Origin of the sequence: Brucepastera parasyntrophica (assembly GCF_022376835.1) — a bacterium.
Taxonomy (GTDB): Bacteria; Spirochaetota; Spirochaetia; order Treponematales; family Treponemataceae; genus Brucepastera; species Brucepastera parasyntrophica.
In genome coordinates this window covers 2,750,172-2,807,842 of record NZ_CP084606.1, presented here as the reverse complement: position 1 = coordinate 2,807,842, position 57,671 = coordinate 2,750,172, and the positions used below count along the sequence as shown (strand labels likewise).

General features: G+C 47.6%; 52 protein-coding genes, 1 tRNA gene and 1 pseudogene (2 of these 54 cut by a window edge). 35 read left to right on the top strand and 19 right to left on the bottom strand.

Annotation, left to right across the window (positions count from 1 at the left end; translation table 11 throughout):
• From K7I13_RS13500 to fusA, 3 genes and pseudogenes are all read right to left on the bottom strand, one after another.
• Window positions 1-309: the start of a glycine--tRNA ligase gene (locus K7I13_RS13500; protein WP_255946522.1), read on the bottom strand. It extends 1,044 nt beyond the left edge of the window; 309 of the gene's 1,353 nt are visible here — the first part of the coding sequence; its start codon is at window positions 307-309; the stop codon falls past the left edge of the window.
• A gap of 293 nt (window positions 310-602) precedes the next feature.
• Complete coding sequence (gene gltX / locus K7I13_RS13495) at window positions 603-2,123, bottom strand: glutamate--tRNA ligase (RefSeq protein WP_255946520.1); 1,521 nt, start codon at window positions 2,121-2,123, stop codon at window positions 603-605.
• 303 nt (window positions 2,124-2,426) lie between these two features.
• Window positions 2,427-4,458 (bottom strand): annotated as a pseudogene (gene fusA / locus K7I13_RS13490) (elongation factor G).
• A 423-nt stretch (window positions 4,459-4,881) separates the two neighbouring features.
• Here fusA and K7I13_RS13485 point away from each other — a divergent pair.
• The 6 genes from K7I13_RS13485 to K7I13_RS13460 all read left to right on the top strand — a co-directional run bounded on the left by K7I13_RS13485 (window position 4,882) and on the right by K7I13_RS13460 (window position 11,284).
• Window positions 4,882-5,535 carry a TetR/AcrR family transcriptional regulator gene (locus K7I13_RS13485; protein ID WP_255946518.1) on the top strand — a complete coding sequence of 218 codons (654 nt, stop codon included), beginning with the start codon at window positions 4,882-4,884 and terminating at the stop codon, window positions 5,533-5,535.
• 141 nt (window positions 5,536-5,676) lie between these two features.
• The gene (locus K7I13_RS13480) at window positions 5,677-7,047 is read left to right on the top strand and encodes an MATE family efflux transporter (RefSeq protein ID WP_255946516.1); all 1,371 of its coding nucleotides are present in this window, start codon (window positions 5,677-5,679) and stop codon (window positions 7,045-7,047) included.
• A gap of 174 nt (window positions 7,048-7,221) precedes the next feature.
• A complete protein-coding gene (locus K7I13_RS13475) occupies window positions 7,222-7,413 on the top strand; it encodes a hypothetical protein (RefSeq protein ID WP_255946514.1) in 192 nt (63 codons plus the stop codon).
• A complete protein-coding gene (locus tag K7I13_RS13470; protein ID WP_255946512.1) occupies window positions 7,401-9,035 on the top strand; it encodes an ABC transporter ATP-binding protein in 1,635 nt (544 codons plus the stop codon). Before K7I13_RS13475 ends, K7I13_RS13470 begins: the two co-directional genes overlap by 13 nt.
• On the top strand, window positions 9,032-10,783 hold the full coding sequence (locus K7I13_RS13465; protein WP_255946510.1) for an ABC transporter ATP-binding protein: 1,752 nt from the start codon (window positions 9,032-9,034) through the stop codon (window positions 10,781-10,783). Before K7I13_RS13470 ends, K7I13_RS13465 begins: the two co-directional genes overlap by 4 nt.
• 126 nt (window positions 10,784-10,909) lie before the next feature.
• Entirely contained in the window at window positions 10,910-11,284 is a 375-nt protein-coding gene (locus tag K7I13_RS13460; RefSeq protein ID WP_255946509.1) for a metal-dependent transcriptional regulator, read from the top strand.
• 54 nt (window positions 11,285-11,338) lie between these two features.
• Here the strand turns inward: K7I13_RS13460 and K7I13_RS13455 are convergent, their stop codons facing one another.
• From K7I13_RS13455 to K7I13_RS13445, 3 genes are all read right to left on the bottom strand, one after another.
• The gene (locus tag K7I13_RS13455) at window positions 11,339-12,064 is read right to left on the bottom strand and encodes a lysoplasmalogenase family protein (RefSeq protein WP_255946506.1); all 726 of its coding nucleotides are present in this window, start codon (window positions 12,062-12,064) and stop codon (window positions 11,339-11,341) included.
• A gap of 186 nt (window positions 12,065-12,250) precedes the next feature.
• A complete protein-coding gene (locus K7I13_RS13450; protein ID WP_255946504.1) occupies window positions 12,251-12,850 on the bottom strand; it encodes a PIN domain-containing protein in 600 nt (199 codons plus the stop codon).
• A gap of 30 nt (window positions 12,851-12,880) precedes the next feature.
• Entirely contained in the window at window positions 12,881-14,509 is a 1,629-nt protein-coding gene (locus K7I13_RS13445) for a methyl-accepting chemotaxis protein (RefSeq protein WP_255946502.1), read from the bottom strand.
• 293 nt (window positions 14,510-14,802) lie between these two features.
• Here K7I13_RS13445 and K7I13_RS13440 point away from each other — a divergent pair, with 293 nt between their 5' ends.
• Genes K7I13_RS13440 through K7I13_RS13430 form a run of 3 tightly spaced genes read left to right on the top strand, consistent with a single transcriptional unit; the run spans window position 14,803 to window position 17,695 of the window.
• Window positions 14,803-15,696 carry an NAD-binding protein gene (locus tag K7I13_RS13440; RefSeq protein ID WP_255946500.1) on the top strand — a complete coding sequence of 298 codons (894 nt, stop codon included), beginning with the start codon at window positions 14,803-14,805 and terminating at the stop codon, window positions 15,694-15,696.
• The gene (locus tag K7I13_RS13435) at window positions 15,585-16,253 is read left to right on the top strand and encodes a TrkA C-terminal domain-containing protein (protein WP_255949339.1); all 669 of its coding nucleotides are present in this window, start codon (window positions 15,585-15,587) and stop codon (window positions 16,251-16,253) included. Before K7I13_RS13440 ends, K7I13_RS13435 begins: the two co-directional genes overlap by 112 nt.
• Window positions 16,250-17,695 (top strand): TrkH family potassium uptake protein, encoded by a 1,446-nt coding sequence (locus K7I13_RS13430; protein ID WP_255946498.1) that lies wholly within the window; start codon window positions 16,250-16,252, stop codon window positions 17,693-17,695. Before K7I13_RS13435 ends, K7I13_RS13430 begins: the two co-directional genes overlap by 4 nt.
• Before the next feature lie 171 nt (window positions 17,696-17,866).
• On the opposite strand, the gene K7I13_RS15515 is transcribed toward K7I13_RS13430, so the two are convergent.
• The gene (locus K7I13_RS15515; RefSeq protein WP_305118709.1) at window positions 17,867-18,700 is read right to left on the bottom strand and encodes a methyl-accepting chemotaxis protein; all 834 of its coding nucleotides are present in this window, start codon (window positions 18,698-18,700) and stop codon (window positions 17,867-17,869) included.
• 4 nt (window positions 18,701-18,704) lie between these two features.
• Window positions 18,705-19,814 (bottom strand): FIST signal transduction protein, encoded by a 1,110-nt coding sequence (locus K7I13_RS13420; RefSeq protein ID WP_255946496.1) that lies wholly within the window; start codon window positions 19,812-19,814, stop codon window positions 18,705-18,707.
• Between the two features lie 384 nt (window positions 19,815-20,198).
• On the opposite strand from K7I13_RS13420, the gene K7I13_RS13415 reads away from it, so the two are divergent.
• The 5 genes from K7I13_RS13415 to serS all read left to right on the top strand — a co-directional run bounded on the left by K7I13_RS13415 (window position 20,199) and on the right by serS (window position 23,137).
• Window positions 20,199-20,768, top strand: a complete 570-nt coding sequence (locus tag K7I13_RS13415; RefSeq protein ID WP_255946494.1) for a DUF2179 domain-containing protein — start codon at window positions 20,199-20,201, stop codon at window positions 20,766-20,768.
• A gap of 68 nt (window positions 20,769-20,836) precedes the next feature.
• A tRNA-Gly gene (locus K7I13_RS13410) sits at window positions 20,837-20,908 on the top strand.
• Between the two features lie 137 nt (window positions 20,909-21,045).
• Window positions 21,046-21,654, top strand: coding sequence for a biotin--[acetyl-CoA-carboxylase] ligase (locus K7I13_RS13405; protein WP_255946492.1), 609 nt, complete (start codon window positions 21,046-21,048; stop codon window positions 21,652-21,654).
• Window positions 21,651-21,809 carry a hypothetical protein gene (locus tag K7I13_RS13400; RefSeq protein WP_255946490.1) on the top strand — a complete coding sequence of 53 codons (159 nt, stop codon included), beginning with the start codon at window positions 21,651-21,653 and terminating at the stop codon, window positions 21,807-21,809. Before K7I13_RS13405 ends, K7I13_RS13400 begins: the two co-directional genes overlap by 4 nt.
• A 50-nt stretch (window positions 21,810-21,859) precedes the next feature.
• The gene (gene serS, locus K7I13_RS13395) at window positions 21,860-23,137 is read left to right on the top strand and encodes a serine--tRNA ligase (protein ID WP_255946488.1); all 1,278 of its coding nucleotides are present in this window, start codon (window positions 21,860-21,862) and stop codon (window positions 23,135-23,137) included.
• A gap of 106 nt (window positions 23,138-23,243) precedes the next feature.
• Here the strand turns inward: serS and K7I13_RS13390 are convergent, their stop codons facing one another.
• Entirely contained in the window at window positions 23,244-24,530 is a 1,287-nt protein-coding gene (locus K7I13_RS13390) for a threonine/serine exporter family protein (protein ID WP_255946486.1), read from the bottom strand.
• 347 nt (window positions 24,531-24,877) lie between these two features.
• Between K7I13_RS13390 and K7I13_RS13385 the strand changes: the two genes are divergently transcribed.
• The 3 genes from K7I13_RS13385 to K7I13_RS13375 all read left to right on the top strand — a co-directional run bounded on the left by K7I13_RS13385 (window position 24,878) and on the right by K7I13_RS13375 (window position 28,582).
• Complete coding sequence (locus K7I13_RS13385; protein WP_255946484.1) at window positions 24,878-26,074, top strand: NADP-dependent isocitrate dehydrogenase; 1,197 nt, start codon at window positions 24,878-24,880, stop codon at window positions 26,072-26,074.
• 118 nt (window positions 26,075-26,192) lie between these two features.
• The gene (locus K7I13_RS13380; protein WP_255946481.1) at window positions 26,193-28,142 is read left to right on the top strand and encodes a phosphoglucomutase; all 1,950 of its coding nucleotides are present in this window, start codon (window positions 26,193-26,195) and stop codon (window positions 28,140-28,142) included.
• A 77-nt stretch (window positions 28,143-28,219) separates the two neighbouring features.
• Window positions 28,220-28,582 carry a PUR family DNA/RNA-binding protein gene (locus tag K7I13_RS13375; protein ID WP_255946479.1) on the top strand — a complete coding sequence of 121 codons (363 nt, stop codon included), beginning with the start codon at window positions 28,220-28,222 and terminating at the stop codon, window positions 28,580-28,582.
• Window positions 28,583-28,701: 119 nt separating this feature from the next.
• Here K7I13_RS13375 and K7I13_RS13370 read toward each other — a convergent pair whose 3' ends face one another.
• A complete protein-coding gene (locus K7I13_RS13370; protein WP_255946477.1) occupies window positions 28,702-29,904 on the bottom strand; it encodes a hypothetical protein in 1,203 nt (400 codons plus the stop codon).
• Between the two features lie 93 nt (window positions 29,905-29,997).
• On the opposite strand from K7I13_RS13370, the gene K7I13_RS13365 reads away from it, so the two are divergent.
• A complete protein-coding gene (locus K7I13_RS13365) occupies window positions 29,998-32,082 on the top strand; it encodes an elongation factor G (RefSeq protein ID WP_255946475.1) in 2,085 nt (694 codons plus the stop codon).
• A 71-nt stretch (window positions 32,083-32,153) separates the two neighbouring features.
• Here K7I13_RS13365 and K7I13_RS13360 read toward each other — a convergent pair whose 3' ends face one another.
• On the bottom strand, window positions 32,154-33,515 hold the full coding sequence (locus tag K7I13_RS13360; RefSeq protein WP_255946473.1) for a citrate/2-methylcitrate synthase: 1,362 nt from the start codon (window positions 33,513-33,515) through the stop codon (window positions 32,154-32,156).
• Window positions 33,516-33,759: 244 nt separating this feature from the next.
• On the opposite strand from K7I13_RS13360, the gene asnS reads away from it, so the two are divergent.
• Both asnS and K7I13_RS13350 read left to right on the top strand, forming a co-directional pair.
• The gene (gene asnS / locus K7I13_RS13355; protein WP_255946471.1) at window positions 33,760-35,160 is read left to right on the top strand and encodes an asparagine--tRNA ligase; all 1,401 of its coding nucleotides are present in this window, start codon (window positions 33,760-33,762) and stop codon (window positions 35,158-35,160) included.
• The gene (locus K7I13_RS13350; protein ID WP_255946469.1) at window positions 35,147-36,556 is read left to right on the top strand and encodes a D-alanyl-D-alanine carboxypeptidase family protein; all 1,410 of its coding nucleotides are present in this window, start codon (window positions 35,147-35,149) and stop codon (window positions 36,554-36,556) included. Before asnS ends, K7I13_RS13350 begins: the two co-directional genes overlap by 14 nt.
• Before the next feature lie 163 nt (window positions 36,557-36,719).
• On the opposite strand, the gene K7I13_RS13345 is transcribed toward K7I13_RS13350, so the two are convergent.
• Both K7I13_RS13345 and K7I13_RS13340 read right to left on the bottom strand, forming a co-directional pair.
• On the bottom strand, window positions 36,720-37,064 hold the full coding sequence (locus K7I13_RS13345; RefSeq protein ID WP_255946467.1) for a carbohydrate-binding protein: 345 nt from the start codon (window positions 37,062-37,064) through the stop codon (window positions 36,720-36,722).
• Between the two features lie 21 nt (window positions 37,065-37,085).
• Window positions 37,086-37,712, bottom strand: coding sequence for a carbohydrate-binding protein (locus K7I13_RS13340; protein ID WP_255946465.1), 627 nt, complete (start codon window positions 37,710-37,712; stop codon window positions 37,086-37,088).
• Window positions 37,713-38,037: 325 nt separating this feature from the next.
• On the opposite strand from K7I13_RS13340, the gene K7I13_RS13335 reads away from it, so the two are divergent.
• The 6 genes from K7I13_RS13335 to K7I13_RS13310 all read left to right on the top strand — a co-directional run bounded on the left by K7I13_RS13335 (window position 38,038) and on the right by K7I13_RS13310 (window position 41,762).
• Window positions 38,038-38,916, top strand: a complete 879-nt coding sequence (locus K7I13_RS13335; protein WP_255946463.1) for a hypothetical protein — start codon at window positions 38,038-38,040, stop codon at window positions 38,914-38,916.
• Between the two features lie 246 nt (window positions 38,917-39,162).
• Complete coding sequence (locus K7I13_RS13330; protein WP_255946461.1) at window positions 39,163-39,618, top strand: hypothetical protein; 456 nt, start codon at window positions 39,163-39,165, stop codon at window positions 39,616-39,618.
• A gap of 81 nt (window positions 39,619-39,699) precedes the next feature.
• Window positions 39,700-40,284, top strand: a complete 585-nt coding sequence (locus tag K7I13_RS13325) for a hypothetical protein (RefSeq protein WP_255946459.1) — start codon at window positions 39,700-39,702, stop codon at window positions 40,282-40,284.
• A 39-nt stretch (window positions 40,285-40,323) separates the two neighbouring features.
• Window positions 40,324-40,821, top strand: a complete 498-nt coding sequence (locus tag K7I13_RS13320) for a hypothetical protein (RefSeq protein WP_255946457.1) — start codon at window positions 40,324-40,326, stop codon at window positions 40,819-40,821.
• A gap of 176 nt (window positions 40,822-40,997) precedes the next feature.
• A complete protein-coding gene (locus K7I13_RS13315) occupies window positions 40,998-41,153 on the top strand; it encodes a hypothetical protein (RefSeq protein WP_255946455.1) in 156 nt (51 codons plus the stop codon).
• 87 nt (window positions 41,154-41,240) lie between these two features.
• The gene (locus K7I13_RS13310; protein WP_255946453.1) at window positions 41,241-41,762 is read left to right on the top strand and encodes a GNAT family N-acetyltransferase; all 522 of its coding nucleotides are present in this window, start codon (window positions 41,241-41,243) and stop codon (window positions 41,760-41,762) included.
• A 312-nt stretch (window positions 41,763-42,074) separates the two neighbouring features.
• Here K7I13_RS13310 and K7I13_RS13305 read toward each other — a convergent pair whose 3' ends face one another.
• The 3 genes from K7I13_RS13305 to K7I13_RS13295 form a co-directional block, all read right to left on the bottom strand.
• The gene (locus K7I13_RS13305; protein WP_255946451.1) at window positions 42,075-44,360 is read right to left on the bottom strand and encodes a polysaccharide deacetylase family protein; all 2,286 of its coding nucleotides are present in this window, start codon (window positions 44,358-44,360) and stop codon (window positions 42,075-42,077) included.
• Window positions 44,361-44,373: 13 nt separating this feature from the next.
• Window positions 44,374-44,580: a hypothetical protein gene (locus K7I13_RS13300; protein ID WP_255946449.1), complete on the bottom strand. Its 207-nt coding sequence runs from the start codon at window positions 44,578-44,580 to the stop codon at window positions 44,374-44,376.
• A 226-nt stretch (window positions 44,581-44,806) separates the two neighbouring features.
• Window positions 44,807-45,934: a M23 family metallopeptidase gene (locus K7I13_RS13295; protein WP_255946448.1), complete on the bottom strand. Its 1,128-nt coding sequence runs from the start codon at window positions 45,932-45,934 to the stop codon at window positions 44,807-44,809.
• A 116-nt stretch (window positions 45,935-46,050) separates the two neighbouring features.
• Here K7I13_RS13295 and lepB point away from each other — a divergent pair, with 116 nt between their 5' ends.
• From lepB to K7I13_RS13270, 5 genes are all read left to right on the top strand, one after another.
• Window positions 46,051-46,482, top strand: coding sequence for a signal peptidase I (lepB, locus tag K7I13_RS13290; protein WP_255946447.1), 432 nt, complete (start codon window positions 46,051-46,053; stop codon window positions 46,480-46,482).
• Window positions 46,473-48,338 (top strand): PASTA domain-containing penicillin-binding protein, encoded by a 1,866-nt coding sequence (locus K7I13_RS13285; protein ID WP_255946446.1) that lies wholly within the window; start codon window positions 46,473-46,475, stop codon window positions 48,336-48,338. Before lepB ends, K7I13_RS13285 begins: the two co-directional genes overlap by 10 nt.
• The gene (locus K7I13_RS13280) at window positions 48,319-48,657 is read left to right on the top strand and encodes a hypothetical protein (protein ID WP_255946445.1); all 339 of its coding nucleotides are present in this window, start codon (window positions 48,319-48,321) and stop codon (window positions 48,655-48,657) included. Before K7I13_RS13285 ends, K7I13_RS13280 begins: the two co-directional genes overlap by 20 nt.
• Window positions 48,658-48,710: 53 nt before the next feature.
• The gene (locus K7I13_RS13275) at window positions 48,711-48,905 is read left to right on the top strand and encodes a hypothetical protein (RefSeq protein ID WP_255946444.1); all 195 of its coding nucleotides are present in this window, start codon (window positions 48,711-48,713) and stop codon (window positions 48,903-48,905) included.
• Between the two features lie 65 nt (window positions 48,906-48,970).
• Complete coding sequence (locus K7I13_RS13270) at window positions 48,971-50,164, top strand: motility associated factor glycosyltransferase family protein (RefSeq protein WP_439647446.1); 1,194 nt, start codon at window positions 48,971-48,973, stop codon at window positions 50,162-50,164.
• A gap of 155 nt (window positions 50,165-50,319) precedes the next feature.
• Here the strand turns inward: K7I13_RS13270 and K7I13_RS13265 are convergent, their stop codons facing one another.
• Window positions 50,320-51,168: a hypothetical protein gene (locus K7I13_RS13265; protein WP_255946442.1), complete on the bottom strand. Its 849-nt coding sequence runs from the start codon at window positions 51,166-51,168 to the stop codon at window positions 50,320-50,322.
• A 49-nt stretch (window positions 51,169-51,217) separates the two neighbouring features.
• On the opposite strand from K7I13_RS13265, the gene K7I13_RS13260 reads away from it, so the two are divergent.
• Complete coding sequence (locus tag K7I13_RS13260; protein ID WP_255946441.1) at window positions 51,218-52,402, top strand: HD-GYP domain-containing protein; 1,185 nt, start codon at window positions 51,218-51,220, stop codon at window positions 52,400-52,402.
• Window positions 52,403-52,531: 129 nt separating this feature from the next.
• Window positions 52,532-53,731, top strand: coding sequence for a tryptophan synthase subunit beta (trpB, locus tag K7I13_RS13255; RefSeq protein WP_255946440.1), 1,200 nt, complete (start codon window positions 52,532-52,534; stop codon window positions 53,729-53,731).
• A gap of 74 nt (window positions 53,732-53,805) precedes the next feature.
• Here trpB and K7I13_RS13250 read toward each other — a convergent pair whose 3' ends face one another.
• A complete protein-coding gene (locus tag K7I13_RS13250) occupies window positions 53,806-54,762 on the bottom strand; it encodes a GGDEF domain-containing protein (RefSeq protein ID WP_255946439.1) in 957 nt (318 codons plus the stop codon).
• 2 nt (window positions 54,763-54,764) lie between these two features.
• Window positions 54,765-55,760, bottom strand: coding sequence for a GGDEF domain-containing protein (locus tag K7I13_RS13245; RefSeq protein ID WP_255946438.1), 996 nt, complete (start codon window positions 55,758-55,760; stop codon window positions 54,765-54,767).
• Window positions 55,761-55,861: 101 nt separating this feature from the next.
• Between K7I13_RS13245 and K7I13_RS13240 the strand changes: the two genes are divergently transcribed.
• Window positions 55,862-56,866 (top strand): ABC transporter substrate-binding protein, encoded by a 1,005-nt coding sequence (locus tag K7I13_RS13240; protein ID WP_255946437.1) that lies wholly within the window; start codon window positions 55,862-55,864, stop codon window positions 56,864-56,866.
• A 19-nt stretch (window positions 56,867-56,885) separates the two neighbouring features.
• A protein-coding gene (locus K7I13_RS13235) for an ABC transporter permease (protein ID WP_255946436.1) crosses the window boundary here: on the top strand, window positions 56,886-57,671 show its 5' portion. It continues 126 nt past the right edge of the window; 786 of the gene's 912 nt are visible here — the first part of the coding sequence; it begins with the start codon at window positions 56,886-56,888; its stop codon lies beyond the right edge, outside the window.

Below are 57,671 nucleotides of genomic sequence, written 5' to 3'. Positions count from 1 at the left end.
GTCGGCCCGGAACCGGCATTTGCATTTTTTGCAGTCTACAAGCGGATCTGTAAAATTTTCCACATGCCCGGACGCTTCCCAGACACGGGGGTGCATTAAAATGGCCGCATCAAGACCTACGATATTATCATGAAGCTGGGTCATCTCACGCCACCAGGCCTGCTGAATATTATTTTTCAGACTGATCCCGAGAGGACCGTAATCCCAGGCCCCGTTCTGTCCGCCGTAAATCTCTGATGACTGGAATACAAATCCTCTCCGTTTACTCAGGCTGACAATTTTTTCCATTGTTGTCTCATGACTGTCCATTTTATATCTCCTTCGGCGGAGCGTCAGGCCCCGCATTTGGCGATTATAAGTCCGGAACAGACTTTTATAATCGCCTTGATGAAAAACACCACGGTATTTCAGTATCAAATACTGAAGATATACCCTTTAATGTAAGTTTCTGATGGGAAGAATTAACTAATTCTTCCCATCAGAAACAGTTGCAGCCGGAAATAGTCAAACAATTCAAATTATTTAACTATATAGTTCTCTATTTTATTCCGGCGTGATTTTTAAACCCGCCGGGAATTAAAAATCGCTGTATTAGTTAAACTTTAGAATCTGGCTTCTACCGTCTTTTTAATCCGGCTGACAGCCTCCCTGATACCCAATATCTGGATTGATCCGACAAGCGGGGGACTGATCCGGCTTCCCGTAACAGCCATCCGCACAGGCATCATAAAATCACCGAGCTTGACGCCGAGTTCATCTGCCTTCGCGTGAAAAAGCCCATTTGCCTGTTCCTCGGACAGACCCTCCAGTTTTTCAATAACATCTATTGAAGCAAGCAGAACTTCCTTTGTCTTTTCCGCGTCAAGCCGCTTCGGAATAATTTCCTCCGCGCCGGGAATTTCCGGTTCCTTGAATAAAAAAGCAACCATAGCAGGAGCATCAGTCAGGAAATGAAGCCTTTCCCTGATAAGGGGCATTACCTTCATCAGGATTTCCCTCTGTTCGGCGGTCGGCTCAAACAGCGCCTGATCCGCAAACAAAAGACCGGCGGATACCCGGGCTTCTTCATTCATTGGACAGAAAATTCCCGCGTTAGCGATAAAAGGCCACGTAAGGGAAAAAAGCTCTTCATCAGTTTTCAGGCGCATATACTGGCCGTTAAACCATTCAAGTTTTTTATAGTCAAATACGGCGGGAGCCTTATTAATATGGTCCATTTTGAAGAGTTTTTCCAATTCTTCCATTGTATACATATCCCGGCCGTCTTCATAGGAACAGCCGAGCATTGCGATATAGTTAATCAGGGCATCCTTCAGATAACCGCCGTTTCTGAATTCATTGCAGCTTGTGGCGCCATGACGCTTGGACAGCTTTTGCCCGTCCTGTCCCATAACCATCGGCAGATGGCAGTATTCGGGATGGTCCCAGCCGAAAGCCTGATACATCAGTACATGAAGAGGCGTGGAAGGAATCCATTCCTGGGCCCGCATAACATGTGAAATTTTCATATAATGATCATCTACCACATTCGCAAGATGATAGGTCGGGAAGCCGTCGCTTTTAAGCAGAACAGGATCAGGATTTATGTCTTCATTTTTCCACTCGATATCGCCGAGCAGAGTATCATGGAACGCGGTTGTTCCTTCGAGCGGGATCTTCAGTCTGATTACATAGGGAAGACCCGCGTCCATATTGGCCTTTACATCCTCCGTCGTGAGGGACCGGCAGTGCCGGTCATATCCCGGAGGCATTTTGTTCATTGTCTGTATTTTCCGTATGCGTTCCAGACGCTCACTGTCGCAAAAGCAGTAATAAGCGCAGCCTTTTTCCACCAGCTCCAGGGCGTGTTTTTTATACAGCTCGAAACGTTCCGACTGAACGTAGGGTCCGTATTCACCGCCTTTACTTCCGCCCTCGTCCCAGTCAATTCCAAGCCAGGAACAGGTATCATACAGGTTCCGGACATATTCTTCCGCATACCGGGTACGGTCAGTGTCTTCAAGCCGTAAAATGAATTTCCCGCCGGTAGAGCGGGCAAACAGATAATTAAAAAGCGCGGTGCGCACACCGCCAATATGCTGCAGTCCCGTTGGGGAAGGAGCATAGCGTACACGTACTTCCAAATATATCTCCTGGTCCGCAGGGTACTTTTTAGCACCGGGAAAACCGGTTTTCCCGCCTGCGGTGGGTTTATTTTTAATTATAGTGTGTAGAACCAATTTCAAAAATCGGTTGGTTTTGAAATTGGTTCTATAGAAAGCGTGTTAAACACGCTTTCTGCACTACATATAGGGAAGCGATTTCAAAATCTAGCATTTTAAAATCGCCACTGTATTATATGCTTTTTTTACTCATTGGACAAGATAAGACTCCGAAAGCCCGGCATATATACATGAATACTGCAGGGGGCCTTTTTTGTGAAAGGATTACAGTCCGCCTTTTTTCACTTCAAAATGGGAAAAAGACATCGCGAAAGAGGCTCTTCCCTGTGTAACGGAACGGAGTGCGGTGGAAAATCCGAACATTTTTGACATTGGAGCCTGGGCATGCACAACCTCGATAGAAGGTTTCGACTCCAGACTTGAAATGAGCCCGCCCCTCTGGGTAATCTGACTCATTGCGTCTCCGACATAATCCTTCGGACTCAGAATATCAACAGACATGATGGGTTCCAGCAGTTCAGGACCCGCCGCCCGGCAGGCTTCATCAAAGCCCATTGAAGCCGCGGCTTCAAACGCAAAGGGAGTTGATGTCAGCTCGCTGTACGTAATACCGGTAAGAGTAACTCCTATATCCACACAGGGGTAGCCGTAACGGATACCGGCGTTAAAGGCATTGCTGACCGCCTGTTCAATAGCGTCAAAAATTTCCTCAGGTGCCTCGTTTTTCTTTACATTATTCCTGAACAGGTTTCCGGACCCGCGGGGGAGCGGTTCGACACGGAGCGTAACACCGGCAGTATTTTCCTTTCCGCCTATAGTTTTGCTGAAATTCTCGGTATGTTCCACAGTTGCCGTGACAGACTCGCGGTATGTAACCTGGGGGTTCCCGACCCGGGCTTCAACTTTAAAATCATCAAGCATCCGGGTAACCAGCACATCGAGGTGAAGCTCCCCCATGCCTGAAATAATAAGCTGTCCGGTTTCCGCATCTTCCCTGCTTGTGAAAGTCGGGTCCTCTCTGGCGAGAATATCAAGGGTGTCATGAAGTTTGTCCCGGTCGGAAAGTGTTTTTGGTTCAATGGCAACCGAAATTACCGGTTCGGGAAAATGCATTTTTTCCAGGAGCACAGGCATTCCTTCACTGCCCACAGTATCTCCGGTCTGGGCCAGTTTCAGCCCCACGAATACGGCAATATCACCGGCGGAAACGGAATCTATGGCTTCCGACTTATTTGAATGCATTCTGAGGATTCTGTTTACCCGTTCGCGTTTTTTCTTGCCTACATTAAAAATCTGGTCACCGGTTTTTATTTTTCCGGAATACATGCGTACATAGCAGAGCGAACCGGCTTCCCGGTCATACTGGATTTTAAAAACAAGACCAATGGGTACTCCGTCAGGATTGCAGGGGATCCGGACTTCTTCTTCCTTTTTAACATGATAGCCGACCGCGGGCGGTACCTCATCAGGCGCGGGAAGATAATCGACGATGGCATCAATAAGCGGCTGTATTCCCTGGTTCCGGCGTGAGGCGCCGCATAAAAAGGGAACAATGTCACGGGCAATAACAGCCCTTCTGATTTCTTTTTTATAATCCCGGAGGGGACTTCTTTTCCTTCCAGAATCAGTTCGGTAATTTCATCGGATTTAACTGACAGACAGTCAAGGAGTTTTTCACGCCAGACACCGGCCTCGTCCAGACGGGCAGCATCTATCCCGGCCGTTTCGAATTTTTCGCCGCCGCTTTCCGCGTCCCAGCGGATTTCCTTCATTTCAATAAGATCAATAACGCCTTCGAAATCCTGCCCCTGTCCGATGGGAATCTGGAGGGCAACCGGTGTCACATTGAATTTCTGTTTGACATCATTCATTGCGGCTAAAAAATCCGCGCCGATTCTGTCCATCTTGTTGACAAAGCATATCCGGGGAACCTTATACTGGTCGGCCTGGTTCCAGACAGTCTCGGTCTGGGGCTGCACACAGCCGACCGCGCAGATAACGGCAACCGCGCCGTCCAGTACGCGCAGGGAACGTTCGACCTCAGCGGTAAAGTCAACATGCCCGGGCGTATCGATTATATTAATCTGAAAATCCCCCAGTAGGTTGTGGTCGCAGCGCTCTGGATCGTAATTCCCCGTTCCTGTTCCTGGGTCATCCAGTCCATTGTTGCTTCGCCGTCATCAATCTCGCCTATTCTATGTATTTTTCCCGTATAAAAAAGGATCCTCTCAGTAGTTGTGGTTTTTCCCGCATCTATGTGAGCCATGATTCCTATGTTTCTCATTTTTTCCAGCATTACTTCCCCCAATTATCGGATATATTCTAACGTTTTAATGAAAATTTCTCAAGCCGGGCTTGAAGAGATCATGTCCAGCCGGTCAGACCTATATCATCCCGGAAACTGCAAAAAGTACCGGGCGGCAGAAAACCGGCGAAGCAGGACCTGGATGGAGCGAATTAACAATACCTGCGGACATGCGCCAGACAGGAAAAAAACAGGAAACTGTCATATATGAACAAGTGTTAACCTGAATATTAACACTTGTTCACATAAACACATCTCTCCTTTTTACCGGCCGCCCCTGAGTTTTCCATGCCTGCAGTTTGTATACTTCTCCATACCCGGAAACAGCGTAGTGCAAAAACAGGATTGACAAAGATCACAACGCCTGCAATAATAACACCGTTATCAATAACAGTGTTATTATTGGCGCACACAATGAAGGAAAACGCACGGGACAGGATCCTCTCCGCAGGAAAGGATGAGTTCCTCTCCAAAGGATTTAAAGACGCCTCGCTAAGAACCATTGCCGACCGGGCCGGGGTCACCACCGGGGCGATCTATGCCCACTATCCGGATAAGGCAGCCCTGTTCCGGGCACTGGTGGAACCGGCAGCCTCGGAATTCCGTGAAGGCTTTATCCGGGCCCACGAACGTTTCAAAGCGCTTCCTGAAGCGGAACAGGTTGAGCAGATGCACGGTTATACCGCCGGGGAACTTCACCTTCTCTTTGACCGGATATACGGACAGTTCGAAGCGTTCCGGCTTATTGTATGCTCCAGCGCCGGCACGGAATATGAACACTATGTGGAATCCCTGGTGGATATGGAAACCGAGGCCAGCGCAGGATTTATCAAGGTTATGCGCCGCCGGGGGTATAGTCCCCGGAAACTCAAAACCAATCTGATCCATATCCTGTCCAACGCGTATATCTCGGCGGTTTTTGAAACCGTGGCCCATGGGATGAGCCGGAAGGAAGCCGGGGAATATGTGGACCATATCACCGCTTTTTTTACCGCCGGGTGGGATGTACTTTTGGGATTCGGAGTTCCGGCGGAGGATGCGCCGCGGCATGCTGCTTCCCGGAAATGACAGCGGCGGTTATATCCGCTGTTTGAAATAAATATACGGGATGTGAGGAACGGACACAGCGCTGCCCCACAGCCTATTTTTAGCATTTTGAAGTTAGCCAAGGCTAACAGAAATGCCTATATTCCGTATAAGGAGTCAACAATGACTGATGTAAGGAACAATCTTTTAACCGAGGATCCCTGGAAGCTGATGTTCCGCCTGAGCCTCCCGGCTATTCTGGGACAGTTTGTGGTGGGACTGTATGCCTTCGTGGATTCCATTTATGTGGGCCAGATGGTGGGGGTATCGGCCATGAGCGCCGTGTCCGCGGCATCCCCGTTTGTGCTTATTAACAACGGCATCGCCGTTCTGGTGGGTATCGGTTCCGGATCTATCCTGGCCCGGGCCGTGGGAGCGGGCGACCAGGCCACGGTGGACAAAATAATGGGGAACCTGACGGTACTGGTGATTCTACTTTCGGGACTCGTTATGGCAATCGGGATTCCCCTGGCCCCGGTTTTTCTGCGGCTCTCCGGAGCGGAAGGCGAAGTCCTGACCATGGGCGTGAGCTATCTGCGTACCGTGTATCTGGGTTCAATATTTGTGAACTTCATGCAGAGCGCCAATATGGTGATGCGCGCCGAAGGCCGCATGGGAACCGCCATGGCTATCATGGCCGGAGGCGCGGTGCTCAACATCATCCTGGATCCGGTGTTCATCCTGCTGATGCCCGGCCGGGGACCCCAGGCTGTCGCATTGGCTACTATCCTATCCCAGTTCTGCCAAGCGGTATTCACCCTTGTTTACTTTATCAAAAAAAGCCCGGTGGTGCGGTTCCGGAAAATCCGGCTGGAACCATCATTGCTTCCGGGAATATTTTCCGTGGGAGTGAGCGCCATGCTTATGCAGGTCCTCATGCTGGTCCAGATGACCGTGGTCTACAATACAGCGGTGCGCTACGGCGGGCCGGACCAGATTGCCCTTATGGGCGCCGCCCAGCGGGTGCTTCAGTTGGCCTTTGTGCCTATCTGGGGTATGAGCCAGGGGCTTCAGCCTGCGGCGGGCACCAACTACGGCGCCAAACAATACCGGCGGGTTAAGACCATGACCAATGTGTTCATCGCCGGCTCCACCATTCTGGCCCTGGTGTTCTTCGGTATTATGCAGCTTTTTCCCCGGGGTATTCTTTCGGCTTTTATCACCGATCCTTCCATTGTGGAACAGGGGCTGGGGAACTTCCGGCTTATGTATTCGGTCTTTCCCACCTACGGACTGCTGATCATGACCATGACTTTTTTCCAGGCCCTGGGCAAAGGAGCCAAGGCGGGCATGGTGGTCATGCTCCGGCAGATCGCCCTGATTGTTCCCCTGGTCCTCATCCTTCCCCGGTTCCTGGGAATCACCGGTGTATGGCTGGCCATCCCGGCCAACGACGCCATCGTTCTTGTCCTGGCCCTGGTGCTGCTTGCCGGGGAGTACCGGAATTTAACAAAACTGGAAAAGGGAGTTATGCCGCTGCCCAGCGCGGCTTAGTTCAATAAAGCAATCGGCTGTTTCTTTACCGAACTTTGCAGCTGCTTCTGCAGGAAAAAGTAACTGCGGAAAATGCGAGGAAGCCTTTCGAAAAATCCTCGCGGTTTTTGAAAAACATGGAAGAGCGCCGGCAATAATTAATCGGGTTTTGCCGGTACTAAGGAGAATATATTAATGGAAGAAAAACAAAAGAAATCCGGTGAAGCGGAAAGCGCCGAACCGAAAGAAAAATGCCGCCCCAGGAATACTGCCGGCTGGCTGGCATTGTTCGCCGCGCCCCATAAAAAAAGGTACATCGCTTCGGTGATTTTCGCCACTTTGGGGGTAGCCTGCAGCATGGCCCCTACTTCTGCGTGGGCCGGATAGTCATCGCCCTTATCCAGGGTATCAGGGACATTCCCTTTTATATCACCTGGTGCCTGGCCGCGGCGGGTTTCTGGGCGGTGCGCTACATCTTTCACGGGGTATCCACTACCCTTTCCCACAAGGCCACCTTCTCGGTTATCTCGGAAGTGCGGTTCCGGATTACGAAAAAACTCACCCGGCTGCCCATGGGATACCTTCTGGACACGCCCTCGGGAAAATTAAAAAACGTCCTGGTGGAACGGGTGGACAGCATTGAAACCACCCTGGCCCACATCGTGCCCGAGATGAGCGGCAATCTTCTCATATCCCTGGCGACAATAATATACCTCTTCGTTCTGGACTGGCGCATGGCCCTGGCGGCCCTGGTCACCATTCCTTTAGGAATGCTCTGTTATTTGGGCATGATGGCGGGGTACGAAGGCAGGTTCTCCAATTACGTGGCGAAAAACAAATACCTGAACGCCACGGCGGTGGAGTACATCAACGGCATCGAAGTGATAAAGATCTTCAACCAGTCCGCCGGGTCCTACGAGAAGTTCACCCGGGCGGCCCGGGAGGCGGCGGACGCGGCCATCGACTGGATGCGTTCCACCATCGGCAACTTCTCCCTGGCCATGTCCCTGTTCCCGGCAGTGCTGGTGGGGGTGCTCCCCATCGGCTGCCTTATTTACATGGGAGGGACGTTGAGCCTTGAGACCTTTATCATGTCCATCATCCTGTCCCTGGGTGTGGCGGGTCCCCTGATTACCGCCATGTCCTACTCCGACGACATCGGCAAGGTGAGCACAATTGTAAACGAAATCGCCGAAGTCCTGGAGGAACCCGATCTGGAACGGCCCTCCGAAACGGCGGCCCTGAAAGGCTACGGTCTCAGTCTGAAGGATGTGACCTTCGCTTACAAAGAAGAAACGGTTATTGATAGGGTGAGCCTGGAAATCCCGGAGGGCACGGTCACCGCCCTGGTGGGTCCCTCCGGCGGCGGCAAGTCCACCCTGGCCAAACTCATCGCTTCCCAGTGGGACGTGAACGGCGGGACCATCGCGGTCGGGAACATTAATGTGCGGAACATTCCCCTGGGTCAGATCAACGAAACAATCGCCTATGTGAGCCAGGATACCTACCTCTTCGACGAAACCATCCGGGAGAATATCCGTATGGGCCGGACCGGGGCCACGGATGCCCAGGTGGAAGAGGCGGCAAAGGCCAGCGGCTGCCACGATTTTATCATGGCCCTTGAACATGGTTATGAAACCCGGACCGGCGGCGGAGGCGGTCACCTTTCCGGCGGGGAGAAGCAGCGGATATCCATTGCCCGGGCCATGCTGAAAAACGCGCCCATCGTAATACTTGATGAAGCCACAGCCTACACCGATCCGGAGAACGAGGCGGTGATCCAGGCGGCGGTATCAAAGCTGGTGGAAGGCCGGACCCTGCTGGTCATCGCCCACCGGCTCTCCACTATCACCGACTCGGACAAGATCGTGGTGATTGATAAAGGCACAGTAGCCGCCCAGGGAACCCACAGTGAGCTGCTGGAAAGCTCACCCCTGTACGGACGGATGTGGCAGTCCCACATGGCCGCCCGGGACACGAAAACTATTGCCAGAGAGGTGACGGCATGATCGGCATATTCAGGAAATTCTTCCGGTTCGCCGGAAAACAGGCGAAACTTTTTTACCAGTCCCTGGTAATATCCCTGTTCCACGCTATCTTTGAAGCCCTGCGGATTCCCGCCATCGCCGTGGTCCTGGGAGCACTGCTTAACGGAACCATGACGTACAAGACTGTTCTGACCAGCCTGGGCATTATGCTGGTGAGCATCGCCGGCTGTACCATCACCCGGGCCAGCATGACCATGAAACAGACCAAGGGCGGCTACCGGGTGGCCACCAACAAACGCATCGAAATCGGGGAACGGCTCCGGTACATGCCCATGGGTTACTTCAACGACAACAGCCTGGGGTACATCACTTCCGTGACCACCAACACCGCGGAAAACCTCCAGGATGTGGCCACCCGGGTCATCATGCTCACCACCCAGGGCATACTTACCACAGCCATGATCACATTGGCGGTACTCATCTACGACTGGCGGATAGGGCTTCTTATCACCGCGGGGATTGCCGCCTTCTTCGGGATCAACGCCCTGATGCAGAACAAGTCCCGGAAAGTCTCGCCTTTAAAAACCGAAGCGGACAGCCACCTGGTGGAGGCGGCCCTGGAGTACATACAGGGGATCGCCGTGGTGCGGTCCTGCAACCTGGACCAGGGGGCGAACAAAACCGTGGACAAGGCGATCCTCCAAAATGAGAACATCAACTTCAAACTGGAAAAGACCTTCGTTCCCTTTATGTGTGTCCAGAGCCTGGTCCTGAAATTCTTCGGCCTTGCTATGATCCTGCTTTCCATTATTTTCTACTTCAACGGCACCATGGCTCTGATGAACTGCCTTCTTCTGGTGATTACTTCCTTTATGGTGTACAGCCAGCTGGATTCCGCCGGCAACTACTCCGCCCTGCTCCGGGTGCTGGATCTTTCCATGGACAAAATCAACGAGGTATTCGAGACGCCGGTGATGGATATCGGCGGAAAGGATATCAGACCGGAAAGCCGGGACCTCGCCGGCAAGGATGTGGATTTCTCCTATCAGGAACGGAAGACTATCGACAAGGCCAACTTTGCCATTCCCGAGGGAACCACCACCGCCATTGTGGGGCCTTCCGGCGGCGGCAAGACCACCCTGTGCCGGCTTTTGGCCCGGTTCTGGGATGTTGATTCGGGAAGCATTACCCTGGGGGACAGGGATGTCAGGGAATATACCCTGGACAGCCTTCTTGAAAATTTCAGCATGGTCTTCCAGAATGTTTATCTTTTTAACGATACCATCGCCAATAACATCAAGTTCGGCAAACCTGACGCCGACGACGATGAGGTCCGGGAGGCGGCCAGGCGGGCCTGCTGCCACGACTTTATCGCCGCCCTGCCGGAAGGGTATAACACGGTTATCGGCGAAGGGGGCGCCACGCTTTCCGGCGGCGAGAAGCAGCGGGTCTCCATTGCCCGGGCGCTGCTCAAGGACGCGCCGGTGATTATCCTGGACGAGGCCACAGCCAACGTGGACCCGGAAAACGAGGCCCTGCTCCAGGAGGCCATCGCCGAGCTCACCCGGAACAAGACCATCATCATGATTGCCCACCGGCTCAAGACCGTGCAGCACGCGAATCAGATTCTGGTCCTGGACAGAGGCAGGATAACCCAGCGGGGAACCCATGATGAGCTCATGAAAGCCGGCGGACTCTACGCGGACTTTATCACCATGCGGGAAAAATCCATCGGCTGGAAACTGGGCGGACGGGAGGAAAAGACATAAAACTTTTTACCTGACAAAGACCCCGGCCTCTGATTATGCCGGGGTCTTTCCCTTTACGCGGATATTCTCTATACTTCTGTATAAAGCACACAAACTTTTTTTGTAACTATAGAGGAGTCCGGAAAAATGAGAATCGAGCATTCCAAGGAAGATTATCTCGAAGCTATTCTCGTACTGAGCGAAAAGCAGCAGGAAGTCCGGTCTATCGATGTCGCTGACTTTTTCGGCTACTCCAAACCCAGCATAAGCCGTGCAATATCCCTGCTCCGGGACGACGGTTTCATTGAGCTGGATGAACATAAGCATATAAGCCTGACAAGGGAAGGCAGAAAAATCGCCGATAAAGTGTATGAAAAGCACACTTTTTTCCGGGATATGCTGGAACAGGCCGGCGTGGATGAGAAGACCGCGGCGGCGGACGCCTGCCGGCTTGAGCATGCTATCAGCAATAAATCCTTTGACAAGCTGAAGGCAGCTTATCTGAAAAACCATTCTCCGTAAATTAATAACGGACGGATATGCCGGCAACCCATAATCCGTCCGGAAAAGCCTCAGTTACGCCGGTTCCTCGGCGCAGTCATCACAATCTGAATGTTTTATTGAGCTGAAAATACGCTTGCCGAATGTACTGAGGAGTACAAGAGCAGGCGGATACAGTATCCATGTCCCGACCACAAACATTTTGGGATGCCCGTATATTATCTGAAGAAAAACAAGAAGATCCGTCGCATAAAAAAGGGTTGACCCTATTGTGATTTTCTTGCGTTCCAGTTTGCATACGTCACTGAGGACAAGACAGAGCGCCCGCCAGGCCATCAGTGCAAGAAGACACAGATAAACGGGAAGGACAAATTTGAGAATAGCTACTGTCTGGGGAATATCATTGAATACAACGCAGTAATACAGAACCGCAATAAGCGCAAAGGGGATGAGGAAGGGCATATCCTTCTTTTCAAAAGGTTTTTTCCTGACATAGAAGATCGTCAGACAGATATGTGTCACGCTGAACGATACAATGGCCAGATCGCCTACCGGAGTCAGATTAAGCAGCACATCCCCGATAACAACAAACAGAAGGGCAAGACTGATAAGCCAGGTCTGTCTGAAAGTCGCGGTAAGGCTGTACAGAAAAACAACGACAACAAAAGCGGGAATAACATATCTCACAGCATCGACGGAAAAAATTTTGAAAGCTACTATCACCGCATAAAATACGGCCGACACTGCAAGATAGACATACGAAATAATTTTTTCTGAAGAATTAAGGTTTGTATTTTTCATATCTACAATTATTAGTCTATACTACAGAGGTGTCAAGAAAAATAACATAAAACGCAAAAAAAAGAGTTGGACGAGAAAACAGGCAGACCAGACAATAACTGCATACTGACAGGATTGGTTCTGAAAAATTTGCGTCCTCAGCAGGACAAAACGTTCTTACCGGCAGGTCAGGAAGCTGAAAACCACTCAGCTTTTCTTATTTTCATGCAGGGAATATTTTATCGATCCGTTTTCTTCATAAATCAGTTTTTTTATAAACATACCCTCAAGAATTTCTTCCGCTTCACTGTCAGCCTTTAAACCGAGCATTGATTTTATATAACCGGCGAGGCTTTTTTTCTTTTTTGGGCGCCTTCCGGCAGAAACTTTCGCGAGGTTTTCCGTAATCTTCTGTATAGTGGCTTCATCAAGTTTTAAGTATTTCTGTCCCTCCAGTTCCTGAAAACTGACGATCCGCTTAACCGCATGGTTCTGGGATTTTAAATATGCAATGAGAGGATCATATCCGGTATCTTTTGAATAGATTATATATTCCCTGTCTTTTTCCAGAGCAATTAAGGTTCCCAGAAAATAGGCAATAAAAAAATCAAGGGCATTCCGGCCCTTCCCGCTTACCCTGACCCATTCAATCGAATTTCCGTAGGGCTGTGTTTGCTGGATAAGGCTCAGAGGAACCTTATTCTGGTTTTCACCAACAATAATTATCATCTTTACAGTGTCATTAATGACATCTGTCTGCACATCCTGCACATTTTCATAGTCAACCAGAATATATTTTTCAAACACAGCTATTGTCTCCCGCGGCCGATCCGACACTTATACCGAACCGAGCTGCTGCCGGAATATTTCAGTCTGCTTCAGGTTCTTGTTCCCTTCCTCGCTTACCTGATCGGCGGCCGCATTAATTTCATTAATGGCTGTTTTGAGGGAGTCAATTTTCTGCTCGAGCATCTCGGAAAAGTTCGATATCCGCGCGAAATCATCTTTCTGGCGGATAATCTGTTCGACAACATCATCAGCCATATCGCCTGTTTTGTGGGAGGATGATACCATATTCTGGACAGCCTGCATGATTTCCCGTGTCCCGAGATCAATCTCGGAAACCCCGCTGAGTATTTCTTCTATAGCGGAGATAGTAATCCGGGAGTCATTTGCGCCCGTTTCGACATATTTCGCGAATTCAACGACAGATTCATTGGCCGACTTAACGATTTCTTCGTTTTTCTTGAGTGCGTCCGAAATGAGCGCGGCATTTTTGCTGGTTGCCTCGGAGAGTTTGCGAATTTCCTGGGATATAACGGCGAAGCCTTTACCCGCGGATCCCGCGTGGGCCGCCTCTATCGATGCGTTCATTGAAAGCAGCCCTGTCTGGCTAGCTATATCTTCTACGGTATGGACAAATTCGGCAATGGTTTCGGAAGATTTTTTAACATTTTCCACTTCGGTCAGCAGTTTCTTTACCAGGCTTTTCTGGGATTCCATATTTTTGGAAATAACCTCCAGGGATTCCTGGCGTTTTCCAGCGATACCGCTGATACTTGTTAGGTTTGCCGAAATTTCGGTAAGAGACGAAGAGGTCTGGGTTATGGCCGCATTCTGGGTCTGGATATTGTCCTTCATGCCCTGGGCGCTTTCAATAGTCGCCATTGTTGTTTTCTGGACGCTGTCGGAAATGGTAATAAAGTCATTCGCGCTGTCCGACAAGTAGCCTGAAAGGGATTCGACCTGTTCCACTGAATTCTGGACCCGGGTACTTGCCCTGATAATATCTTCACCGATGGAAATACCCGCCTGGGCTTCCGTAACCAGCTTGGTGACCTTTGCGAGGGCGTCTTTTGCCGTTTCGGTCTCCTTTTCCGCTACCGTCAGAGTATTAACCGAAAGCCGGTTCGTTAAAAGGAGAACGGCCCCCGCCAGGACCATGGCCAGGACACCCATTCCTACAACCGCTATTGCACGGTCCGGATATTCTTCAAATACATAGGAATATTTGGTAAAAATAGCGGTAAACCACAGAATAAGCTGGCCAACAATAAAGCCTATTATCTGGGAGCGTTTAAATGAAATAAGAAGATTACAGCTGGACATTACAAGAAAAAAGGCAAGCGCGCGGTACAGTTCGTCGACCGAACCGGTCCCGGCCATGAAGTAGATGGTAGCGACACAGATAACCAGTATGCCAACGCCTATACTGTAAGTACCGCCCTGGTATTTTTTCTGCCGGAGCAAAACAAGACCGAGAATCTGCAAAATAAAGGTTGCCGTCATCAGCACCTTATACGCATAGGAACTTGCTGAAACAAAAAGAAAAAACAGCAGGGACATAACTATAAAAACGAAAGCCATTGCAACAACAAATGGAAGCCGCATCCTGAGGCTTACGGATAAATCTTTTGAGTCAATGTCCTTAACGAAGAACTTAACTGTTTTGTTGATAATCTGCATACTTTGACCCCTCATATATTTTATGACGGCTTTTTTGCGGAAACCGCCATAATAGTATATATTATATAGTATAAATACTTTATAACCACTATGTAAGTGGTAATTTTTAATATTCTGTTATAATAATACTTTTTTATCGTTAAAAAGTCATTAATAATGTAAAAAAATGAAAGCTCTCCTCACCCTTCTCCGGACAATGATTTCGTATTATCCTGACCCTCAAAAAAGCAGTTTTATTGCCCAGCTTCGCCGAATCTTGTGCATTATGCGCTTCCCGGTTATCATAACGTAACATGAAAATAATTATTGTTGGGGCTGGCCTGACCGGTGTCCAGCTTGCCCGGCGTCTTATAGACGAAAAAAACGATATCACGCTTATTGATGATAATGAGGAAATGGTCCGCCACGCTTCAAACCGCCTTGATTGTATGGTTATAGAGGCCCGCGGCAATGATCTCCGGGTACTGGAAGAAGCGGGCATAGCAAAGGCCGACGCCCTGGTTGCTCTCACGGGATCGGATGAAGTGAATATGATAACCTGCTCGCTTGTTCATTCGGTATATCCCGATATAATCAAAATAGCCAGGGTTTATAATGAAGAATACTATGTTAATGACATCCCTAAAAACCCCGGTTTGGCTTTTAAGGATGTCTCGAAAAATACCCCGACCGGCAATCCGCGGCTGATGTACGGCATTAATTTTATGGTCCAGCCGGAAATAGAGGCCGCGGAAGCAATTATTACAGCGGTGGAGCATGGCTCGGTCAGTGACATTCTTGAATTCGGCCAATCGGAATTTGAACTGACGAGCATAATGATTGAACCGGGAAGCGCGTTTGACGGTCTGGTCGTAAAAGATATTCATACTGTTATTGAAGGCGAATTCATTCTGTGCTATGTGGAAAGTGAAAAATCGGCCGGCATTCCCAGCGGAGCAACGGTCCTCCATGAGGGAGACCGCATTGGAATTCTGGCAAGAAGGGATATGCAGAAAAAGCTTATTTCCCTGGCCGGAGCAAAAACCGTAATTCCGAAAAAATCGCCCTGGTCGGAGCAGGCCGTGTGGGTTCATTTATCGCGGAACGGCTTATTGAAAATAATAACAGAAACTTTTTTTCCCGGCTTTTTGACAAAAACTGGAAGTCAAAAAAAACCTTTGCGATCATTGATAAAAATTACCATCTGACAAAAGAAGCTTCGTTAAAATTTCCGGATGCGCTTGTATATAACGCGGACGTAACTGACGAAGCCTTTATCCGCGAAGAAAACCTCCTGGATTACGATCTGGTCATCAGTACAACAAGCAATCATGAATTGAATATGGTTACCGCGGCCTATTTTAAATCAATGGGGGTCCCGAACACTGTGAGCCTTGTAAGCAGTTCAGGCTTTGCGGTAATTGCCCGCAAAATAGGCTGCGATGTTGCGGTCCCGGTAAAGGATACTGTTGTCGACAGCATTCTCAGCCATCTGCGCGGAAAAAGTGTTACCGGCATCCATACCTTTGCGGAAGGCGATCTGGAAATCATTGAGTATATTATACCCGATTCAGCGCCGGTTTCAGGAAGGACGCTTAAGGATATCAGCATTCCGGGGGCATTTCTTATTCTGCTGGTGAACAAGGACAATGCTTATGTGATCCCTTCGGGGGATACTATGCTTCAGGCCGGCGACAAGATTATTTTTATTGTACACAGTACGGAAAATGAAAAAATAATGGGCCTTTTCAGGGGAACGGAATGAGTGTTTTTTTATTTTTCAGGCTGATAGTATTGTTGCTTGCCGTTATATCGGCAAGCTTTCTCCTCCCCATCGGAACCGCATTCTTCCTTGGCGAAACCGGAGTCATTTCTTCCTTTGCTTTCCCGATGATTATCATCTGGGTCTTTGCCGCCGTTTTTTATTTTACGGGGCGTAAAAAAAAGATCAGCCTGACGGCAAGAACCGGGTTTGTTATTGTGGCCGCCTTCTGGATTTCAGCGAGCATTCTGGGCGCTGTTCCGTTTATGCTTTCGGGATATATTACAAATCCGGCAAACGCATTTTTCGAAAGCGTATCAGGATTTACTACAACCGGCGCTACCATTCTTACCGATGTTGAAATTCTGCCGAGATCGCTCAATCTCTGGCGCTGTCAGATGCACTGGCTCGGCGGTATGGGGATTGTGGTGCTGACAGTCGCGCTCTTTCCGCTTCTCGGAGTCGGCGGCTTCCAGCTTATAAAGGCGGAAACCACCGGTCCGGAAAAAGATAAAATTACCCCCAGAATAACCGATATGGCGAAGGTCCTCTGGTTTATCTATTTGGGACTGACTGTTATCCAGACTGTCCTTTTAATGATTGCGGGAATGGATTTTGTGGACGCGCTGGGGCATTCCTTTGCCAGCCTGGGAAGCGGCGGGTTCTCGACAAAAAATGACAGTCTTGCCGCCTATAAATCACCCGCGGTTGAATGGATATGTATGGTTTTTATGCTGCTCGCGGGCATCAATTTCAGCCTCTATTACCGTCTGCTTATGGGGAGGTTTCAGGAAGTAACACGCAACACTGAACTGAGAGTGTATGTTATGATTATTGTCTCCGCGTCGGCCATCGTCATCTTCGCTATTCTTCCGATGTACACTTCTATTTTTGAAAGCATACGGCATGGAATTTTTCATGTTGTCTCTGTTATGACTACCACCGGTTTTGCGGCCGCCGACTTTAACGCCTGGCCTGCTCTGGCAAAAATGACCCTGTTCTTTCTCATGTTCATCGGGGGCTGTTCCGGATCGACCGCAGGAGGCATAAAGGTGATCCGCTGGGTAACACTGGGCAAGCAGTTATCCAATGAAATGAAAAGAATGCTCCACCCTCATGGGGTATTCAGTATTCACCTTAACGGGCGGCCCGGCAGAAAGGATATTGTATACGGCGTGGCCTCATATATGTTTTTGTATTTTGTTATTGTGGCAATCACTTCAGTCGTTGCTTCCGTCGGCGGGGCAAATACTTCTTCCGCGATAACAGGAAGTTTCGCGCTGGTGGGAAATATAGGGCCGGGGTTCGGCATGGTAGGCCCCACCGAAAATTTCAGTTTTTTTGCGGACTGGTCAAAATGGTGGTTCTGTTTTGCCATGCTCGCCGGCCGGCTCGAACTGTACACCATGATAATTTTCTTCACGCCGGTGTTCTGGAAAAAATAAGCTGCTGTAAAAGAAATCCAGTTAGAAACTTTTTTTAGTTCAAAGCAAAAGGCAGTTCCGGAATTTCCCGGCCACGAAGTTTCTGGAATCTACAGATTGAAAAAGCGCCCCGGGCAAAGCGGGGAAACAGTACGTCAGAGGTCAAAAAAATTAAACAGGTTTTAAACATGTTTAATAATCTTCAATCCCGCTCACATCACTCTGGAAGGTAATGAGCATTTTTTCAATGTCATCTTTGGAAACCTGAGACTGCCGGATCATACGGTCAAGGGTTTCTTTCATTGTGGCATATTCCCGGAAAGTCTCGTCTATGGACTGGACGCCGGTATTTACGGAATTGATGACTGCTTTCTGTTCCACGCTGAGTGTTACGAGTTCCCGGATCATCATCTGTCCCTGTTCCACTTCCTTTTTAATGGATTCCATTTTTTCGGACAGGGCATATATTTTGTTTATCAGTGATTCTATATTTTCGGCCGTTTTCTCTATGGAACCCTTTGTTGTTGAAGCGTGCTTTCTGATTTCGCCGGCGACAACAGCGAATCCCTTTCCGGCCGCTCCGGCCCGCGCGGCCTCAATTGAAGCATTAAGCGCGAGAATATTTGTCATCTCGGTTATATCGTTGATTACGGCCAGATTCACGCCTGCGTTTTTTGCTTCTTCCTGCAGTTCCTGGCTCAGCTTGAATGATTCCTGAAAAACACCGCCCATTGATTCGAAATTATTATCAATATTGTTTATATACCGCTGGGAATTCTGGAAAGTAGTCAAAAACGTTTTTATGCTTTCCTGAAAGGAAAGGTTCACCCGTTTCATGGTATCGGATACGCGGGTAAAGTTTTTATCCAGATAACTGATGGTAACATTAAGCAGTTCGCTTCTGGATACAATTTCAAAAATAAGCGCTTTGAGTTTGCTGTTCAGATAATGAAACAGCCGTTTTGACCTTAATTTAAATGCCGCTGTCCGTGAAGGATCCGGCTTATTCTGAAGCAGTGTTTCCATGCTTTTATCTCCCGAAAAAAACCGCTGTAAGGGTCTGGTTGTGATGGGTAAAGAGTTCTTCTCCGTAAGTATTGAAGCCTGCAAAAGAAAGGGGCTTGAAGGCCTCGTTAAAGGCATCTATTTTGCCGAGTTCCTTGAGTTCCAGATAACGCAGAACACAATTAAAAAGAAGCGCGCCCTGCAGGTTCGGGATGTATTCTCTGGCGTCCCTGAGAGAGCTGCGCGCGTTTTCTATAATATCGCCCTGCCGCAAAAGCTGGACCCTGGTTCCCGCCTCAATAAAACAGTAAAACTGCAGCCCGGTGCCGTCAACAACAGCATTCGGACTCCGTGTATACACCGTGTCGCCAATAACAACGCCAAGCGGATTTCTGGAAAAATGAGTATGCTTTATATCCGCAACACCGGAAAGGCCGAGCGCCCGGGCATAATAGGGGGCGGCGGGTTCTCCGTCAATTTCCCAGACAATGCGTTTTGCGGGTTCCGACTTTGTCACAATAAAGGATTCCTTTGTCGGCAGATAATGAACGTAATGATTGAAATAAAAAGGTATCTTCATTTTCAATATCATAACAATGACGCCGTCCCCTGACATTTTTTCATCAAAGGAAACAAGGGTCTCCTTGAATTCCAGTTCGTCAGCCGCGGAACCGCCTATTACAGGGACAATGAAGTTCTTTTCTATAGTAAATTCACGTATTATTTCCTCTCCGAGACAGAGTCCGTCAAAAAGAATAATACCGAGATATTCCTCGGGATTGAGTTTGCGCCCGCCGAGGCTTTTTCTGAGATCATCAATAACTCCGCGGGCCGCAAGTCCGGGGTCTGCCTTTACGCCTTCCCTGAATCCGACAAAAACTTCCTCGATCTCCTCGGACGAAAGAGACATAGCGGTAATGCCCTTGCTGATTGCTCCGGTTGTACACCAGCCGCCGATCATTGAAGCGCCGATACAGCGCGCAGACGGAAAGGCTTTCTTGATTATTTTCTGGGGTTCGTATCCTTTAAACTCTACCGAGAAAAAATATATGACAACCTGTATATCCGGCTGATCAATATCCCTGATGAGTCCCTCAAAATCTGCTGTTGATCTGGCAGCTACCTTTATCGCCATATAAATTTCCCTTTATCTCTATACAGGGTAAGGGGAAACACTCTTTGTGTCAACAAAAAACAGGCTGTTTATGCAAATCACACCAGCTAAAGACGAAAAAACCAACGGAAACCCAGGTGCCATGAGAGTTTGTATATCGGATATATAACAAAAGCCGCGGTGCATCTGCCAGCCGTATCCGGGTCTGTTTTTCACAACGGATTTCCGGAATTCAGGACTCTAGTCCGCAAGCTTTCAGGATCATCGTTCCAGGTTCACGCTGAAAACGGCGGCGGACAAAATTGCATGATAATATATTTGACTGTTTATATTCTTTTTTGGTACTCTAAATTCATAGATAAAGAAAAAGATTGACCGGTTAACGGGCAAACTAAAGGACACATTATGTGGGAAGCTATAGTTCATTTTTTTACGGCCGCGCCATGGTGGGAATTGGTGCTGATTCTGATATCAAAAATTGCGGAAGTTTCAATGGGAACTGTCAGGCATATCATGATAAACAGGGGATACCGCAGGCAGGGAACCATACTCGCTTTTTTCGAGGTCATACTCTGGGTCCTTGTGGTTTCGTCTGTCATATCCGGACTGACCGAAGCCCCCTTGAAGGGACTTGTATACAGTATAGGTTTCGCCGCGGGCGTAAATATCGGTTCCAGAATAGAAAACAAACTCGCATACGGGAAAATCCTTATTCAAACCATAACTTCCAGGGAAATGAGTTTCCCGCTGGCTACAGAGCTCAGGGGAAAGGGTTATGGGGTAACCACAATCGATGCGGAGGGAAAGGATGCCGAAAAAGCCGTATTAATGATATTTGCCAACAGAAAAGGCAAAGAAGATATTATTGCACATATTCAGAAAATCGACAAATCGGCGATGATTATTACAAATGATGTATCAACCCTGCACGGAGGTTTTATATCCCAGAGGAAGTCACGGAGCCTGATGAAATAGGACGTATCCGGAAAACCTGTTGACAGGCGGACTCCTTTTTGTCCATAATGGCACGGAAACACATTCCCGCGGATGTCGTATAACGGCTATTACAGGCGCTTCCCAAGCCTCAGACGGGGGTTCGACTCCCCTCATCCGCTGGAATGTGTTTTTTTTATTCGGGGTGAGGGTTTAATCAGCCTGCGGCTGGTTCTGTAAGGTATGTAATGGCCGCTTCCGCGACCTGCGAATACTCCAGACCGAAGGTCTGCCCTGCTCTGCGGCAGGGTATTTTATTATGGCTTATATCAGAAAATCAGTCGCCAACAGTTTCAATGCGCCGGTGTATTTTATTCCGGAAACAGACAGTACTATGCGGGACGCCCGTATTCTTGCCGGCGACGGAGAACCGGACGGCACCGTTGTGTATGCGGGAATACAGAACAATGGAAGGGGCCGGATCCCCGGGCGGCTGTGGGAAACCGAGGCAGGCAAAAACCTGCTGTGTACGGTTCTGCTGAGACGGCCTCCGGCCGCCGGTTTTACGCTGCGCGTAGGGCTTGCTGTGGCCCGGACCTTTGACTCTTTTTTACCAGGTCCCGTAAAAACCGAAATAAAATGGCCTAATGATGTCCTGTATGAAAATAAAAAACTTTCGGGAATACTCTGCGAAAATGATACATCCGTTACATATGCGGGGACGGGTTTTAATATCGGCCAGACAGCATTTCCCCCGCACCTCAGAAATAAAGCTTTCTCGCTTGAACTGATCTATGCAGCTCTTTCCGCGCCGCCGGCGCTTCCCTCCCCGAGGATTTTCTGGCCTGCTATTTGTCCAATCTGGAAACAGTACTGTCCCTTGATACATGGCACACGGCTGTTACTGAAAAACTATGGGGCCGGATGAAACCCGTCCGTTTTTTATCGGGCAGTCCGGAAAAAAGGGAAACGCTTACCGGAATGATTGAAGGAATAGGCAGTTCAGGCGAACTGCTGTTCCGCCCGGAAACAGACAGCGGTTCGGTTCTCAGGCTTTTTTCCGGGGAAATCTGCTACGACTGACCGGCATCCCACTTGCGTATCGGACCTCTCCCCGTTATGATATCTGTATTATGCTGGATTATAAATTTATCAAGGAAAACCTCGATGCCGTAAAAGCAAATATTGCGGCCCGGAATATGAATGCAGATGCGGACCTGGTTGTGACTCTTTATGATAAGCGCACCGAAATGGTAACAGCCCTGCAGGTACTTCAGACAAAACGCAATGAAAACGCAAAGGCCATGAAAGGCAAGCTCCCGGATGAAGAACGGGAGAGGCTTATCGCGGAAGGCAAGCTTATTAAAGAAGAAATCGCGGCTGCTGAAGCTGCGGTGGAGAAAACCGAATCCGAACTCGAAACGGCGGCCCGCCTTATTCCCAACATGGTCCATCCTGATGTGCCGATCGGTAAAGAGGACAAGGACAGTACCGAAGTCGCCCGGTTCGGAGAACCGACCCGGTTTTCCTTTCAGCCAAAAGACCATGTACAGCTCGGTGAAGAGCTGGATATTATCGATTTTGACGCGGGAACAAAGGTTTCCGGCGTAAAATTCTATTTCCTTAAAAATGAAGCGGTTTTTCTTGAGCAGGCGCTTATTCTGTACGGGCTTAATATTCTGAGAAGTCACGGGTTTACGCCGCTTATCACCCCTGATATTGCCAAAGAAGAAATTCTTTTCGGAATAGGTTTTAATCCCAGAGGAAAAGAATCAAATGTATATAATATAGAAGAAGAGGGGACCTGTCTCGTTGCCACGGCGGAAATAACGCTCGGAGGGTACCACAAGGATGAAATACTGAGCAGGGATTCCCTTCCCATTTTTTACTGCGGGCTTTCCCACTGTTTCCGCCGGGAGGCGGGAGCCGCCGGGCAGTTTTCAAAGGGCCTGTACCGGGTCCATCAGTTTACCAAACTGGAAATGTTTGTATACTGTCTTCCCGAAGATTCAGACGCCATTCATGAAAAACTCCGGAGCATTGAAGAAGAAATATTCACAGGGCTCGGAATTCCTTTCCGCGTTGTCGATACCTGCACAGGAGATCTTGGCGCGCCGGCTTACCGGAAATGGGATCTCGAAGGCTGGATGCCGGGCAGGAACGGCGGCGAATGGGGCGAAATAACGTCAACATCAAACTGCACTGACTTCCAGTCCCGGAGACTGAACATCAGATACAAGGACAGCGACGGAAAAAATAAATACGTTCACATGCTGAATGGTACCGCCATAGCGGTTTCCCGCGCGCTTGTCGCGCTGATTGAAAATTTCCAGAAGGAAGACGGGTCAATAGCAGTGCCAAAGGCCCTCGTTCCCTATTGCGGTTTTGAAGTTATTGGACCAAAAAAATAATAGAGTTGTTCAGCCGCTTCAGTTTGTTGAATAACTTCTTCTGAACAGGCTTGTCCGGCAGCGAACCCGTGAGACGGAGTATTGCTGATATCGGACAAGTCCAATATCAGCCGTTTTTTCCTGAAATCTTTCTGTCTGATTTCCGCATCCTCAGTTTTCCCGTAAGGCGGGCAAAAGAAGACGCCAGCGCGATACCCACTGCTATTGACGCCGCCGTACTGATTGCCTGAAAGCCCGCCGAAGCTGCGGCATCGGGATTTCCCAAAACCGCGAAAAACAGGGTTTCATACATTGCGCCGCCGGGGACCAGCGGAATAATACCGGGGACAATGTAAACAGTCGCGGGCTTGCGGAAAAAGACCGCGCATATTTCCGCAAAAAAACCGACGCAAAAAGCCCCGGAAATATAGCCGGCCACACTGCTGACGAATATATGATCAACCAGCAAATAGGTACACCAGCCCATGGCGCCGAAAAGAGATGCCCAGATAATATCATATTTATTAATGTTAAAGAAAAATGCAAAGGCAGAAGTGGCAAAGAAAGAAAGAAAAAAAGCAGCCGGAGGATTTTTCACAGTCAGCAATACAGTCGTATATGAAGTATCGGTCGGGAAAATCAGTATTCCGACGGCAGCCCCAAGGGACAGGGCTGCGGCCACAAGAAAGGCCTCAAAAAGGCGGGCCGAACCGGCGACAAGATCCCCGGCGATAGCGTCTCGGATCGCATTGACAATTGCAAGACCGGGAACCAGGGACATTAATACAGCTATACTGACATTTCCCGCGCCGGGAATAATACCTGCAAATGCCGCGAATCCTGAAAGAAGTGAAATAACGGCGCTTCCGATTATGGCTGTAACAAAGGACCCCAGAGTAAAACGTAAAATAAGAAAGAGCACAGTCCGCATAATGAATCCTATGCAAAAGGCCGTACATGCCTCGGTGAGAGTCCCCTTGAACATAAGCGAAAAAAAGAAACCGGAAACGGCTGTTGCCAGAATCACCGATACCGGATGATGGGGAGGACAGCTGTCTATACGCCGCAAAAGAGAAGAAACCTGCTTCAGATCGGATACTTTATCACGTTTGATCAGCCGGCGGGAAAGAGCATTAATGCGGGCTATTTTGCCAAGATTAATGGTCCGCTCGCTTATCCTCTGAATTTTTGTATGATTATTTCCTGAGGAATCGGCGCAGGAACACATAACGACAGTCGGAGTTACAAAGGAGGAAGAAGAAACAGCACCCAGGGATGAGGCCATTGAATTCATGGTATCTTCAGCGCGGTATGTTTCACCGCCGTTCTGCAAAATAAGCGTTCCCGCGTGTATTGCAATATCAAGAATATCGCCGGCATCTTTTCCGCTATTTTCCGGAACTGGTTCATCCATACTTCTTTGTACGCTTTTCCCGGCAGCCGGTCAAGATACCCTTTCCGGCATAATTATGATACGGATTTATACAGCCGGAGCTGTTGCGGATGAAAAAGATTTCCGGTAAAATAATAAAATACCCCGCCGCAGAGCAGCGGAGTATTTTTCTCTCCCGTGGAATTGGTCGCAGGTGTTAATACCAGAGAACCTACAAAAACTAACGTTTTTATAGGTTGTTATAAAAAGCACTGCAGAGCAGAGGGGTATTAAACCCTCGCCTCGAATAAAAACCTGCTGAAGATACGGTATGGAAAATAAAACTGTTCTTTCCTTTCTGAGGGAAAACATCTACTGAAGGAATCTCTATGGCAAAAATTCAAATGAAAAATGCGATTGCCGAACTTGACGGTGATGAAATGACCAGGGTCCTCTGGGAAGTAATAAAAGAAAAACTTTTAAATCCTTTTATTGATTTAAAAGTAGAATATTACGATCTCGGATTAAAAGCCAGGGACGATTCCAATGACGGAGTTACCTATGAGGCGGCGGCGGCCATCAAACGGCTCGGCGTAGGCGTAAAATGCGCAACCATAACATCAAACGCCGCGCGGGTTACAGAATATAAACTCAAGCAGCTGACGCCGAGTCCTAACGGAATTATCAGGGCAGAATTGGACGGCACCGTATTCAGAAAGCCAATCATACTGAAAAACATCCGCCCCAGTGTGTCCTGCTGGAAAAAGCCCCTGATCCTCGGACGCCATGCCTATGGCGATGTATATAAAAACTGCGAAATGGAAACCGACGGGCCGGGAAAGGCCGAGCTGGTTTTCACAAAGGCGGACGGAACGGAAATCCGCAAAACAATTATGGAAATGAAAGGACCCGGTATCCTGCAGGGTATTCATAATCTCGATGCATCCATTGAAAGCTTTGCCCGGGCCTGCTTTTTTTATGGCCTTTCTGAAAAACTTGATGTATGGTTCGCTACAAAGGACACAATATCAAAAATTTATGACGGAACGTTCAAGCAAATTTTCCAGCATATTTATGATACGGAATATAAGGAAAAATTCGAACAGGCAGGCATCGAATATTTTTACACGCTTATCGACGATGCCGTTGCCCGCGTCATGAAAAGCGAAGGCGGCTTTTTATGGGCATGCAAAAACTATGACGGCGATGTTATGAGCGACATGGTTGCGTCCGCGTCCGGAAGTCTTGCAATGATGACAAGCGTGCTTGTTTCTCCCGACGGTGTTTTCGAATACGAAGCGGCCCACGGAACAGTCCAGCGGCATTATTATAAATACCTCGAAGGAGAAAAACCTTCCACAAATCCTGTCGCCCTTATTTTTGCCTGGACAGGCGCGCTCGCCAAACGGGCAGAACTTGATAGAACACCCGAACTTTCGGATTTTGCAAACCGCCTCGAAAAAGCTACACTGGACCTCATCGAATCAGGTACAATGACCGGCGACCTTTCCCGGCTGGCGGACCCTCCTGCAAAGGAAATTGTAAACTCTTGGCAGTTTATAGACCTTATAGCGGAAAAACTGTAAGACAGTCCGAAAGTATAACGGTTTTACAACCGGTCTTTTAAGAAAAGGCTGTGCCTTTTTCAGCCGGACCGGATAACGGAATATCATTGCAGACACGCGAAATGCAAGGGGAGAAGTTATGGCTGTTTTTTATGATCCTGTGACAGAATTTGAAATAGGCAATGCAGAAATAATCCCGCTTGACCCGGCGGAAATTCCTGCGCATGAAGCCGTAACAAAGGCTTTTTCTCCTCTTATTCTTTCCGCGTCAGGATGGAGAAAAATTTTTACCCTCTCGGGAGATGAAGAAGATTCCTCGCCGGAAATTGGGGCTGCGAATAAAGTCCTTGCCGCGCATATGGCCGATGTATTCGCGCAGTATTGCCTCGACCGCAAAATAACCCGTATAACGCTCGGAGCCGATACCCGCCCGACGGGAACACAGATTGCGGATATTATGTGCAGGGTTTTTATAGCGCGGGGAATGACCGTTCATTTTCTTTTTATCGCCGCGGCGCCGGAAATTATGGCTTACGCAAAAACAGTCGGCGCCTTTGCATATATTTCAGCCAGCCATAATCCGGTAGGCTATAACGGTGTAAAGTTCGGCCTCTCCGGCGGGGGTGTTCTTCCGGGGAGCGAAACGGCAAAACTGATAACATCATTTAAAACAGTCTGTCTGGCGCCAGATGCCGCGGAAAGGGCATACGCGCTCATTGCAAACTGTCCGGCGCAGAAACTCTTCCAGGTCTGGGAAAAAAGCGCGGAAGAAAAACAGAACGCCCTCAAATACTATACCGGTTTTACCCGCGAAGTAGTATCCGGAGAAGACAAAAAACCAAGGCAGACGGACTTTTTTACTCACTTTTACCAAAGCATAGAAGCGTATCGCCGTGCGGGAAACGCTGCGGGAATTACCGCAGATTTTAACGGAAGCGCCAGAACCTGTTCAATCGATACGGCTTTTATTGAGTCCTGCGGACTTGCCTTCTCCGCAATAAACGGAAAACCACGGGAGATCGTACACAGGATCGTACCGGAAGGCGACAGCCTCCTGTTCTGCGCCCGGGAAATGGAGCGGCTCAGGAAGGATCCAGGCGTGTCTCAGGGAAGCAAGCCGGTACTTGGCTATATGCCCGACTGCGACGGGGACCGGGGCAATATTGCCTATTGGGACGGAAACAGCAATACCGCAAAAATTCCGGAAGCGCAGGAAGTGTTCGCGCTCTGTGTTATAGCGGAGCTTGCCCATCTCGTGTATTCGGGAACTATCCGGTGTGAGCCCGGAAAGCAGGCATTCCCGGCAGCAGCCGTGGCGGTTAACGATCCGACATCACTGAGAATCGAAACAATAGCCGGCTTTTTCGGCATCAGGGTGGCGCGGGCCGAGGTCGGAGAAGCAAATGTTGTCAATCTCGCGGAAAAACTCAGAGAAGAGGGAGCAATAGTCAGGATTCTCGGCGAGGGTTCAAATGGGGGAAATATTACCTACCCCGCCGCGGTCCGGGACCCGCTCAATACCATTTTTGCCCTTCTGAAGCTTCTTATTATCCGGGACGCACCGGAAAAGCCCGGGCTTTTTCATATCTGGTGCACACTTTCCGGACAGGCTGAAAAGTACCGGGATGATTTTTCATTCACCGATATTATTAAAACACTGCCGGAATTCGTAACTACCTCAGCTTATGAAAAGGAAGCCATGCTCTCCGTTAAAACTAATGATCATGCCATACTTAAAAGAGAATTCCAGAAAATATTCGTCAGGGATTGGGAAAAGAAAAAAGTGGAACTTTCCGAACACTTTGACATTGCATCCTGGCAGGCAATCAGCAATAATGGGATTGAGCAAACCGACAATATCGCTGACTTTGGCGGCTCCGGAACAGGCGGACTGAAAATACTTTTCCGTGATACGGCAGGAAGCCCGGTCGGCTTTATCTGGATGCGGGGATCCGGGACGGAACCCGTTTTCAGAATACTGGCAGATGCAAAGATATATACGATAAACGGGGAAAAGGATTTTTCACTTGAACAGAACCTTCTCGGCTGGCTTACGCAAATGGTACTTGAGGCCGACAGCAAAATATAGTAGTATCGATTCTCAGTCAGGACAGAAGAAGTAAATAATAATTATATATTCCGTGAACAGGAATAAGGAAGGCGAGCATGGGTATTCGCGGAGAACTTTTTACCACAACAATAACGCTTAATAACCGGACATACTTTTTCAATGTAAAAGAAAACAGAACCGGCGACGTATTTCTTCAGGTAGTGGAAAGCAAAAACAAGGAAGGGACCGGCTTCGAACGCCAGTCAATAGTGGTGTTCGAAGAAGACATGCAGAAATTCCTTTCAGGACTCGACAGCAGTCTGCAATTTATCGAAAAAAGCCGCAGGGAAAAGCTGAAAAAAAATGCGGAAAAGAAGAACGAGCAGGAAAAAAGAGAGCCGCCCGAGGCTCAGCCGGCCCCTCTTCCGAAAAACGAAAACCGGCTGAACCGAAAACCCCCGCAAAGCGGGTGCGTGTAATACCGAAAAAAACCGACTGACCGTTTTCCCAATAAAATACCCCGCCGCGGAGCAGCGGGGTATTGACCCTCGTCACGAATAAAACCCTGAAACAGCTCGGGCTGGACCGAGCTGACAGCTCAGCCCTGGCCAAGCTGTTTTTCAATTTCCGCCTTGTGTTCCGCGAGCTGTGCGCTTTCCTTTTCCGCGTCGGCTATACTCTTTTTCAGGGTCTTTTTCAGATCATTGTAATGGCTTATTTTCTTTTCATGATCTTCAATAGTGTGCTTGTAAACAGTGATATTCCGTTCCAGTGTCTGGATCTTTAAATCGGTTTCAAGAACTTCTATTTTCTGTCTGATCCTGAAAATATCCGTCCGGAGCAGAGCCGCTTTTTCAAGCTGGGACTGATACATTTTGATTGCATTATCATCCGTGTCTTTCGCGGGCTTCCCGGCAAGATATTTTCCGTCCTCATCAAGAAATTTATCGCAGTATTCCCTTGCGCATAACACACAGAGCGAATCTATCCTGTTATCGGTTTCTTTTATGCGGGCATGGAGGTCTTCAATTCTCCTCTGGGGATTTTCTTTTACTCCATTCGTCTTGAAAATTTCATTCATGGCTTCCGAATCGGAATCAAGTACATCGGTACGTTTTTTCAGGTCATCAATCCGGTCCAGAAAAGGCCTGGTTTCCGTGTATACCTGCAGTATTTCCGAAGAAATGGCTCCCGATTCTTCCATTTTTTCAATGGCTCCGGTCTGGATCATTTCTTCTGCGGCGTCTTCAAGGATCCGGTTCAGGACGGCCTCATGCTGCTGGATTTCACCGGCGGCTGAGGCTATTTTTACCTTATCAACCATCTTTCCGAAAATGCGCTTGCTTTCGGAATCATTCTGGAGTTTTTTCTTTTTCTCGGTCAATTGCCCTATTTTCTTTTTTTCCGCATCGGCTTTTGAATAGGTTTCCCCGAAAAAAGCGGCGTCGGCATCCGTATATTGTTCAAAAAAGGCCTGTCCCAGCTTGAGAATCTGATCGCGGTATCCGGCGTTTTCTTCTGCTATTTTTTTCGCGATTTCCTTCCGGAACTGGATCAGTTCCTGACGTCTGGTAACGGCTGCCTTAATATCGAGAATCGAACGGGTATCATCCTCTCTGGAGGACATTAAACTCCGCCATAAATCGAGATTTTCAGTACTCACACCGCCGGAAACAACCGCAGGATCAGCGCTGTCATTCAGCAGTTTTTCGCCGAATGTCCTGTAAAATAAGGCCAGCTGGCCACGTGTTTCGTCAAGCGTAACGGCAAGATTCTGAATGGTTTTTCTTTGTGTATCCATGCTATAATAGTACAAGTATATTATTTTCTTGACAATACAATAAAAGTAAACTTACGATAAAAGGAACAATAAATTATGCTGAAGGAGTGTAAAATGGGATTTTCAACTGATATGGTTCGGACAATAGCAATAGCGGGCCATGGCCAAACAGGAAAGACAACACTGATTGAGCGCCTGCTTCTTGCGGCGGGAGTAATTCAAAGGGCCGAAGCGGTTGAAACAGGCAAAACGGTAAGTGATTTTACCCCCGAAGAAATAGAACGTAAAATTTCAATTTATTCATCACTGGCCCACCTCCCATGGAGGAATAAGCTCTTTAACTTTTGGGATACACCGGGTTCATCGGATTTTATCGGGGAGGTAATATGCGCTTTCAGGGCCTCCGAACTGGCCATTATGCTGCTTGACGCACGGGCAGGCGTTCAGATAGAAACCATCAAATTATGGAGAAATCTTGACCGGAGAAACAAGGCCAGACTTCTTTTCATAAATCACATGGATGACGAGAGGGCCGATTTTGAAGCAGCAGTACAGGATGTGCATGTCCAGTTTAAGGTGGAAGTATGCGCGGTAACAATCCCCATGGGAAGCGGAAAAAACTATAAGGGTATTATCGACGTACTTCATCACAAGGCCTATATTCCTGACGGCAACACTGAAAAGGAAATCCCCGTTCCTCCGGAATTTGAAGAAGAATACACCCGGACCAGGGAAATTCTTGCCGGCGCTGCGGCGGAAGGCGACGAAGATCTGCTAGTCAAGTTTATTGATGAAGCGGGACTATCGGATGAGGACATTGTACGCGGCCTCCAGCTGGCCATTAAAGACAACCGTATTGTACCCGCTTTTGCCGGTTCGGGTATTGACGGCACAGGAATCACGTCCCTGCTGAATTTTATTGATGAAATAGTGCCTTCCCCGGAAGGATGCCTTGAAGTCAGCGTCAAGCCTGACGGAACGGAGGAAACGGTTAAAATTGATCCCTCGCAGCCTCTTTCATGCTTTGTTGTAAAAACATCCAATGATCAGTTCTCCGGAAAACTGTCATACATAAAGGTCATCACCGGCACTCTTTCCGCCGATTCGGAAGTATTCAATATTTCGGAAGACCGCAAGGAAAAAATAGGAAAGCTCTACCGCACGGTGGGTAAAAAGCTGATTGAAACAAAGGAGCTGTGCGCGGGCGATATCGGGCTGGCGGTAAAACTGGCCTCAGCCAAAACAAATAATACCCTGGCCGCGAACCAGAGTACCCTGCCCTTTATCAAACTCCGGACACCGGCCCCTGTTTATTCAATGGCCGTTTCCGCAAAGGATAAAAAGGACGACGATAAAATCAGCGAACTTCTTCTCCGGGCCTGCGAAGAAGACCAGACGCTTTCCTTTGTCTACAATGCCGAAACAAAGCAGAACGTATTGTCAGGCATGGGCGATCTGCATATTTCCATTATCCTGAACAGGATAAAACTCCAGACAAAAATCGAGGTACAGACATCCATTCCGAGAATAGCCTACCGTGAAACTATCCAGCGCAAGGCCCAGAGTGAATATACCCATAAAAAACAGTCGGGCGGACACGGACAGTACGCCAGAGTGGTCCTCTCTATTGCACCGCTCGAGCGGGGCGAAGCCTATTCATTCACAAATGCCGTATTCGGCGGCGCAATATCCAAGGGATATATCCCGGGCGTTGAAAAAGGCGTAAAGGAAGCCATGGAAAATGGTGTCCTTGCGGGATATCCTGTCGTTGATGTAGGGGCAACTGTCCTTGACGGAAAGGAACACCCGGTAGACTCTTCCGAAATGGCCTTCAAAATCGCGGCGAGAAACGCTTTCAAGGACGCGATGCGCAACGCGGGGCCGATTCTGCTTGAACCGATTATGAGCCTGACCGTTTTTGTGGACACAAACTATCTCGGAGATATTATGAGCGATCTTTCGGGCCGCCGCGGGCATATTCTCGGGCAGTCAAATCTCGGGAACGGTATTGAAGAAATCCGGGCCCAGGTTCCCCACCAGGAACTGCTGAAGTATGCCATTGATCTCCGGTCCATGACCAGCGGTACGGGATCCTTTGAAATGGTCTTTGACCACTACAGTCCCATATCGGGCAAAATCGCCGACGATGTTATTGCGGCCGCAAAGGAATTCATCAAACAGCAGAACGAAGACGATTAAACCGGAAACGGATTTTTCTGACAAAAAAGCCGGAACAGTTATTGTTCCGGCTTTTTTTATAAGCTTAAAAGCTAGTCCCTGTCATCAATTTTAACATACTCACGGGTTTCGCCGACCTGCTTGAATGCGGGGCGGTAAATACGTCCGCCTGATTTCAATTCCTCAAGGCGGTGCGCGGCCCAGCCGGACATACGGGAAATGGCAAAAATCGGGGTATACAGTTCGCGGGGAATGCCCAGCATGGAGTAAACAAACCCCGAATAAAAGTCAACATTGGTACATATCCGTTTTTCATTTTCTTTTTCGTCATGGAAAATGTCCGGGAAAATCTTTTCTATTGTACAGTACAGATTGAATTCTTCCTCGAATTTTTTAACCTTCGCAAGGCCCCGCGCCTTCTCCCGCAAAAGGGTCGCGCGGGGGTCTGAAATGGTATAAACGGCATGGCCCTGACCGTAAACCAGACCGGTATGGTCAAAGGCCTCCTTCCTTAAGATGCGGCGCAGATAATTACCGATTTCCTTTTCACTTGACCAGTCCTTTACATTGGCCTTGATATCGTCCATCATCTCGGCGACCTTGATATTCGCCCCTCCGTGACGGCGGCCTTTCAGGGAGCCTACTGCGGCGCTGATCGCGGAATAGATATCCGTATCGGACGAAGAAACAACATGTACGGTGAAAGTCGAGTTATTTCCTCCGCCGTGTTCGGCATGCAGAATAAGTGCGAGATCGAGGATTTCAGCCTCAAGCCTGTCATAGTTTTTGTCCGCGCGGATAAGGCGCAGGAAATTTTCCGCAGTCGAAAGATTGGGCAGCGGATTGTGCAGATACATACTCTTCCCATCATAATGGCGCCGCTTAGCCTGATATCCGTAAGCGACCATACAGGGGAAGCTGGCAATGAGCTGTATGCACTGATACAGGTTGTTTATTATTGATGTATCCTCCGGATTGGGGTCATAGGAATACTGAACAAGGACAGACCGGGCCAGCTTGTTCATAATATCCTGCGACGGGGCCTTCAGAACCATATCCTCGACAAAATTCGGCGGAAGGTTCCGTTTTTCCCCCAGAATGGCCGAAAATTCGTCAAGCTGGGAGGCCGTCGGTAATTCCCCGAACAGCAGGAGATAGACCACCTGCTCAAAGCCATATTCATCGCTGGTTTCGACATCCTTGATTATATCCTCAACATCATAACCGCGGTAAATCAGCTTGCCGGGGACCGCTACAAGCTTGTCATCAACTACCTCATATCCATAAACATTACCGACCTGGGTCAGTCCTACCAGAACGCCCTTTCCGTCACTATCACGCAATCCCCTTTTTACATTATACTTTACATATAATTCGGGATCGATCATATCATTTTTTTCCGCAATGGAAGCAAGATCCTCGAGCAATGAAGGATACATGGAGTCATTATCCATATTGTTTCCCTCCTAAAAATTGGTTTTATGAATCGATATGTATATTTATACAATAATTATTAAGTCAGCTCAAGCAGAATTTCAGGTTTTTAAAAAAATAATTTTTTGCCCATAAAAATTACGTATAAAAATGCAAAAAAAGTGTATAAAAATACGATTCAATAAGAAAAACGGTCCGGGCGGCATCAGGCTTTTCGTCCAATTTTGCTTTGACGCTTATCATAAAAAATGATAACATCTTTTCATGAAAATGCAACAGATAAAAGATATAATTGTGTCAAATCCTGACGGGCGTGAAATCACCATATATGGCTGGGTTCGGACCAAACGCGAGACCAAAAACCTCACTTTTCTGCAGATAAATGACGGTTCCTGTTTCGCCTCCATCCAGCTGACCTTTGACGCGGAAAAGGGCATAGACGCCGCGACCGCAGGCGAATTGAAAAAAATAACCACTGGAGCTTCGGTAAAGGCGACAGGAAAGCTGGTACCCTCGCCCGCTTCAGGTCAGGCGGTTGAGGTTGAAACCTCATCGCTCACTGTTCTGGGTGAAGCGCCCGCTGACACTTATCCGCTCCAGAAAAAGAACCATTCTTTTGAGTTTCTCCGGGAAATCGCGCATCTCAGAGCGCGGACAAATACATTCGGGGCCGTTGCTCGGGTACGCAACCAGGCGGCTTACGCTATACATACCTTTTTCCAGGAACACGGATTCAATTTTCTGAATACCCCGATCATAACCTCATCCGACACCGAAGGCGCCGGTGAAATGTTCCAGGTAACGACGCTGGACCTCGACAAACTGGCGAAAGAGGGAAAAGCCCCGGTTGATTATTCGCAGGATTTTTTTGGGAAACACGCCAGCCTGACTGTTTCCGGCCAGCTTGAAGCGGAAACCTACGCAACGGCGGTTTCCAGGGTATACACTTTCGGCCCCACCTTTCGCGCGGAAAACTCGAACACGACCCGCCACCTTGCGGAATTCTGGATGGTCGAACCGGAAGCCGCTTTTTTTGATCTGAATGACAACATGGACCTTGCGGAGGAATTCCTCCAGTTTATTCTGAAATGGGTCCTCGAAAAATGCGCCGATGATCTGCAATTCTTTGACAGCCGCATCCAGAACGGGCTGGTTGATATGCTTAAAACTGTTGCGGCTTCGGATTTTGTCCGCCTGACCTATACCGAGGCAATAACGGAACTTGAAAAAAACGCGGACGTCTTTGAATTTAAGCCTTACTGGGGCTGCGATCTTCAGAGTGAGCACGAAAAATATCTGACGGAAAAAATATACAAGTGTCCCGTTATTCTGACCGACTATCCGAAGGAAATCAAGGCGTTTTACATGAAGCAGAATGATGACGGAAAAACAGTCAGGGCAATGGATGTACTTGTACCGGGCCTCGGTGAAATTATCGGGGGTTCGGAGCGTGAGGAAAATCTTGAAAAGCTGGAAAACAGGATCAGAGAGCTGGGACTGAATCCCGATGACTACTGGTGGTACCTGGACCTCAGACGCTTCGGCACTGTTCCCCATTCCGGCTTTGGCCTGGGTTTTGAACGCCTGATTCTTTATATTACCGGAATGGGAAATATAAGGGACGTTATCCCCTATCCGAGGACCCCGAAATTTGCAGAATTCTGATACTCCCCGGAAACCGCTGATTTCAGGACGCGCAGCAGGGGCCGCCGCCGCGCTGGTTCTGCTGGTTATTATTTCAGCCGGACTGTTCATTTACTCGGGAAACCGGATGAGGCCCGAACCGGAGCCGGTAAGTCCCGCGGAAGAGGCCTTTGCCCTTTCGGTATATCGGAGGGAAAATGCTGCGCAGTCGCCTGCATACCGGGACGCGCCCGAACTCTCTCCCTGGTCCTGGAAAACCGGTGCGGAGACAATCAGCGAAACAGCAGAGGCGGCACGCGCCCGGATTAATGCGGGGTCCGCCATTCTGGTCGACGCCGCGACCGGTTCCGTACTGCTCGAAAAAAACGCCGACAAACGAATTCCTCCGGCTTCCATGACAAAGCTGGTCGCAATGTATACGGCTTTCCATGCTATTGAAAACGGGGAAATATCCCTGGATGACCTCGTTGACCTTCCTCCTGAATCCTGGGCCGTTAACATTCCGCCCGGGTCATCCCTCATGTTTCTGGGCAGGGGCCAGCGGGTAACAGTAAGAGAACTTCTTGAAGGAATGGCCGTTGTATCGGGAAATGACGCGGCCATAGCCCTCGCCTATCATATTTCAGGATCTGTTCCCGGTTTTGTTGACCGGATGAATGAAGAAGTAAAAAAACTGGGCCTTACACAGACTTTTTTTACCGAACCGTCCGGACTCAGCGAGGAAAACGTAACAACGCCCCGCGAATTTGCCGATTTTTCGCTTGTCTACATCAGAGACTATCCCGAGGCTCTTCCGGAGTTTCATTCGCTGACCGATTTTTCCTATCCCAGGAACTGGAACCTCCCGCCCGGGACTTATACGGCCCCTGTCAGGCAGCAGGCGACGAACCGTCTTCTCGGACTGCTCCCCGGCTGTGACGGCCTGAAAACAGGATATATTGATGAATCGGGCTACAATCTTGCCCTCACCTGTTCACGCGGCGGCAGCCGTTTCATTTCAGTCACAATGAACGGACCGGGCAATGGTTCAGCGGAAGGAAATAAGTACCGCATCAGAGACGGCTCGCTCCTGATGGAATGGGCCTTTGATACCTTTACCACTGTACATCCCGGAGAAGTCACACCTTTTCCGGTGCCTGTCTGGGAAGGCAGTCTGAACAGCCTCATCCTTCTTCCGGCAGGGACTTCTTCCTTTACGGCGCCTTCAGACCGGCAAAATCTTTCTGCAATTGAAACTGTTGTGTTCACGCCGGTAACAGCGCCCGTATATGCCGGCCAGGAATTGGGCCGGGTCAATTATTATATTGACGGGGAAATTGTAAAATCACTTCCCCTTGTTGCGGACAGGAATATCCGGAGCGCCGGGTTCGTAAAAAGAATTTTTGACAGGCTTGTCAGAGCGATTGCCGGGGAATAGGAAACCGGATGACTCCGGTTTTTACACATTGTTATGTGTAAAAAATATCCCTACGTGTCCGGTGAAACAAATATTTCCGGTCACAATGCTGTGGATGTTAATAAGAGAAAATGGATAATAAACTGTTGTTTTCTGAAATATAACTGCTTAGTAAAATTAAGTATTACTGGGAGATCTTAAACCAGTCTACATTTGCAACACCACTTCCGCCATAAAACTGAAGTGTTAATTTATGCGTTCCCTGAATAAGCCCTAAAGAAGAAGAAACTGTTTGAAAATTCCCATAGCTCCCGGTCGCGGGTACATTGATACGTGAATTATTTGGTACCGCATAACCATCAATAAGTACTTTTATCCATTTGCCCGTTCCGCCCCCATTCGACAGGTGTAATTGGAGGGTTTTGTTGGTATAGGCGTCTCCAAAATCTACATAATCAAATGTTACAGATGTTCCATCATCACAATTAGCGAGAACGTTGAAATCACCGCCAAGGCGTAATCCCTTCAATTCTGTATAGTAATCTTCAACCTAATTGGTGGTATTGAATGGGGCAACAGGTAATGTCATAATCCTGAATGATTCGATATTAATGATACCTGACCGGCTCGGATTTGGCACCTTAAATACCAGCTTATGGCTCCCTGTAACGTTAACATATTTGTTAAGTCCGGTTTGAACCATTTTGTATACAGAATAACTGCCTGTTGATTGCGGACGGAAATACCCTATTATTGGACCATTTGGCGCATCAAGACGAATCTCAAGTGATTGATTGGAATTTTCCTGGTTCACAGACTGATACATTTGTATAATCCGTGGAGAGGGAATTTCATCAAAATTGATATTGTTGTATACAACATAATCCCCTGCATCAAAACTTCCGATTAAAGTTCCATAGTTGATTATGCCGGATGAGGCATAATAATTTTCAGCCTCGTATACAGTCGGATACGTCGGTCCTGAGGGGAACCCTATATTCCTTGCGGTTGGTTCATTAGAATAATTGTCTGTGGTTGCTTCTGTATCTATCACAGGCGAATTGCATGAAATAAATACGGTAAAACAGCAAATCAATAAAATAAATAATTTGTTCATAGCTTTTCCTTTTTGATAAATTGTTATTTTTTTACTAAGCAGTTGATGATAATATACCATGTCAGCTGCCGGCCGCATAGAAAAAAAATAGCGCAGACTGCATCTTTGTTTATTTCAACAGACCCGCTTGCAATGGCAGTAGAAAAAGGCTGACGGCTTGGAATAGCAGGGTAATTATATATTGCCCGTTGGCAGAACACCTAAAAAGCCCGGAATGTTGTTTCCAGACTTTTAAAATATGTTTTTTCTTATCATTTTTAATGGTTTTATGCAAAATTCGTGTATACTTAATTATGCGCTATTTTCCTTGGAATATACGGAAATAATACTTGATAAAATATAAAATAGATTGGCTATATTTTTAATATATCTTAGGAGGTTTTTTATGAAAAGGCCTTTTTTTCTGGTAATTATTTTTATAGTAATTGGATTACATTTTGTGTCTGCACAAAGTATGGAAGAATTGGAAAAGCTCGGAGAAGATTTTTCATCCGGCAAAATTACCTATACGGAATATCTCCTGGGTTTATCCGCATTGGTCGAAAACCAATATCTATTGACAAATCCGGATGCTAAGTCCGATCCCTCTCAACTCATAACAGCTTCGGGTAAAGCATGGGTTAATCAGGACAATAATATACAAGGCAGGGGAAATGCGTTTGTATTGAACGCTGATGGAAGCTGTGCGTTTTATGAGCGTGCGTTAGGGATTTGGAGACCGTATCGAAATATCCATCCTGAATATACAGCGACAGGGTATAGGTTAAGGATAGCCGGTGATGACTATGCATACGCTATATCAAATGATGGCTCTACCCTTACCCTTTCTGATGGCAGGTGGCCATTTGATGGGACATACACATTAAGGGACTTGCCAAAAGTTCAGGCCCCGGGCGGTGACATTGTCAATTCGGCAGGTACGGCATGGACCTTTGATTCCGTAGGTAACAACGGCACAGCACATGATATATTTAATTCCGACGGCATACAATATTGCTTTGGAGGTTCAGGCCTTGGGCCATGGCAGTTTGCGGAACGGGGCAAAAATAATGGAAGCTGGTATTCATATAAGGCAAATTCATCAACAGGAAAATTGACGCACTCTTACTGGGACAAACACGAGCCTGATACTTTAAACTATTCCGTAACTGATTTTGGCGGCGGAAACAGTACACTCAGAATATGGAAAGATGACGTAGACATTGACTATGTTTACAAGCTGGTGCGCACTCCATCCGGATTTCGGCTGCCGGATGTAAAGTAGAAATACGAAAGTGGTATTAACTTGGAAGCAAGGAAAACGGCTCCTAACAGTGTGTATCCGCGGACGCACCTCTCGGCGGCACACTGGACAGCAGAGGCCTTGCTATGCAAATCCTTAGCTGCTGTCCAATGTCGGGATATACCCGGGATGTTATATGAGGCGGCAAGAATCGGTCGAAAAAGTTATAATAGACGACATTATTAATTGTAGACTTAATGAAAGTAAATATAATACAGGAATAAATATATGGTGAAAAAAATAATAACAAGTATTTTATTATTTGGCTTTATTATTACAGGCTTTATAGATGGTATATTACATGATCAAAGAACCTATTCTTCAATAATGGGAATGGATATAAATAGAGTATATTTCTATACTTTCTTATTGTTAGTAATAGGTTGTTGGCTTCTTTATAATAAATGGTTTGTAGGAATAGGATTTTTAGCTTTGGCTACTTTTAGCTCTTATTTTTTTGAGTTTCATTTCTTACATAATTATGTTGCATCAATACTAATATATATTGGAATAATAGTAGATATAATTATAAGGCAAAAAAAGAAATGGCTGATTCCATTGATTATTATTGGAATAATACAAGGCATAGTATTTCAAACAGCCTGGCTAGGCTATTTTATGGTGGGAAGCATGGAATTTTTAGCTCTATGTATAGGTTCTATTTTCATTGTGAAGAATATATAATAAAAAAATATTCCGCCGCGTCATATAACAGCGTGCATCCGCGGCGGCGCCGCAGCAGGCGTAATAAATAAAGGAGTTTTTATGAAAAATAAAGTCAAATTACTCCGGGGTATTGTAATGATGGCAATAACCGGATTCATAATGACCAGCTGTATTTTTACTGGTACATATACCCGTAATGGCAACAGTGCAACTATGATGCACGATGGAAAAAAAGCAGGGACCGCTGCTGTTTCAGGAAATACGCTGACAGGTACTTTTGATGGGATTTCATTTACTGCAGCAAAATCAAACACTGGTTCCATTCCATTTGCAGGGACATGGAGCGGTACATGGAAGGGGGTTCCTATAGAAGTTGCAGTTGGAAGTACTATTTGGGTAGTATCTTTGCCGACAGAAACTATTGGGAAACCGACAGCAAGTGATACTTATACTCGCAACGGCAATGCCGCAGCTGTTGGAGGATATATGTATGAAACACTTGGCAGCGCGACTGTTTCAGGTAATACTTTGACCGGATCTGTACAAGGAAATTCTTTTACCGCGAGTAAATCGAATGCAGGTTCCAACCCTTTTATTGGGGCCTGGATGGGCAGCGCTGATGATGGAACGGAAATAGAGATTGTAATCAGCGATACTGCCTGGGCAGTATTATTAAAAGAATAACAAATGGTATAAAAGTAAAAATGCCAAAAGGAGCATTTTATGAAAAAGACTTTATTGGTAGCTGCGTTAGCGGTAATGGTATTGGCGAAAGCGGTACAGGCGCAGGCGGTGGACATTGATCAGCTGGTAAAGGATTTTCAGGCCGGAAATATCACTATGGAAGAATATATAAAAGGAATCGAGGAGCATACCGCGGAATTTCAGCGGCAGCTTCAAGGCGCCCTTGATGAAGCAAAACAAAACCAGACTGCCATCGATGCTGCTGACGCCAGCGTCTTCCCCAGCGACAGGTTTGTCCAGCTCCACGACGAACTCTATACACTCGCCGCGGCCCGCAATGACGGCAGAATGAACACAGCTGACTATGAAACCAGGGCAAAGCCTCTATCCGATGAAATAGAACGAATCATAAACAACGACGGCCGACCGATGTCCCAGGCAAACGGCGCCAGATACCTCGAGGCCGGGGAAGCTGTGAGGAAACTCTGGCCCGGTCAACAGCCGGGCTGGCCCCCGCAGAAGGAAGGAACAGCATAAGGGAAGTCTGTGACCTTGGCCCTTTTACTCAACCTTCAGGGACAAGGGCGTCATACAGCTATTCCTTCCCCGGCACCGGCAGTGAGCTCGGTTCGATCCGCATCTACATCACAGGAAATACGAACGCCATCTACCGTGAAATGCGAAGCCAAATAGAACGTATCTCCGGCAGAAAAATGGAAAGCAAACCTGACGACAGCTACGGAACACAAAATCTCGAAATCTATATGCCAAAAGGCCCTTTTCCCCTTGACCGGTACATTTACCTTGGGATAACCAAAGACAACGCCGTTCTTGTAGAGTTTCAAAGACGATTTTCAAGCGGTCATTAATACCGGCGCGCTCTGTCATGATACAGGTCTATTTTTGTTAAAAAAATAAAGGCGCAGATATTTTGCAGAACAGGGGATGTATTTGATATGATCAGAAAAAGCAGTAAAAGCGACATTCAGGATGTTGTAAAAATCTATGAAAAAATAATTGAGAAGGAATCTTCCTTCAAAATAATGACAGGCTGGAAGAAGAACTTATATCCTTCACACCATACAGCCCTTGAAGCACACAACTGCGGTGAACTTTTCGTAATGGAAATTGATAATGAAATTGCTGCTTCCGCAATCATTAATCAAAATCAAATATGTGAATATGCTGATTGCGAATGGGAATTCAAGGCCCGGAATAATGAGATAATGGTACTGCATACACTGGCAGTTGATCCTGAAAAATCGGGAAAAGGGTACGCGACAGATTTTATATCTTTCTATGAAAATTACGCCTTGGAAAACTCCTGCCGGTATTTGCGGCTGGACACAAATGTAATTAATTCCGCGGCCCGCGCTCTGTATAAAAAACTGGGGTATAAGGAATCCGGTATTATTTTATGCAAATTCAACGGCATAGAAGGAATACAGCTTGTCTGTTTAGAAAAAAAGATTGATTGACAAGAACTCATTAAGCACAAAAGACGCTTTTCATGAATGAACAAATAACAGACTGTGGAAATGGTAAAGGGAAAAACAACTATGACAGGGAATTATTGAATACGCAGAAAATTCTCCGTCTCTTTCTGCTGCTGCAATCCTTACACAGAGGTATGTGTAAGAAAAAATCATAAAAGAGCTCACAGAGATTCCCAAAATGTTTTTTACACGATCTTTAACCTTTCTTACACAATACATTGTGTAAGATTATATGCATAAAAAAAAGCTACACATAGTCATGTGTAGCTTTTCCATACAAAAACCAAGACATGTCTATCTTGCGTTCTGAATGAGCGTGTCAACGGTAACTATACTGTAGCCCGCTTCAACAAGTGCGTTTATCAGAAGATCGGTTTTATCAAACAGATAATCATCGCGGCCCCCAGGCTTCCCTATCCGGACAGGGATAATCGAACCCGGTTTCTTCTCGGCAATAACATCCTCGATTATTTCCGCAGATTTCTTGTACAAACCGGGGACATTTGTTTTCTGGCCGGATGTTACCCAGTCGAGAACAGTAATGTCAGGAGAAATATAGCGGTATCCTGCCTTTTCTCCGGCTGCTATGATCATGGGAGACGCAACATAAAACGGAGCGTGCCACAGCAGGGTCAATTCCTGGCCTGTCGCATTATAAAAATCATCTTCGTTCCTGGAAAGGCCCCGGATTATAAAATCTTCATCAATGCGGTACTGGGTCCCTGATAAGTCCCATGTACTGAAAAACAGGGACGCTGTCTGGTGTCCGGCCTTGGCTATTTCATTCACGGCCGCAGGATGCCGGCGTATGAATTCTCCGTTAATGAAGAATGTGGCGCGTATGTTATATCTGTGCAGCACATGGAGAATTTCAGGAAGCCCGTCGAGGGTGTCCATTGCGTCAAAAACAAGGGCGACCTGACGCAGGCCTGTCCGTGATCCATGGGAAAAAATACCCTTGTCCGAAACCTGTCTTACCGTTCCCGCAGGCGCAATTTTGTCGAGAACAATATCAGGCTCCCTGACTATGGTGCCTGTCCCGCCCGGCTGCGCCGCCGAACGGACAAAGAGCATGTTTGAATAATATCCTTTTGATGAATCAAGATAAAGCCGCCAGTTCTGGTTGGCGCTTGTGACCGGGCGTATCCGGATGTCAGGAGAAAGGGTCCATTTCATTTTTCCCGCATAGGAAAACCGTCCCGCGGTCCCGACATCGGCAATAACCGTTGTCCCCTGCTCATCCCAGCCCCTCTGGGCAACGGCGGACACCATCAGCATTATTGAGGTATTTGTTCTGAAATTCCAGTTACGGATTGTTTCATTTCCTCCTATAAAAATATGGGAGTCATCTGCCCAGGCAGTGGAAACAATTACCTCGTCGCGGAAGACCGCAATTTCTTTCCATGTCAGCGGAGAGTATACCTGAATTGAACGGGGTCCTATAAAGGCTACCCATGTGCCGTCGCGGGAAACACTCGCTGTTACAGCTTCAGCCGGGACGGGAACAGGAGAGAAAATCTTACCACCCGAAAAATCAACAAGTCTCCAGACTTTCAGAAGGCGTTTGCCGTCTTCTATGGATTCCGCAAAAACCAGCGGAATATTTTCGGAAGTCCAGGCAGGCATCACCTTTGCCGTATTTCCCGGCAAAAGCAGATAAGGCATCTGAGCGCTTGCCCTGACAGAGACATAGTCATCACCATCGAGCGGACAGTAATATACATTCCTGCAGTCCTTTCCGTACAAAATCGCGGAACCGTCAGGCGCCGCACAGAAGGTATCCGCGGAAGCTTCAAAATTGAAAGGTAATTTTCCCGCGAGTTCACCAGGCCCCAGAAGAGGGCTGTATAAATTCCGGGCAAAAAGTTCGGACACCTGGACCCGGTATATATTTTTTCCTGAAATATATAAAAATCTGGAAGGCGCGTACCAGGTTACGCAGTTTATTGTCCCGGGACCAAGGATCCGGTACTGTTCGCTTACAGCGCTTACGGTAAAAAAGGATTCAGGCCGGGCAAAATACAGGGAATTGTTAACGGAATATATCAGAACAGCGGAATCGGGGGACCAGACTACCGGAATTGAACCGCGTTCGACTGAGGGAGCAAGGATATACCGGAAAGAACGGGTTACATCATACAGGACGAGTCTCCCGTACGCGGGAGAGGTCGGTTCAATGGAAACCTGCCAGCGTCCGTCAGGACTGGGTGATACATCCTGGAGAATTCCCATACCCGGACTGCCGCCGGAGACAAAGGGTTTATAATCATCTATCCACTGAAAGGAATTGGTAACTGTATCATACCGGCCCGTACCGAAACGGTTGCGGACCTGCAGTATTCTTCCGTTTGAAAGGGATTCCATTGCCTCAGGATAAAAGGTGAGCTGGTCCATTTTCCCGTTATCAAGTTCTTTTACAAACAGAGTATCATAGGACCCGCCGCCCGGAATATCGGCCTTAATTGAAAAAAGGACTTCGTTCCGGTTATTAATATCCGGAGACGAAAAACCTATTTCAGCATTGAGGGAAAAGAACAGCGCGCAAACCGCGATTGTACAAACCAGTGTTTTTATTTTCATAGTATATTCCTGTCTATACTGCATGAACTTTATCGAGCAGCCGGGAAAGCTCTTCTTCCAGCATATCAAGCTGGTTTTCAAGGCGGTCTATCCGCGAATTGAAATGCTTTTCCTGTCTGGCCTTTATTTTTTCAAAAATTAAATCAATGTCATCAGCAAATTTTTTTCCGGTATCAAGCACTACGCCGCACCAGGGGCAATGGGTAAAAGAACTTTCCATTGTCCTTCCGCATATATGACAAATTGACTGCCTGTTCATACTAAAACCTCTCAACTAAATATACCGCAAAACAGACGGCTGAACACGGATTTCCGCCGGAAATCCGGACAATACAGTCCGGAAACCTGCCGGCGGACAGCGTTGTTCCTGTTTTCAGAAAACGGAACAAAAAGTTTTATCATAAAAACAGTCCGGAAAAAACGCATGAACGTTCCGGACTGTTCTATTATTTCAATACCGAATAGGGATCAATGACCTTTCCGTTTTTATAGATCGAAAAGTGTACATGGGGGCCTGTTGAATATCCCGTGTTTCCGACCTTGCCGATTACACCGCCCTGTATTACCGACTGCCCCCGTTTGACCCCGATCTGGCTCAGATGAGCATACAGGGACTGGTATCCGCCGTCGTGAGTTATAATAACATAATTACCGAAGACGTTATTATAACCGGTTGTTGCAACCTTTCCGTCCAGGGTAGCCTTGATCGAGGTGCCGGTAGGCGCCGCCAGATCGATTCCCGAGTGGAATGTTCTGGCTCCTGTAAATGGATCGCTTCGGTAGCCGAAAGCTGAGGTAAGGCGGCCATTTATCGGGAATATAAAAAGCTCGCCCATGGCTTTTTTCAAATCATAGGATGAAAGCGCGGCGCCCGGAATAAACAGTTCCTGCCCTATACTGAGGGTATCATTTGCAAGATCGTTTACATCCAGAATGGTTGTTACCGGTATGGAATACCGGCCGGCAATTGCCGCCAGGGAATCGCCCCTTTGAACCGTATACAAAAGACCGTCCATTGAAGGGATGCGCAGGGTCTGGCCCGAGCGGATCCTCCGGGCGTTATCTATATTATTTACCGACAGGACCGTACTCAGGTTTTTCAGTCCGTACCGCAGTATTATCGCGCTGACAGTGTCGCCCTGTTTTACCTTGTAGGCTGTATAGGTAACGCTCTGGATACTGGCCGGCAGGTTCATTATTGCGGCTCCGCCGGCCATATCCTGGCCTGCTCCCGGAGCAATACGGGAAACCATTGCTGCTTCCGCGCTCATTTCTGAGGGAAAATTCACGGTATCAAGCAGATAAAACCCGAAACGGCCCTCAGTAAGAGGAGCAGCAATAATAAAAACTGTTACAACAAAAAGAAATAGTACGGGAAATGATAAAGCCGCCGGGATTTCCCTGAGCGCACCGGGCGAAAACGGCAGCGATATTGACCGGGTCTGGCGGGGAAGTGTTTCTTCAATAACAGCCGAGGCAGAGCTGTGTCCGCCGCTGCCTGTTTTGAAACGGGAAAAAGGATTATGTGAACGCTGAATCTGGTTTTCAGGCTGTAAAACGGTAATAACATCCATACCGAAAGTATCGACAGAACCGGGGAAGATAATTAGAATAGATTATACATGAAAACGCCCGGTAAACAGATTCTTTTTCCAATTTGCGTAATTTGTATTGCAATTATTACAAAATTGTGGGTTTTCGATATTTTGCGCGTGTCAGGCCAGTCAATGGCCCCCTGCTGCCTCATGATTCTTTTGTCGGTGAATTCAAACTTGCCTGGGGAATTTCTCTTCCTTTTTCAAATACCTATCTGGTCAGATGGGGTCAGCCCGAACCCGGAGATATAATTATCTATCCCGTATTTAACCGGTATGTCATTAAGCGCTGTATTGCAACAGAGGGAATGCCGCTGGTATTCTCCACGGAAAAAGGGTATAGTGTTACTGTTGGGGACAGGATACTTCCATTAACAGAAGAACAATACCAAAGGCTTAAGCATGCGGATTATGTTCCCGAAGGAATGCTGTTCGCATTGGGAGATAATATGTCGGAATCCGTGGATTCACGGGATTATGGTTTTGTTTCAATTGATAGCATTACCGGGAGAGTTTTATGGAAATAAGCCCCTATATTTCGAAAAAACGTCTCCTGATACTTCTTGTTATCGCTCTGGCTATTATTGCAATGCTCCTGTTTTATTACGGCCGGGCAATGCTTGGTACGCAGCCCGATGAAGCGCAGCCAAAAATAATTATTGAACGGGGATCAATTCTTGACCGGAACGGAAAAATCCTTGCGGTCCAGACTACTTTCTATAATATAGCGGTCACCCGCTCAGCCATAACCGATAAACCTTTTTTTGCCCAGGTCCTCAGCCCTCTTACCGATATCCCCGAAGAGGAAATACTGGCCCGTTTAAATAGTCCTGCCGGAGATTTCTTTTACCTGAAGAAAAAAATAAGTGAAAGCGAAAGAACGGCTATAGCCGAAGCCATAAAGCAGACAAAACTGAGAGGAATCCGGCTTGAACCTGTCTTAAGCCGAACCTATCCGGAAAACCAGCTGGCGTCCCATGTCGTAGGTTTTCTTGGAGACGACGGCAAAGGGCTTACCGGTATCGAATATTCTTTTCAGGATACGCTTTCCCCGCCGGTTACCGGAACCGCTCCGGTCCAGAGCGGATATAATGTAATGCTCTCTATTGACGGAAATATCCAGTATGAACTGGAAAAACTCGCGCGCCAGACAATGGAAGATACTCAGGCGGAAGCAGTCATGATGATTGTAGCCGAGGCAAAAACAGGTGAAATTCTCGCCTACATCAGCGAACCGTCCGCAAACCTGACAACTTTTACCCAAAGCACGGCCTCAGAACGTGTCGACCGCCCTGCCCTGTACGCGTTTGAACCCGGTTCGGTATTCAAGATTTTTTCAATAGCCTCCTTTCTGGATATGGGTATTGTAAAAGAAACAGACCGTTTTTACTGTGACGGTACCTATACTCTTACAACTCCGCGGGGCGAAACAGTCCATATAAACTGCCTCGATAAGCATGGGTGGATGACACCCCAGGATGTTATGCGATTTTCCTGCAATGACGGAACCGCCCAAATGGCGGAAAAGGCTGAAAACGCCCTGTTCGAAGCAAAACTGAGGGCCTGCGGGTTCGGCAGTAAAACCGGTATAGAATTGCCCGGCGAAACTGCGGGTATTTTCAAGGCAAACCGGGGCTGGTCTCTGCGGTCAAAGCCTACGATAGCAATGGGACAGGAAATTTCAGTGTCCGCGCTTCAAATGGTTGAAGCAGCGACAGCCGTGGCAAATAAGGGTGTACGCATTAAGCTGACCCTTCTTTCAAAATTATATACAAAAGACGGCATCCCCGTTTTTCAGCACCGCCCGGAACCTGTAACAAGGGTATTCAAAGAAGAAACTGCGGAAACAATGCTCCGGTTTATGCATACAACGGCGCAGACCGGAAGCGGAGCCCGGGCTTCGGTTGGAGATGTTCCCATCGCGGTCAAAACAGGGACAGCGCAGATGGCGAATCTTGAAAAAGGCGGATACAGCGATACGGATTTCCTTTCCAGCTGCATGGGTATCTTTCCGGCCAACGACCCCCAGATTATACTGTATCTGGCAATTGTAAAACCCGTAGGTGAAAATTACGGAGGACGAATTGCGGCTCCGGTCATTTCAAAAGCTGCAAATATTGTTATTGATTATCTGGGTATCGGAAGAACTCAGGCCACTTCAGTCCAGCATTCCGGTATTATTCCTGTTCCCGTTAATCAGCCGATAGATATTAAGGACATAATGCCCGATCTTAGCGGCGTTTCAAAAAAAATGCTTACAAAACTGATAGAAAGGCAGGATCTGATAATAAAGATCAGCGGTGACGGCTATGTTACCAGACAAAATCCGCCTCCGGGAACAGCAATTGAAAAGGGAATGACTATTGAACTGCATTTCGAATAGTTTTTTCGAGAAAAACCGGCAGCTATTTTCCGCCCGCTTCCCTGAACTTGCCCTGTTTTTGGGGTTATCAACTGCGGCGGAAGCGGAAAAAAAGCTTCAGGCTGTACCTGAAATCTATAAAATAGAAAAAACCGCTGCAGGGTCTCCGACATTAATTGTAAATTCAATAGCGGTGCATTCACGGTATAATCCGGTGAGGGACGCAGAGAGAGCACTTGCAGGCAGTGAATTATTCAATAATTCAGGATGTCTCTTTGCAGGCGGCGGGCTTGGATATCTTCCCGAACAGTTTTCGCTCCATTTCCCGGATTCCCCCTGATTATCGCGGAGCCCGACATCAGTATTTTTTTCAGTTTTCTTGCGGCCCGCCCAATGAATACCGTGCTGAACCATAAAAACCTGGTTTTCATGATAGGAACAACGGTGCAGGATGTGTTTCTGCTGCTTGATGAACTCGGTTTTACCGATTTGCCCCGTTATATTTCCCAGCCGGAGGCAGGCCTGAATCCTGCATGGTATAACGAATTCACCGAAACCGGAAACCGGATAAAAGAAAAAAACAGATAAATTCAAATACTCTGAAACGGTTCGGAGGATTGTGGCTGAGAAATCTGTGCCGGAATCTTGTAAAAATGAGGGACTGTGATGGAATACATCATTTTTCCTCCCTTTTCCCTGATACGCCTGTACTGGTCCTTGCCGCAGGGCCTTCTCTCGATTATATTCTGCCTTTTTTGCCGGAAATAAGTAAGCGCTGCGTGATTATCGCGGTGGATACAGCCCTCAGGGCCTGTCTTAAAAGCGGTATAAACCCCGATTTTATTATTCTGGTTGATCCCCAGTACTGGAACTGGCGGCATCTGGCGGGACTGAGTTCGCCCGGAAGCATTCTCATAACCGAATCTGCCGCCTGGCCCGCTGTTTTCCGTTTCCAGTGCCGGAGAATTTACCTGTGTTCGTCCCTCTTTCCCCTGGGAAAATTTATTGAATCCCGCATCGGCAAAAAAGGCGAACTTGGCGCTGGAGGGTCGGTCGCGACCAGCGCCTGGGATTTCGCACGTTTTCTCGGGGCAAAAACCATATATATGGCCGGACTCGATCTTGGATATCCGGAGAAAAAAACACATTTCAGGGGCAGCACCTTTGAGGAGCAAACCCATACTGTTTCCGGCAGGACCACGCCGGCGGAAACCGCTTCCATAAGGACCCTGTACAGCGCCGGCCCTTATGAGGTCCCCGATTATACCGGCGGCACAGTTCTTACCGATAAAAGGCTCATGCTGTATTCCTGGTGGTTTGAAAACAGGCTCGCGGCGTACCCGGAAAATAAAACAGTCACACTGAGTCCCGATGGAGTAAAAATTCCGGGATTCACAGTGGCCGGTTACGCTGAATTGCTCCAGCTGCCGGTTTGCCGGGACAGGATCACATCAAAAGTGGAAACAGTTCTTGGTACCGAGTTTGTCCCCGATATGGAATCTTTCGACAATACAATCAGGGAACTGAAAAACGCTCTTGAGGATATAAAAGAACTTGCCGCAAAGGCTGCAAACCTCTGTTCTGAGTGCGGGCCTGAAGGCAGCGGGCGCAGCTATGCATCGGTTTTTGCGGAACTGGACGCAATTGACCGGAAAATCATGCAGCACCCCGCCAAGGAAATAGCGGCAATGGTTTTCCAGTCTGTTGCTGATGAAACCAACGGAAAAGATGAAAACAAGGAAAATCCTTCAGGAAAGGCGGGCGTCATTGCCCGGTCAAAAAAACTGTATACCGGAATAGTTGCCGCGGCCGACAGGAACCTCACTCTGCTTGCCAAATTTGACTAAAGAAAAACACCTGTGTTCCGATAAATTAAATGTTGGTCGGAATATATTTAGACGGCGAGTTTTTACGACGTCCAGTCGCCGTTTTTGTGACCAATGAGGGCCGTATCAGATATGATGCGGTCATTTTTTTGCCCAAAAAGCCGGACAGAGGCCTCTCAGCAGGGCTTTTCGTCAGGATACAGCCAGTCTCCTGTTTCGGAAAGCAGGCGGGAAAGCAGAACAGCCTGTACATCCTTTCTGAATTTGAGAACAGTCCGGTTCCAGTGGTCATGAGAATAACTTTTAATGACATATTCCCGCGCGCAAACAGCGGCTTTCTGCAACTCTTCCCGGCGGTGCGGCAGATATATCTGAAGGATAACGCCGCACAGATACCCGCTCATTGCTGTAACAAAATGATGCCTCGGGTTTAAAGCCAGTTCAACAAAACGGTCAGCGGCCTCGGCATAATACTTTCCCAGATGGCGGGCAAATGCGGCATAAAAACGCAGCCAGTCAGCGGCCTGCGAGTTCTTTTTCCCGTAGCCTGAAACAAGAACCCCGGTCGCAATCTCGTAAGCCCGGGCCGGACTGCCGGATAAAATGGTCAGAGAAGCGAATTGCGGGGAAAAATACCGGTATAATGAGGGTTTGTTTCTTTGCAGAAAAAGAATCAGCTTTTCTATGGTTTCAAAATCGGTAAGCAGCACAAGGGCGATGCACAAAAGCCGTATTTTCCATTTCAGAAGCTTCTTTTTTTCGAAAATGTCCGTTTCGAGCAGTCCGGCAAGAGCCGGCCAGTCTTCATTTTCCAAAGCGGCCAGAATTTTCCAGTTTGCAAAGAAAAGAATATTCAGAAGTAACAGAACAAGAATAAAAACCGTTCCGGAAATGACAAAAAGGATTCCCAACCGCTGGTTAAACAGCAGATTTTCTCCCAGAATGAGGACCGGAAGAAAAAAAACCGAAAAAAGTGTCAGCAACAGGACGATATTTAAAATAATAAAGAGAGTTCTAATTTTCATGACTTTGTTCCTTGAATGTGCTATATTCTACTATGAAAGGGTCTGACAAGTGAATAGCTTTGATATAAAAGAACTGGAAGATAATACAATTCTGTCTCATGATTTGCTGCTCGATAAAAAGTTTATTCTTTTGCCCGCAGAAGTACCAGTCAGCGAAAAACTGAAGAGCGCCCTCGGCGAATGGGCCTTTGAAACGGCATATTCGGAAGGAGAGGCGGTTTCCGCGGCGGAAGAAACCCAGGCCGAAATATCCGAAGAAGAACTGAATAAAACAGCGGCGGCTGTTTCCGCGCCGCCCGAGCCCGAAATTCCTGTTCAGGGTGAGACCGATAAATCAAAATTGTCCGCCGTAGAAAAAGCATACGAAGATTATCAGGATTTTATAGCGGGCGTTTATAATTGTTATATTAAAACTCAGAAAATTCCGTTCCAGCTTATTTCTGACAGGGTCAGGGATATGTGCAATTTTATAAAAGAAAACAAAAGTTTTGTCCTGCGTGTTCAGCCCACGCAGGAAATACGGGACAAGCATTTTCTGGTGATTCATGCAATGCGTTCAACTGTATACGCTATTACCATTGGCTTGCAGCTCCGCTTTCCCATTCACAAACTTATTGAGCTGGGAATTACCTCCATTCTCCATGAAATAGGCATGGTACACCTTCCTTCCCATTTATATACGGGGAATGCTCCTCTTTCCCAGACAGACAAAGCAGCCATTCTGAATCATCCCATTATCTCATATAATATCCTCCGGCAGTTTTCATTCCCGCTGAATATCTGCCTTGGTGTTCTGGAACATCATGAACGGGAAAACGGCGCGGGGTATCCGAGAGGACTCACAAAGGATAAAATTTCGATTTATGCAAAGATTATCGCGGTGGCCTGTTCCTATGAAGCCGCCACCGCGCCCCGGCCCTATAAAGAAGCCCGTGACGCCTACTCGGGCATTATTGACATCATGAAAAACCAGGGCAAACAATATGATGAAACAGTAATAAAGGCTCTTCTTTTTTCCCTATCCCTGTATCCCATAGGAATATATGTGCTTCTTTCCAATAATAAAATAGGCCAGGTAATCGATGTTAATCCTGAAAACCCGAAATATCCTGTTGTACAGTTACACGGCGAAACAAAAACAGACGGTTCGCCCAGGGTTGTGGAAACAAGCGAGTATGCCATTCATATAGCCCGGCCGCTCACAAAAGAAGAAACCACACAGTATATTACATAATTCCCCCACAGAACTCCCCATATTTACCCAATATCACCTGAGAAAACGTATAAAATATAAAATAATTTTATTGTTTCTATTGACAGAAACATTTTTTACTGGTAGTGTTTCTATCAGGAGGAACATGTTATGTCTGATTATTTGAAATCGTATCCCAATGAAAAAGGTTATTTCGGCGAATACGGCGGTTCTTTTGTACCGCCGGAATTGCAGGTTGAAATGGATAAAATCACAAACGCTTATTATTCCATAAGCAAATCCCATGAATTTATTTCTGAACTGCGGAGTATCAGGAAGCACTTTCAGGGGCGCCCAACTCCGACATATTTTTGCCGGAACCTTTCAAATATAACCGGCGGGCGGATTTACCTCAAAAGGGAAGATTTAAACCATACCGGAGCCCACAAGCTGAATCACTGTATGGGAGAAGGTCTCCTTGCAAAATATATGGGCAAGAAAAGACTGATAGCCGAAACAGGAGCAGGCCAGCACGGAGTTGCCCTTGCTACGGCGGCGGCCTATTTCGGTCTTGAATGCGAAATTCATATGGGAGAAGTTGATATCGCAAAAGAACACCCGAATGTTATACGCATGAAACTGCTTGGCGCGGAGGTTATACCGGTAACACACGGACTTAAAACCCTGAAAGAGGCCGTCGATTCCGCCTTCGACGCCTATCTGAAAGATCCGGTCAATACTATTTACTGCATCGGCTCGGTGGTCGGTCCGCATCCCTTCCCCATGATGGTCAGGGATTTCCAGCATGTTGTCGGCGTAGAGGCGAGAGAGCAGTTCCTTGAAATGACAGGTGAACTTCCGGATACAGTAGCGGCCTGCGTAGGCGGCGGTTCAAATTCTATAGGTATTTTTTCCGGATTTCTTGAAGACGAGGCTGTCCGGCTTGTCGGAGTAGAACCCGCCGGACGATCCACAAAAATAGGGGACCATGCGGCCAGCTTGACCTACGGAACACCGGGCGTTATGCACGGATTCAAGTCCTACATGCTGCAGAATGAAAAAGGCGAACCGGAGCCGGTATATTCCATCGCGAGCGGACTCGACTATCCCGGTTCAGGTCCCGAACACTGCATGCTTCATGATTTAAAGCGCGTCGACTATACGGTAGCAGATGATGAAGAATGTCTGGACGCTTTTTATACACTCTCAAAAGTTGAAGGTATTATACCCGCCCTCGAAAGCGCTCACGCAGTCGCATACGCGATGAAATTTGCAAAGGAATTCCCCCGTAAATCAATTCTGGTGAACCTGTCAGGCAGGGGCGATAAGGATATAGATTTTATTGTTGAAAATTACGGTTTCAGGCAATAATTCCTGTCTTTCAAAACACATACTGTTTAGAAGGCAGCAGCGGGAAAAGATGAGGCGCGGCGGTTCAGGACCCTTTAGCAGGCTCTGTTCCGTCCCGCCTCTTTTGCCTTATACAGGGCATCGTCTGCCCTGGCTTTTAAATTGTCAATATTGTCCGCCTGCTCCGGAAAACAGGCGACGCCCATACTTGCGGTCAGGCTGAATCCGGGATGGTCCCTGAAGGGAATTTTCGCCATTTTTCTGCAAACCGCATTGCAGATTTTGAGTGCAGTCTTGTGATTGGTGTCGGGCAGTATAAAAGTAAATTCATCGCCGCCATAACGGGCCAGAATATCGGTGTTCCGGTAATTTTTTTTGAAAACATCCGCGGCGGCCAGAATGACCGAATCACCAAAGGCTTCGCCGTATTTTTTGTTTATCTGGCCGAAATGATCAAGATCGACCATAACAAGACTCATGTGCTTCTTTTTGAAAAAGGCATCGGTAAAACTGGTTTTGAGCGCGTCATCAAGGAAGCGTCTGTTGAATAATTGGGTAAATTCATCTGTTATCGCCCGTTTTTTCGCCGCTTCACCCCACCGGACCATTTCGGAAACAAGGGAACCGGTATTCTGGAGGCGCTGTGTGGTAATTTTCAGCATATTGGTCAGAATAATGACCGACATTTCGGGGCGGATGTCCATCAGGGAGTATAAATTGTCCGCGCTCAGTGAAAACAGATAGGTATCTGCAAGAGCCGTACAAGTAGCTGACCGGGGAGCGTGTTCGATAATCGCCATTTCACCGAAAAAACTGCCCTGCTTTATTTCAGCCAGTATTGCTTCCTTTCCGTCAGCCAGGGTGATTGAGATAGCGACTGCGCCCGTTGCGATTATAAACATTTCATTTCCGGGATCACCCTCGGTGAAAATACGCTGGCCTTTTGTATACTCCAGTCCTTTCATTAAGGAAAACAGGACCTCTATCTGTTCATAGGATAAACCGGAAAAAACAGCGGCCGATTTCAGAATAGCATATATACGTTCGTCCATGCTTATTCCTCCCTATCTTCGGGAAACAGAATTTTATTACCGCCCCGCGCTCGTCCGACAAGGGGTAAATCCTGGGAAAGTTTTATAAGTTCCGCAGGATCATTTGTATGATCCGGATACAGGGAAATGCCTATGCTGACGGAAAGCGTAAAGGGTTTATTGCCGGTCACCGGGCTTATATCGAGGGTATTCATAAATTGGCGGAGAACTTCCGCAAACTGAAAAGCCGCTTCCCTGCCGCTTCCGGGCAGAAGAAAGGCCATTTCATTTCCCATAAATCTCACCAGAACAGCATTTTCCGGAAGAATTGACGGAAGGGCTTTTGCGATAAGGATCAGGGCATCGTCGCCTGCGGCATGGCCGTATGTATCATTAATCAGTTTGTAGTTATCCGGCTTCATCATTAACAGCGCGGCGCGGTCCGTCAGCAGGGAAGAAATATTTTCTTCGAGAAAGGTTTTATTTTTAAGGCCGGTGAGTTTATCGCCATACACCTGTTCGCGGAGCTGATTTACAAGAGGAGAATTATCCTTGAACAGGGAATTTGCCTCACGGATTCGCGCGGAAGTTACCCTGATAAACGAATGCAAAAGCCATGCCCCTGTTCCGGGATATTCCGCAACGAGGTCGGTAAATGTCGTTTTTTCCGAGGGGAAGCGAAGCAGACTGCAGCGGGTCGATGCGACAGCTTTTGCGTTCCGTTTTGCGGCAGTCATAAGATCCATTTCGCCGAAATAATCGCCGCCAATATACAAAGCTATTTCTCTGCTCTTGCCTTCCTCGGTCTGGATTATGGAAACTTCACCGTCCTCTACTATATATAAGCAGTCGCCGGGATCGCCGGCGTCAAAAATGACATCCCCGGCGCCAAATGAAATAAAATCGGAATGAGCTATTATGCTTTCAATTTTTTCCCCATCAAGGGATGAAAACAGTTCTGTTTTTCCCAGAAGAGTATGCATTACTCTCAGCATATCATGAAATGGGGAAAAATTCATTTTTTTTTGATAAAATTCATTTTTTTGTATTGACCTTTTTTGTTTCTACCAGTAGAATCCAATTGTTACTATCAATAGTAACAAAAAAAGGAGAGATACTCATGAAACTGTTAAAAACTATACTGCTTCCGGTTTTTTTTGGCATTATGCTGTTTACAGGCTGCACGGAAAAAAAAGCGTCAGCCTCCGGAGAAAAACTATACACTATCGGCATATCAAAAATTACCGCGCATCCCGCGCTTGACGCTGTAGAACAGGGCGTTATGGATGAGTTGGCTGAACGGGGCATCAACGCCGTCTATGACCTTCAGAACGCCAGCGGAGATGTAAATACCGCTATGCAGATTGCAACGAAATTTAAATCGGCCCGGGTTGACGCCATTGTGGCAATAGCAACGCCGACAGCAGTCGCGGCGGCGGCGGCCACCCGGGATATTCCCGTCATTTTTGCAACAGTCACTGATCCCGTCGTGGCAGGGCTTGTTACCACAGTCGAACACGGAGAAGGAAATGTGACAGGACTGTCGGATGCGCTTCCCATTTATGAAAATATATCACTGTTTCAGAGAATTGCAGGGATCAAAACTCTCGGCTATATATATACCACTTCAGAGGCGAATTCGGCGGCATCCTTTGCGGAACTTCAGGATGTCTGCAAAGAGCTGGGAATTACACTGATAGCCCAGTCAATAACAAACTCTTCCGAAGTAAAGCAGGCGGCCGAAGTTATCATAAAAAGGGTCGACGGAATTTACCTGACCACTGACAATACCGTATACTCGGCCCTGCCTGCCCTCATCGAAGTTGCCCTCGCAAATAAAAAGCCTATTTTTTCTATTGATCCCACAAGCGCGGAAAACGGCGGATGCCTTATCGCGCAGGGTTTTGATTATTACAAGGCGGGGAGAGCCACCGCCGATCTGGTAATAGAGGTTTTGAATGGTACCCCTCCTTCCGAAATTCCCGTAAAATTTATTACAGACCCGGCAGAATCCGATCTGCTCATTGATCTTGACACCGCGAAAATATGCGGTATTACCATTCCGCCTGATGTTCTCGCAAGCGCGGGTAAAATTATTGAAAACGGCGTATTAACTGTAAAATGAACAAAAGAGGCACAGGATTATGATTCTGGGAATTTTAACTGAAGGCTTAATATACGGCATAATGGCCCTTGCCGTTTTTATCACCTTCCGGGTACTTGACTTTGCGGACATGACAACCGACGGGTCCTTTCCGCTTGGCGCGGCCGTGATGGCTGTTCTGTTAACGGCAGGAGTAAATCCCTTTATTTCGATGTTTGCAGCCTTTCTTGCCGGGGCCGCGGCGGGATCGGTTACAGCCATAATTCACGCGAAACTGAAGGTCCCCGGCCTTTTGGCGGGGATACTTACCATGACAATGCTCCACTCAGTTATCCTGCGGGTCATGTCAAGCCGGGCAAATCTCTCGCTACTCAGGGTGCAAACCCTTTTCAAGGAAATAACAGATTTTGCGGCACGGTATAATCTTGAAACGTATGGAGTATTGATTTTTCTGATACTTTTTGCGGCAGTTATCATAGTAGTCCTCACTCTTTTTTTCCATACGGATTTCGGAATAACGCTGGGCGCGCTGGGGTCCAACCAGCAGCTGATAATTTCCCAGGGGATGAATCCTGAAATTATAAAACTTACCGGCATCTGTCTGGCTAACGGCCTTGTCGGAGTTTCAGGGGCGCTTTCCTGTATGTACCAGGGTTTTGCCGATGTGCATTCGGGAACCGGAACAGTCGTCGCCGGTCTTGCCACTGTCATGATAGGGGAATTTCTGATCCGCTCGAACCGTATTTCAGTACAGCTGATTCGCGTTATCCTCGGTTCAATAGTTTACAGGGGAATAATGTATGCAGGACGCCAGTACGGATATCTG

Excerpts from the sequence above, each read along its gene's own strand:
- K7I13_RS13330 (WP_255946461.1), top strand. The coding sequence starts at position 39,163 with ATGGTGAAAAAAATAATAACAAGTATTTTATTATTTGGCTTTATTATT.
- K7I13_RS13370 (WP_255946477.1), bottom strand. The coding sequence starts at position 29,904 with ATGGATACACAAAGAAAAACCATTCAGAATCTTGCCGTTACGCTTGAC.
- K7I13_RS13400 (WP_255946490.1), top strand. The coding sequence starts at position 21,651 with ATGAAACCCGTCCGTTTTTTATCGGGCAGTCCGGAAAAAAGGGAAACG.
- K7I13_RS13295 (WP_255946448.1), bottom strand. The coding sequence starts at position 45,934 with ATGGATGTTATTACCGTTTTACAGCCTGAAAACCAGATTCAGCGTTCA.
- K7I13_RS13240 (WP_255946437.1), top strand. The coding sequence starts at position 55,862 with ATGAAACTGTTAAAAACTATACTGCTTCCGGTTTTTTTTGGCATTATG.
- K7I13_RS15515 (WP_305118709.1), bottom strand. The coding sequence starts at position 18,700 with ATGGAAACACTGCTTCAGAATAAGCCGGATCCTTCACGGACAGCGGCA.
- K7I13_RS13315 (WP_255946455.1), top strand. The coding sequence starts at position 40,998 with ATGGAAAGCAAACCTGACGACAGCTACGGAACACAAAATCTCGAAATC.
- K7I13_RS13245 (WP_255946438.1), bottom strand. The coding sequence starts at position 55,760 with ATGAATTTTTCCCCATTTCATGATATGCTGAGAGTAATGCATACTCTT.
- K7I13_RS13415 (WP_255946494.1), top strand. The coding sequence starts at position 20,199 with ATGTGGGAAGCTATAGTTCATTTTTTTACGGCCGCGCCATGGTGGGAA.
- K7I13_RS13375 (WP_255946479.1), top strand. The coding sequence starts at position 28,220 with ATGGGTATTCGCGGAGAACTTTTTACCACAACAATAACGCTTAATAAC.
- K7I13_RS13360 (WP_255946473.1), bottom strand. The coding sequence starts at position 33,515 with ATGGATAATGACTCCATGTATCCTTCATTGCTCGAGGATCTTGCTTCC.
- K7I13_RS13405 (WP_255946492.1), top strand. The coding sequence starts at position 21,046 with ATGGCTTATATCAGAAAATCAGTCGCCAACAGTTTCAATGCGCCGGTG.
- K7I13_RS13385 (WP_255946484.1), top strand. The coding sequence starts at position 24,878 with ATGGCAAAAATTCAAATGAAAAATGCGATTGCCGAACTTGACGGTGAT.
- K7I13_RS13390 (WP_255946486.1), bottom strand. The coding sequence starts at position 24,530 with ATGGATGAACCAGTTCCGGAAAATAGCGGAAAAGATGCCGGCGATATT.
- K7I13_RS13265 (WP_255946442.1), bottom strand. The coding sequence starts at position 51,168 with ATGAAAATTAGAACTCTCTTTATTATTTTAAATATCGTCCTGTTGCTG.
- K7I13_RS13320 (WP_255946457.1), top strand. The coding sequence starts at position 40,324 with ATGAAAAAGACTTTATTGGTAGCTGCGTTAGCGGTAATGGTATTGGCG.
- K7I13_RS13440 (WP_255946500.1), top strand. The coding sequence starts at position 14,803 with ATGAAAATAATTATTGTTGGGGCTGGCCTGACCGGTGTCCAGCTTGCC.
- K7I13_RS13380 (WP_255946481.1), top strand. The coding sequence starts at position 26,193 with ATGGCTGTTTTTTATGATCCTGTGACAGAATTTGAAATAGGCAATGCA.
- asnS (WP_255946471.1), top strand. The coding sequence starts at position 33,760 with ATGAAAATGCAACAGATAAAAGATATAATTGTGTCAAATCCTGACGGG.
- K7I13_RS13460 (WP_255946509.1), top strand. The coding sequence starts at position 10,910 with ATGAGAATCGAGCATTCCAAGGAAGATTATCTCGAAGCTATTCTCGTA.
- K7I13_RS13430 (WP_255946498.1), top strand. The coding sequence starts at position 16,250 with ATGAGTGTTTTTTTATTTTTCAGGCTGATAGTATTGTTGCTTGCCGTT.
- K7I13_RS13305 (WP_255946451.1), bottom strand. The coding sequence starts at position 44,360 with ATGAAAATAAAAACACTGGTTTGTACAATCGCGGTTTGCGCGCTGTTC.
- K7I13_RS13340 (WP_255946465.1), bottom strand. The coding sequence starts at position 37,712 with ATGGTATATTATCATCAACTGCTTAGTAAAAAAATAACAATTTATCAA.
- K7I13_RS13475 (WP_255946514.1), top strand. The coding sequence starts at position 7,222 with ATGGAAGAAAAACAAAAGAAATCCGGTGAAGCGGAAAGCGCCGAACCG.
- K7I13_RS13270 (WP_439647446.1), top strand. The coding sequence starts at position 48,971 with ATGAGGGACTGTGATGGAATACATCATTTTTCCTCCCTTTTCCCTGAT.
- K7I13_RS13335 (WP_255946463.1), top strand. The coding sequence starts at position 38,038 with ATGAAAAGGCCTTTTTTTCTGGTAATTATTTTTATAGTAATTGGATTA.
- K7I13_RS13285 (WP_255946446.1), top strand. The coding sequence starts at position 46,473 with ATGGAAATAAGCCCCTATATTTCGAAAAAACGTCTCCTGATACTTCTT.
- K7I13_RS13480 (WP_255946516.1), top strand. The coding sequence starts at position 5,677 with ATGACTGATGTAAGGAACAATCTTTTAACCGAGGATCCCTGGAAGCTG.
- trpB (WP_255946440.1), top strand. The coding sequence starts at position 52,532 with ATGTCTGATTATTTGAAATCGTATCCCAATGAAAAAGGTTATTTCGGC.
- K7I13_RS13420 (WP_255946496.1), bottom strand. The coding sequence starts at position 19,814 with ATGGCGATAAAGGTAGCTGCCAGATCAACAGCAGATTTTGAGGGACTC.
- K7I13_RS13275 (WP_255946444.1), top strand. The coding sequence starts at position 48,711 with ATGAATACCGTGCTGAACCATAAAAACCTGGTTTTCATGATAGGAACA.
- K7I13_RS13300 (WP_255946449.1), bottom strand. The coding sequence starts at position 44,580 with ATGGAAAGTTCTTTTACCCATTGCCCCTGGTGCGGCGTAGTGCTTGAT.
- K7I13_RS13465 (WP_255946510.1), top strand. The coding sequence starts at position 9,032 with ATGATCGGCATATTCAGGAAATTCTTCCGGTTCGCCGGAAAACAGGCG.
- K7I13_RS13485 (WP_255946518.1), top strand. The coding sequence starts at position 4,882 with ATGAAGGAAAACGCACGGGACAGGATCCTCTCCGCAGGAAAGGATGAG.
- K7I13_RS13310 (WP_255946453.1), top strand. The coding sequence starts at position 41,241 with ATGATCAGAAAAAGCAGTAAAAGCGACATTCAGGATGTTGTAAAAATC.
- K7I13_RS13250 (WP_255946439.1), bottom strand. The coding sequence starts at position 54,762 with ATGGACGAACGTATATATGCTATTCTGAAATCGGCCGCTGTTTTTTCC.
- K7I13_RS13455 (WP_255946506.1), bottom strand. The coding sequence starts at position 12,064 with ATGAAAAATACAAACCTTAATTCTTCAGAAAAAATTATTTCGTATGTC.
- K7I13_RS13445 (WP_255946502.1), bottom strand. The coding sequence starts at position 14,509 with ATGCAGATTATCAACAAAACAGTTAAGTTCTTCGTTAAGGACATTGAC.
- K7I13_RS13325 (WP_255946459.1), top strand. The coding sequence starts at position 39,700 with ATGAAAAATAAAGTCAAATTACTCCGGGGTATTGTAATGATGGCAATA.
- serS (WP_255946488.1), top strand. The coding sequence starts at position 21,860 with ATGCTGGATTATAAATTTATCAAGGAAAACCTCGATGCCGTAAAAGCA.
- K7I13_RS13365 (WP_255946475.1), top strand. The coding sequence starts at position 29,998 with ATGGGATTTTCAACTGATATGGTTCGGACAATAGCAATAGCGGGCCAT.